The sequence below is a fragment of the Acinetobacter uliginosus genome (assembly GCF_044130295.1).
Lineage (GTDB): Bacteria > Pseudomonadota > Gammaproteobacteria > Pseudomonadales > Moraxellaceae > Acinetobacter.
Map to the genome: position 1 here is coordinate 1 of NZ_JBIQOC010000028.1, position 53,781 is coordinate 53,781.

A 53,781-nucleotide genomic window follows, 5' to 3' on the forward strand; every position below is an offset into this window, starting at 1 on the left:
AATCGCAGCAGTTAAAGTAGTTTTACCATGGTCGACGTGACCAATTGTGCCCACGTTTACGTGTGGCTTGTTACGTTCAAACTTAGCCTTAGCCATGTTCATCTTCCTCGTTTACGTCGAACACAATCCTGAGTAAAACCCAGCTCCGACATGTCGTTTAAAAAATCAAACACCCAATACTTGAAAAGCAGACTAATAAGCCTGCTTTTTAAAATCTTTGCAACAAAGTTGCCAAACTGTATCTGGAGCTCTTATCGAGATTTGAACTCGAGACCTCTCCCTTACCAAGGGAGTGCTCTACCACTGAGCTATAAGAGCAAATAAAAACTTCAATGGAGCGGGAGACGAGGGTCGAACTCGCGACATGTAGCTTGGAAGGCTACCGCTCTACCAACTGAGCTACTCCCGCACGATGTTGGTATAAACCACTTATCGAAGTCTTAAAATTGGTGGTGAGAGAAGGATTCGAACCTTCGAAGCTTACGCGACAGAGTTACAGTCTGTTCCCTTTGACCGCTCGGGAATCTCACCATTTTACACTTACTTCAGTGTTGTTCTTTTACCCCACTACCCAAACTTCTAAGATGGTGCCGGCACACGGATTCGAACTGTGGACCTACTGATTACAAGTCAGTTGCTCTACCAACTGAGCTATGCCGGCGTTTCTTAGTGTTTCGTACGTTTCGTATCGGAACGGTGTGCAGTTTAGCAAAACTTAGAATCCGTGCAAGTGTTTTTTTCAAAAAAACCGTCAAAAACTCATAAAATCAATCCGTTTGACGATAATTCAACCGCTTTGATCACTGCGCGAGCTTTTATTTGGGTTTCATTCCACTCAGATTCAGGATTTGAGTCATAAACCAGACCTGCGCCAGCCTGAACATAGACCTTATTTTCACGAATCACACAGGTTCGAATGGCAATCGACATGTCCATTTCACCATGCCAGCCTAAATAACCCACAGCCCCTCCAAAAATTCCGCGTTTGACCGGCTCGACTTCGTCAATAATTTCCATGGCACGGATTTTTGGTGCACCCGAAAGCGTACCTGCCGGGAAAGTGGCTTTAAACACATCCAGCGCATCGACATCATCGCGAACTTCACCCTGCACATTCGAGACAATATGCATGACATGCGAATAACGTTCGATCACCATCTTATCCGTGACCTGCACTTTACCGATTTTTGACACACGCCCAACATCGTTACGCCCCAGGTCAATCAGCATCAAATGTTCAGCAATCTCTTTTTCATCAGAAAGCAGATCTTGCTCAAGCGCCAAATCTTCTTCTTTGGTTTTACCACGTGGACGCGTCCCGGCCAAAGGACGCACAGTCGCAATGCCATTTTCCAGACGCGATAAAATCTCAGGTGAAGATCCTACGATATGAAATGGCTTTTGATTATCTAAAGTCCGCCCTTGAACCAGAAACAGATACGGTGATGGATTCAGATGACGCAAGGCACGATAGACCTGTAAAGGCTCGCCATCGAAGTCCGAGACCATACGATGCCCCGGCACTACCTGCATGACATCGCCCGCTTTAATATATTCCTTCACCTTGGCAATCGACTCGATAAACTTGTCATGCCCGGTTAAAGACTCAAAATGGGGAGCGGTATGTTTTTTGGCTTGCAGGCTGATCGGGGTTGCCAGCGTATTTTCCAGTTCATCCAATTGAGCCAGGGCTTTGGCATAGGCCTCGGGATCATTTGCATCTGCATGTACAATCAGGAACAAGGTGTCTTTTAAGTTATCAAACACAATGACGGTTTTAGACAGCATCATCCAGATATCCGGCAAACCGACCGGATCGGCTTCAGGCACATTTTTTAGGCGCGGTTCAATATAGCGTACCGAATCATAGCCAAAATAGCCCACCAGCCCCCCGGTGAAACTCGGTAAATCAGGCAAATCTTTTTGCATCGGCACATGGAACTGCGCCTGAAAATCACGGATATACTGAAATGGGTCGCTACATGACTGAGTATCAACAGAACCATCCACCTGCTGAACGGTTAATACACCGCGGTTGCATGAAAAAACAGTGGACTCACCCAAACCGATAATGGAATAACGTGCCCAGTTCTCTCCTCCCTCGACCGATTCAAACAGATAGGCCTGACTGTGGTCTTTCAGACGTGCAAATACGGATAATGGAGTTTCGGTATCGGCCAAACGCTGACGATAAACCGGAATCAGGTTATAACCCTCAGATTTTAACTGTTCGAATTGAGCTTGAGTTGTCATGAGTATTCTCTATGTTTTCGATATGGCTGGTTTAAGTTTGTTTTCCTGTAATCTGACTTAGTTTCGCCATCGAAAAACCATACAATTTCTCATTCCACTATCCTTAATTTTCACTTATTGCGCAAGTAATTCTGTTAAATCATCAACCACTTGTTGCGGCTGGCAATCATGAATATCTTCACCATGATTATAGCCATAGCTCACCACAATACAATCAACTCCCGCACGTCTTGCTGCTTCGACATCATTACTAGAGTCACCAATCATTAAGGTTTCTGCCGCAGTGACATTATATTCATCAACACAAAACAGCAGTTGCCGTGGATGAGGTTTACGCTCTTCAAAACGGTCCCCACCAATCACATCGACAAAATAATGATTCAACCCCAAGGCTTCAACAATCGCACGTGCCGGCTGTTCCGGTTTATTGGTGACACAAATCATTTGCTTATTGCAGCTTAAACCCCAGTCAAGAAATTCGACTACCCCTTTAAAAGGCTGGGTATCCACACAGGGATCTGCATTATAAATACTTAAAAAAGTCGCCAATAATTGCTGATGCTGTGCAGGATCGACCTTTCCGGTAAGATATTGCAAAGTGCTATGGCAAAAAACAGAGGTGCCCTTACCGATCCAGGTACGCACCTGTTGCTCAGTCACGGTCGGCAATTGCAAGACATTGAGACTCATGTTCATGGCCCGGTATAAATCTGATGCCGAGTCAACCAAGGTACCATCCAAGTCAAATAAAATCAGTTTACGGCTTGCAAGTTTTGCTACAGACATCATTTCCCTCTTATGATTGATTTCGACCGCACAGATACAATAAAGGCATGCGATTGCATGCCTTTATTGTATGTCGCGTGCAGGCTTATTTAAAGAACAACCAGGCAATGATTGCAAGGATAATCAATACAACAATGGAGATTAGGCCCACCGATGCATTTTTCTGCTCTTCCTTGACTTGCTCTACACGTGATACCGGTGTTTCAACCGCGATAGGTATTTGCTTCTCGGGAATTGTACTCAAGTCTACACCTTCAGGAATAGGTGCAGGTTTCGGGATGGCAACCCCTTGTGGCATACCATCACGACTCAGCTGAACGCTGGCATCGCGCTCGGTCAGTTCAGGCATGCCCTGATCATTCATTTGCTGTGCTGCGGTCTTTAGCACTTCAGTTTCTACAGGCTGTTTAACTGCTGGCCCTTCCTGATTTAATGCAGCGACAGTCTGTTCAATCTCAAGCGGCACGTCTATTGCTTGAGCAGGTTCTAGAACTGAAAATTTCAGGCTTGCGAACTGAATGATATCCCCTTCTTTTAACAAGGTTTCATGTTCAATACGTACATCATTGACAAAGGTGCCATTGGATGAGTTTAAATCTTGCAGCCATAAGGCTTGGTCTTTGAGCAAGAAAGCCGCATGTTTACGGGAAATTTCCCCGGCCTGCAATACGATATCTGCACTCTGATGGCGCCCGACCAACATATCACGGTCGATGCTGATTTCCTGTCCCGTTAATTCACCAGTAATTGCTTGTATTTTCCAAGTCATGAAATGCACTTCTCTTTGTGATTTTGAATCATCATATCACGGCAAATATTCAATTCTTTAGCCACGCTGTCAAGAACCAGAACGAATCGTGGTTGTGGTCACGGTATTTTTGGTTTTTTTAACCTCGGTCACCGGCATAGCAACACTTTGTTTCTGCACTACCGGTTCTATCGCAATCGGTGTGCTAAATGTGGCTGTATTGGGCTGATTTTGGGTTGCTGATGGCAATGTTTGATAAGGAGAGGCTTTCGGTGCCGATGAGGTAACCGGAATGCGCTGCTGATAAATATCTTCTACATTTTCAGGTAATTTGGCAAAAGTACCATCCTGATCCATGGCCAACTGCAAGCTGTACAATTGGCTATAACGCTGCTGCGACAAACGGCGCACATCATTCTTATCTCCAACAATCGTGGGATGGATAAAGACCAGCAAATTGCGCTTCTCATTGGATTTGGCATCGGCACGGAAGAGACGCCCCAAACCAGGTATTGCACCCAAACCCGGTACCGACTGACGGCTATGAATCGAGTTGTCGGAAATCAAGCCACCCAAAACAATAGTCTGTCCATGTTCTGCCAGAATCGAGGTTTTAATGGCACGCTTGCTGGTCACCAGATCCTGGGCCTGACCTTTGTCCTGTACCGCAGAAACTTCCTGCTCGACTTCAAGACGCACCGAACCACCCTCCCCAATATGCGGCACCACTTTTAACGTGACGCCAACATCCTTGCGTTCTACCGTGGTATAAGGATTCAACCCTGCTGAAGTCGTTGTTGCAGAACCGGTCACAAACGGCACGTTCTGTCCCACTACAATATAGGCCTCTTCATTATCCATGGTGACAATGGAAGGTGTCGAGAGCAGATTGGACTTGGTTTTGCTTTTTAGCGCCTGAATCAATGCGCCATAAAGTTTGCGTGAACCGTTATCGCTTTCCCTGTAATCACCAAGTAACAACGAGGTACCGGTTCCCAAATTGGCCGCAGCACCTGCCGCACCACCGGCTACATATCCGGCGGCAAGCTCGGCAATACTTGCACCGACATTGCTAAAATTAATTAAGCCGACGCCGTTGGTCAGATCACCCAAAGCCCACTGCACACCCAGCTGATCGGCATCATTGCCTTCCACTTCAATAATGGCGGCTTCAATCAGGACCTGTTGACGACGGATATCCAGCTGCTGAATGGCCGATTCAATTTCACGCATCAGTTGTGGATCAGCTTTCACCACCAATGAATTTTGGCTGTCATCAGCAATAATACTGACGCCATTAGCATTAAAACTGGTGATGCTATTCTGATTACTAGTATTTGATCCTGCACCCAGATTAATACTTGGGGTCGAAATACTGGAAGAACTGCTACCAGATGAACTACTGCCCGAATTGTTATTGTTTGAATTGTTCATCACATTATTGTTTGATGAACTATTTGAATTGGATGAACCGGATAACGACTGACCAGACACCAAGCCCTGTAAGATTTCCGCCAGATTTTTGGCACTGGCATATTTTAAGCGAAACACTTTTAAACCACCCAAACGATCTGCTGCTGGCACATCCAGCATTTCAATCATCTGGCGGATGCGTTTGCGTGTTGCGGTGTCACCTTTCAATACAATGCGGTTGGTCCGGGTATCTGCAATGATGCGGATACGGGAACCTTTTAAATCTCTGGCTGCGCCGGTAGAGCTCATAGATTCCAGCAAACCAATCATTTCTTCAGCCTGACTGGATTGCAGGCTCACCGCTTCAATGTCATTTTGTCCGGTACCATCCAGATTACGGATAATGGTTTCCAGCTGATAAATGTTACTGGCACGGTCTGACACAATCAGTGCATTGGTTCCAGCCACTGCCGATAAATGGGCAAATTGCGGCATCAATGGACGGATGGCAGGAATCAGGTCATTCGGGTTGGTATTTTCCAGCCAGATCACCCGTGTGACAATTTGATCACCAGTCGCACGGTGCTTGCTGTCAAAAGGCACACCGGAACTTTTGACATTGCTATCTGGAACCAGTTTGATGGTATTGCCTGAAGGAATGGCGACCACACCATTCACGTTCAATACGCCCAGAAACAGATCGTAGACTTCGGCTTTATTTAAAGGCTTATTGGAAATGACCGTGACATTGCCGCGCACACGCGGATCAACAGCAAAATTCTTCCCGGTAATATCGGCCACTTCATTAATAAATGCAGTTAAATCAGCATCTCGTAAGTTGATTTTCCATGTTTGCGCTTGAGTAGAGGTACTCACCATAGCAATCAGGGGTGCAGCCGCGAATAAAGCCCACACTGGACGATGATTAAATAAAGCCATAAAGTTCCGTGCTTCCTAATCCTGTAAGGTGACGATGCATCACTTAAAAATTTTGTTGTATGGTCATCACTTGATCACCACGCTTTATTTCTATTTTGACCTGACCTTCACGTCGAGCCTGTTCCAGCAGCTGGGCATCACTTTGCCCCTGCCCCACAGCCTGTCCATTTAAAGACATGATGCGGTCACCTGGTTGCAGTCCCAGCTTACTGCGCAATGCCGCTGGCGTTCTTGCCGTAACTTCATAGCCCCCACTCGCTGCATTGACCCCCATATCTTTTAAATACTGATCACGGTCTTCCTGTATCTTCTGCACCGCCTGCCCTAAAGCATTTTGTTCCTGACTGGGCATAGGCGGTGTGGTCTGATTATTCATCGGTAAGCTGTTTGTTGCTACAGGCGGAATAATGCTCTGATCCAGACCATTTTCCATACCTTTGAATTGTAGTTCTCGCGTAGTCCCATTACTTTGACGCAACACTACCCGATCCCAGTACACTTCAGCCAACTGATAAGAGGTCGGGGCAATATTTTCACCCACCTGATAGCGATCGGCCTGATCATTGACTTTAATGACTGCGGAGGAAAACTGATTGGGATGACCAACCACCACACCTTGCAAAATCAAATTAGCCGTGTCTTCTGCCGCAGCTGTTCTACCTGCTTCCTGAAACAGGGCAAATGAAGAAATATTGGGTACCTGTGGCTGGTGTGAACCCAGCTCAACACGGTCCAGCTGCATGACCTGAGGCGGCGCCACCAGCAGCCAAAAAATGTTTGCCAACTTCCAGCATAAATATAAAATCAGCAGGACCAAAAATAAGGGAGCAATCCGATCTGTCTGCTTCCAGTTGAGTTGTTGAATTTTTTCTAACCACTGATTCATTATTAGAGGCCACCTTTAAACAAAGGTTGGCGCGAACTCACCACATAGGTATCCAAACCAGCTTTACCATTATAGGAAGAGATATTCAGCAGCAGACGTTGAGTCAACCGCAGATCGAGCATCACGTTTTGATCCAGTTCCAATGCCATCAGCTTTTGATCACGCTGATCCCGGATATCAAAAACCAGCTTATTATTTTCATCCGACAATTTTCCTTTCAAGGAAGGAATATTCATTCGGTCCTGACGCTGGGCATAATTATAAACCAGCTCGCCGCCCGCCCATTGCAACTGACCTTCAGCCCCGGCAAAACCCTGTTCTTTTTTAAAAGAAAAATTGATATCCTGCAATTGGATGGCATTGGCCGGCCACTGCCATTCTACCAGATGTTTCAGCGTTTCCGGCGCAACCTGGCCATTCAAGTCATGGACCATTATTTTTTTGCCAAAACCATAGCCAACAACAGCATCCAGCTGGGTATTCCCACTATGTAACTCTATGTTTGCCCCCAAACGCAGCAAAAAAATATCCAGAGGACGTGTTTTCCAACTCAACGACCCGGTTAAATTACCCTTCTGCCAATCTGCTTGCCCCTGCCAAATATTACCGCTGACGTTTTGTAAAATCTGGTTGTTTTTATAAAATTTTGAAATCAGCCAAGCCGCTGGAATTTGGAGTAATATGAACATTAAAAAGATGCTGACGGAGAAAATCCACCAGGTGATATATTTGGGTTTTTTAATCATCCCACCACGACCCACATGTCAATTATTCTTCCCTTAACACGAATATTATATTTCTACCCCATTATGCACACTTTTTTCTCAACGCCAATTCCAAGTGATAAAAAATAGATATAAAAAAACCACGCTTAAAAGCCTGGTTTTTTTAATTTAATTCGATTAGATGACTATCTGATGAATATTTCCATCAAATGAGAAAATCTTCTAATTTTGCACCACTTTCAAGTTCTGCAACCAACCAGCGCGGTTGTTTACCACGACCAGTCCAAGTATCTGCTGAATTCTTTTTGCTGCGATAACGTGGTTCTACAGATTTGCGTGTACTTTTCTTACGTTTGGTGGCACCAAACTCTAAAATTTGTTCAATGCTTAAACCAACGTTATCAGCAATGTCCAAAATTTGCTGATAGGCATCTTCAACTGCCTGATCATTTTTAGAAGCAATTAATGCTTCAGCTTCAACTTGTAAACGCTTTAACTCTTCAACAGATAAATTACTAATGTCAGGCATCATATTAACTCCAAAAAAGGCTTTATATTTTTTTAATTAAAACTAGCTCATAATATTTTTATTATTTAAAACATTCAATAGAATTTTTTAAATAATAAAAATTAGCTAAATAGATTTTACAGCCCACTATATTGGAAAAACCTTAATTTAAAATTAAATGTTTTACGCTTAACTCAATTTCTGTAATTTTATGGCGAATAATTTCTGGTATTTCCGTTTTAAGCATGTTGTGCTTATTTACACAAACAATCACTGCTTCTGCCACGGCAACAGTTTTTTGTTGCGACTCGCTCCATAATAAATAGCTCATACGAAAGGCACTATTACGAATTTCCTCAACACGCACACCAATTTTAAGCTGGTCTGGATAAAATAGCGGACTAATATATTTGCATTGGTTAGAAGCAACCACTGTATAAACATCCTGTGCAAAAATATTCAAGACATCCATATAAAAAATGCGGGCACTTTCGATATAACGATAATACATCACGTTATTTACATGCCCAAATGCATCCATATCGCCCCAAGCAACAGACTGATCATAAATCACCGGATAATCGGACAGAGTGAGCATATTTCTTACCTTTATATTTTTATTTCAACAAAATTTGCATTATTTTCAAAAATTAAATTTAACTGCTTAATCAAATCATCCTGACCTTTTAAAGTAGATTTAATTCTTAAATAATTCATCATCACATTATCTGGGTATAACTCCAGCAATTGGTCAGCTTCAGCCGCTCTTGCAGTAGCGGTATATACATGCCACTTCACAAAGGCAAATACAGGTAAAGAAGGATATTTACTTTCCCAATAGTCAATTCGTTGCTCAACCATTAAATAATCCGGACTTTGCTTTAATAATTGCTGCTGGAACCATAAATAAAAAACGTCTTGATTAAACTGTTGATCCAGTAAATGTAAGACCAAGGCTTCATGCTGCTGGCTCATTTCCGGCATACGTGATAACAGCTTTAACCATAACACTTTAATCTCATAATCACGGCTATAAATCTGGTCCTGCAAGTCTAAATAGCGCTGTTGCAAATTTTGCAAACTTTCGATATTAGCCTGATCAAAATTAACCAATAATTGCTGTAACCATTCCCGTTTTTTTTCTGTGCCCAGATGTCCATATTTAGTCGAGCGTAAATACATCCAGGGAAACTGAATGGCAAACTTTTCCCATAAACTGGTTAATCTTAAATCATATGCACTTTTTACATCTTTTAACCAAGGTGAAAGCTCATGTTGATTTAAGAATTCAAGATGGGTTAATGCTTGCTCACCATCATTTTGCGACAGGTAAATTTCTATGCGCTGTATTTCGGCCAATTCAAATGCCATGGCATTACTTTGGTTTAAGATGGCAAGCGCTTGGGGATATTGCTGCTGCATCCAATACAAACGTGAACCAATAATCCCCTTTAATAAACCCGATTGAGAAAAGACGTTTTGAATAAATTGATGTTGATCTTGTGCCGCCTCTAATAACCAAATTACTGCCAACTGTTCATAAGGGTGCAAGTTTTTAAAATTAAAAACCGTTTCCAGCTTTCGTTGTTCCCGGGTTAAATAACGTTTAATGAGCAACCACAATAATTGGATCAACAGGCTTAAACTGGCCAGAATAATAAACATAATCCAGATATTGGTTTGAATTTGCCATTCACGCCAGTATAAATAAACATAACCTGCGCCATACCCATAACTTAAAACACTTAAACCTGCGATAATAAGTAGGCTGATAAAAGCATAGGCCAGTAAAATCTGCTTCATGAATTTATCATCCCAATAATGCACGTGTATTTAAACTAGGCGTAGGCAAAGCCGTAAATCCTTTGATCTTCTGGATATTCTGAATCAGCTGTCGCGACTTCTCATCGGGGATTTGATTTAATAATTGAATAATTTCAGTCAGGGATTTTTGATACTCTAAATATTGCCCCTGTTTTAAGGCTTGTTGCGCAACGAGCAGTCGGAGCTGCGCTTCTTTTAAAATTAACGGACGCTGCATAAGCGCCGTAGCAGGTTGTTTCGCAGGTTCAATCACCAGCCAGCGTTGCCAGAAAGATTTACCCGATGCCTGGCTCGCGTTTAATTGGGGTGCATGTAACTCTTGGGCCAGCGCAGCATCAAGTTGCTGAATAAGCGCATCCACTTTGATTTGCTGAGCCATCCGCTCACTGACAAAATGCTGAATAAGCTGATGATCTTTGGCAATAACCTGATGCAGACTTTGCTTCAATGGTGCCGCAAGGGCATATTGCTCAAGACTTTGATCCAAACGGGTTAATTTATCCAGAGCTGCGGTAAATTGTTGTTGCTGCAACATAAATTCAATTAATTCTAGTTGCTGTTTAATCACCACAACTGGATCAATACTTGCTGCCTGAATGGTTTTTAAATTCTCTGCAGCCTGCGAACTTGCCGGTGCAGACTCTCCTGTCAGCATGACTTTGCGCTGTAAAGCGACAAATTGATCATTTAAATTTGCATTATTCTGTTCGATTCGATGCAGACTGGTATTTAATTCTGTTTGTTGTGCAGTAAGATTGAATAAGTCATAACTTAATTTAGCAATCCACAGTAGACTTAAAATAAATAATAAAATGAGTATTTTCTTCATGTGTTCCCTTGCACAACAACAAGCTTCTGCAGAATTGAATCTGTTTTTAAATCAGGTAGTCGCGTGATATTAAAACATGTTGCATGATTTTTTTTATAATTCGAAACAACTTGATACAGGCGCTCCCCTAAAACCAAATAATGCCCTCTTGCAATAAGGTGCCTCTGATGTTGCATGAGCTGAATCCAGTTTAACCAACCCGCTTCGCTACTGACTACCATAGCATACTGTTTTTGTTTTTCTAATAAAGATAATACATTAGCTAAATCTTGCTGAGTAAATACAGGACAACGGCGCTCATATAAAACAAAATTTAGAATTCGCATGCCTTGCTGTTTTAACTGATCCATCATAAACATCCGCCCCCCTTCACCACGCCAAAAAGCCAGACACTGACCTGAATTGAGGGTTTGTAAAATAGGAAGCTGTAACATTCCTTCCGATGTTTCAACTTTGGGGACTTCGGCAGAAATACCATATTGTGCCAGAGCCTGAGCAGTGCGATCCCCGACCGCAATCCACTGAATATGTTTAAGCTGATCCAGCGTTATGCATGATTGTTTTAAATAATCCATGCCGATTTGCACGGCCGTGGGACTCACCACCACAATCACCTGAGCAGCAGGCAATTGCTGATAAAGTTCAGACAAGTCAGCTGACCAGGGTCGAGGCAGCAATTGCAATAAAGGTAAATCCAACACCTCAATTTGAGCCATACGTAAGGCATGACTCAAACTTTCTGCACGGTCCTGCGGACGTGTATTGATAAACAGCATATTAATATAGGGCTTTCAATAAATCGCCAGCGCCTTGTTCAACTAATTTTTGCGCTAGCATTTCACCCAGCTCTACAGCCTGTTCAGGTGTTCCGCTCAGTTTAGCTTTTAATAAAGTCGCACCATCTACACTACCAACACGACCTTCAATATGTAATTGACCTTCAATTAAAGTCGCATGCCCTGCAATCGGGACCTGACAGCCCCCTTCCAAATAGGCATTAAATGCGCGTTCTGCACGTACACACACATCAGTTTCGCGATGTAACAGTGGTAAAATAAGCTCCAGCACAGCCTGATCTGCCGCACGACATTCCAGACCAAGCGCCCCCTGTCCAACTGCCGGCAAGCTCACTTCCGCTGGCAGCGTATGACGAATACGTTCAGCCAGCCCCAAACGCTTTAAACCCGCACTTGCCAAGATAATAGCATCATAAAGACCTGCATCCAGTTTGGATAAACGCGTCCCCACGTTACCCCGTAAATCGATAATTTCCAAATCGGGACGGGCTTTTAAAATCTGGCTTTTACGACGCAGGCTCGATGTACCCACTTTGGCGCCTTGTGGCAAGTCATCAAAACTTGCATAAGTATTAGACACAAAGGCATCCAGCGGATCTTCACGCTCACAGATCACCGCAAGGCTCAGTCCTTCAGGCAAAGCCATCGGCACATCTTTCATTGAATGCACCGCCAAGTCTGCACGGCCATCCAGCAGGGCTGCTTCCAGCTCTTTAACAAAAAGTCCTTTTCCGCCAATCTTGGCTAAAGGCGTATCCAGAATTTTGTCACCTTGGGTGACGAAGGTCACTAACTCAACTTTAAGATCCGCATGTAATGCTTCCAAACGGGCACGAATATGTTCCGCCTGCCATAAAGCAAGCGGGCTTTGTCGAGTTGCAATCTTCAAAATCTTCATAAATCCAAGAAACAGTCAATAAGTGCGTTAGTGTAAACTTAACGTGCTGACTGGAAAATGCAAGTAAATTTGCATTCTCCTTGTCACCTAAATTTATGAAAACAGATTTAGATCTTTTGGATGCGTTCTCTTAAATTGGGCAGATGACGTCGGCTGACCGCCAGGCGTTCTTCCAGTTCACGGCAACGCACTTGATACTGTCCCGAACTGATCACTTCAAGACCATCCAGGAAATGTACTGAAACCAAAGCATTGCGATGAATTCGAATAAACTGGTCGCCAAATTCGTTTTCCAGATCTTTTAAGGTTTCATCGATCAGTACACTGCCATTTTTATGCCGTACCGTGACATATTTTTGATCTGCCAAAAAATAATAAATATTTTCTACAGGGATCAATTCCACACCACGATAGGTTTTCGCAACAATCTGATGGCGTTTTATATTGAGTTCGTCCATATCTTCTTTTTGTTTTAAGTTGCTCATTTGTGCTTGAGTCAGTTTTGTTAAATGATCTAATACCTGTTGCAATTCCTGCTGCATCACCGGTTTTAGCAAATAGCCTTCTGCATGCGACTTAAATGCCTCCAAAGCATGTTCATCATAAGCCGTACAAAAAACAATGGCGGGCATAGGATCAAGCTGGCGCAAATATTCAGCACAGCTCAAGCCGTCCATTTCAGGCATTTGAATATCTAACAGTACTACATCCGGCTCATAGAATTGAGTCATTTCAATTGCTTGCTGCCCATAACTTGCAGTGGCAACCACCTGATGTCCCAATTGCGTAACTAAACGTGACAAGCGCTCTACGGCGAGAGGTTCATCATCGCAAATCAGGATGTCCATTTCTCCTCCTTCACAGTCAACATCATTTTTTTTATAGGTTAACTATGATCTTTTATTTATATCGATATTGCACAACTGTGGTAAATATTCCCTTCCCCGCGTATGTCTGAAAAGTTGCAGAGTGCCCATAATAAGCTTCAAGCCGCTGCTTAACATTTTCAACTGCAATACCATGTCCCTGTCGTAAATTTATTTTATCCTGTGCATAAGGATTAGTAATGACTATATTGACTTGATTTTGCAATATTTCAATCAATATGCTTATCGTACTCTTTGTTAGAAATTTTTCAACTCCATGAAAAATACTATTTTCCACTAAAGGTTGTAAAGTTAATAAAGGAATTTGTATCTGAGAAAATAGAACTTCATCGTCATATTTCCACTCTACCTGTAAGCGATCCCCCAAGCGAATCTGTTCAATGGCCAGATAACGCTGGCACAGTTCAATTTCATCTTTTAAGCGCACCAGTTTAAGTTCTTTAAAACTGGCCCGAAATAACTGTGATAAATTCAGTAACATTTGTTCCGCTTTATCCGGATCAATGGTAATCAGACTGATCACCGTATTTAAGCTATTAAATAAAAAATGCGGATGGATCCGCGCCTGCATGGCCTGAATACGTGCGTTTAATTCACTGTTTTGCTGACGCGACCATTGCTCACGCATATAAAGATAGCGAAAACAAAAACTTCCAATCAGCACCCCATAACTGAGATGTAATCCAGCGCCATCGAATAAAACCTGTAACGTCAAATGCTGGAATTGAAAATTTTGTCCAAAGAAAATAACACCGTTCAACACCACCGTGGTCAATAACACAATAATCTGCAGTAAAACAAAGCCCGCAACCAGGGTCTGCCCAAAACTGAAGTGCTGGATTTTGCTCTGCAGGCGCTCAATCAAGGCAACAAAAGCCAGTAAAACCCAATCAATGAACAATATATATTGCAGCAGACGACCCACACTTAAAGCCGTCCAGGATTGTGCTTCTGCCAGAGCCAAGATGACCGCCAAAATATTGCTGGCAATAAATAATTCAATTAGATGTTGCCAATGCCCTATTTTCGTAAAAAAATAGGCGTCATTGTTTTTCCGATCATCTGTATAGGTCGAAGCTGGATCGCTTTGTTTTTCGGCAAGTGATTCTGAATTTGCTATACTCTTGTTCAAATTACTGCTTTTTATTTTATTGAGCCGATATGACCACATCTTCTAATTCCTCAAATCCGTCACAAGCCCAAACTTCGGGTATGTGGGGCGGTCGTTTCTCTGAAGCTACTGACGCATTTGTTGCTGAATTTACAGCATCTGTTCAATTTGACCAACGCTTTTATAAACAAGATATTGCAGGTTCTATTGCGCATGCAACCATGCTTGCCAAAGTAGGCGTTTTAACAGAACAAGAACGCGATGACATCATTAACGGCCTAAACACCATTAAAGCTGAAATTGAAGCAGGTGAATTCGAATGGCGCATTGACCTAGAAGATGTGCACATGAATATCGAGTCGCGCTTGACCAGTCGTATTGGCATCACCGGTAAAAAACTGCATACCGGTCGTAGCCGTAACGACCAGGTGGCGACAGACATCCGTTTATATGTACGTGATGAAATTGATGCGATTTTAGAGTTATTGCAAAAATTACAAAAAGGCATTTTGGGTCTGGCGGCGAAAAATACCAATACCATTATGCCGGGCTTTACCCATCTGCAAACCGCTCAGCCTGTGACTTTTGGTCACCACTTGATGGCGTGGTTTGAAATGCTGGTACGTGACTCTGAACGTTTAATTGACTGCCGTAAGCGTGTGAATCGCTTGCCGCTTGGTTCTGCTGCACTTGCAGGTACCACTTATCCGATCGAGCGTGAATACACCGCACAGCTTTTAGGTTTTGAAGCCGTGTGTGAAAACTCGCTGGATGCCGTGTCTGACCGTGACTTCGGTATTGAATTCAATGCTGCTGCATCTTTAATTATGATGCACTTGTCACGTATGTCTGAAGAAATGATTCTGTGGACTTCTGCGCAATTCAAATTTGTCAACATTCCAGACCGTTTCTGTACCGGCTCTTCAATCATGCCGCAAAAGAAAAATCCGGATGTTCCAGAGTTGATTCGTGGTAAGACTGGCCGCGTATACGGCGACTTGATGAGTCTATTAACGCTGATGAAAGGTCAACCTTTGGCCTATAACAAAGATAACCAGGAAGATAAAGAACCATTATTTGACGCAATCGATACTGTTCGTGGTTCATTGATGGCTTTTGCCGACATGATTCCTGCACTGGTTCCAAATATCGAAATCATGCGTGAAGCAGCGCTTCGCGGTTTCTCGACTGCAACTGACCTTGCAGATTATCTGGTGAAAAATGGCGTGGCATTCCGTGATGCACATGAAATTGTCGGTAAAGCAGTTGCGCTAGGTGTGCAAGAAGGTAAAGACCTGTCTGAATTGACACTTGAACAGCTGCAACAGTTCTCTGGTCTGATTCAAGCTGATGTGTTTGAAAAAGCCTTGACGCTTGAAGCCTCTGTCAATGCACGTAACCACATTGGTGGTACGGCACCTGCACAGGTTGAAGCAGCGATTGCTCGTGCTTACGCTCGTTTAGAAAAACTCTACGCTTAAGGAAAACGGATATGTCTCGACAAGTTTTTTGCCGTAAGTATCAAACAGAAATGGAAGGTTTAGACTTTGCTCCCTTCCCGGGGGTAAAGGGTCAGGAACTGTTTGACACCGTGTCCAAACAAGCCTGGCAGGAATGGCTCAAGCATCAAACTACGCTCATCAATGAAAAACGCCTAAACGTGTTTGAACCGGATGCGAAAAAATTTCTTGAAGAACAGCGTGAGAAATTCTTTAACAATGATGAGTCACTGGAAAAAGCTGAGGGCCTAAAGCCTGAGGCGTGATTAAGCGGAGCAGTGCTCCGCAAGGCAAGAGCTTTGCTCGCGCAGGCTTTAATCTAAAAAGAATCCCCAATAAAGGGGATTCTTTTTTAAGCTGATCTGAATTTTACGCAAGACAAGCGAAGCGCGTAGTTTTGATTGTCAAAAGGGAATCTCAAAAGATTCCCTTTTTAGCTGAGGAAGCTATTCACTTAAATCCATGCTAACAATATTCGTTTCCGGGTAATTTAATTGTCAAAAACATTTCTTATAAGGCTTTTTTATTTTTTCTGAAAATCCCAATTAGGCATTCATTTTCTATTTATTTGGTAATTTAAAAAATTCTACTTATTCCATAAACCTTTTAAACATTTAGAAATAACTGTAATTCAAAACTACATTTCTCAATAAAACGATACATTACAATACAATAACCTACATGATTTGGCAGTTGTCCTCCCCTATACTTGGTCTCAAGTAGATGGTTAAACATCTTATAACAACTATAAATATCCCCGATTTCAATCCTAGATTTCCCCCAAAATCTAGGATTTTTTTTATTTGCTATTTTTAATCCTTATCTTTGCCCGAAAGGCTTATAGAAATAAAAAAACGCCCCCTTTAGGACGTTTTTTATTTTTAAAGCTAAACTTAGGGCTGTTTTAAATAGGGCCATGCAGCCTTTAAATAAATAAACATCGACCATAACGTCAGCACTACAGCAGTGTAAAGCAATGCATAAGCCAGCATTTCAAATGGTTGCCAATTCAGTAAAAATACTGAAATCGCAATCATCTGGAAAGCGGTTTTATATTTACCTACAGTCGAGACAGCCACGCTGGTACGTGCCCCAAGCTCTGCCATCCACTCGCGTAAGGCAGAAACCGTAATTTCACGTGAAATAATGACAATGGCAGCAAAAGCCATAGAAATGGTGGGTTGCCATTGCACCAGAACAATCAATGCAGCCGCAACCATCAGCTTATCCGCTACAGGGTCCAAAAAACGGCCGAATGCAGAAGTTTGATTGAGTGAGCGGGCCAAATAGCCATCGAACCAGTCCGTGACAGCAGCAATGACAAAAATGGCTGTTAAAATAACGTGACGAGTCATATTTGTATCATGACCAGAAACACCCACTGCAGGGGGCCAATAAGCCACCAGCAAGAAAACAGGTATTAAAGCAATACGCGCCAAAGTCAAGATATTTGGAATATTCAGGATGCGACCTGTAGTCATAGACACCGCCAATTTTTCCCCTTTATGTACAATGAAAAACCACACATATTTTGAGGATTGATTCATCGTTAGTGAGAGTCACTTTATACGAATTGCTATAAAGTGTCACTAGGCAAACACGGTAACTGTCTGTCTGGAAATCGCAATCAATCTGTTTGCTGCATCCCAAAGATGCGCATACTCGGTCGAATAACCTTCAGCAGCATAATCGGTAAATACTTTATATTTAAACCAATCATGCAGATGACTGTTTAAAGGGTGCACATAGGTCACATGCCAGGTCAGCGAACTGGCCGGTGCAAATGTGTTAAACATCGGTAAGACACCAGGTGGCCACATATCGAAAGCCACCATCAAGTCGGCGATGCTCATTTCCCGATTGTCATGCCGATCCGGATTAAAACGCATCCAGCCACTAAAATCAGGTTTCACACTGCCAGTGCATGGATACTGTCCATCTACCCAGACCAGATCCATCTGTCCAAAACATTCCGGCGCTAAAGGATGATGCTCCGCAATGTTTAATTGCTCAGGCATAAGAAATTCAGGTGCAAGTCGTTCCTGTTGCACGGAAATAGTCGACTGGCGATGCGTGCCAAAACTGGCAATCAAAATACTTTGCACAGCATCGTCCTGCCAGAGCCGCACTTCAACCGTGGTCACGGACTTGCCTTGACGTAAAATTTCAGCACTCAATCGAACTGGTGCCAGCTGGACTGGACCAACAAAGGTCACACTGGTACTTAACAGCTGTTTTTCTGCATCTGCAACCGCGAGTAAGGCTTTGTGCATCATCATCCCGGCCACCAGTCCACCATAAATGGTGCGCCCCTGTAACCAGCCTTGCGGAATATCGACCCATTCGTCCTGTCCGATCGCAGTGAATAATTGGCGCAGTGACATCCTTCGTCCTTTGGATTTTTTAATTGGCTCTATCTTTCACTTATTTTGGACTGTTGTGAATGATCAATGACTGCTGCGTCAGTGAGCATTTTGGCCAATCTGCCTGAATTTATTCATGTAACACCTTATAGATGGTTCTGGCCATGACATCACCCAGCCCGGGCACCAGCTTCAAGTCATTTTCCGATGCTTTCAGTACCCCCTGTATACCGCCAAAATGGGTGAGCAAATCACGGCGGCGTTTCGGACCCAGTCCAGGAATCACTTCCAGTACCGACGAGCCACGTTTCTTGTCGCGTTTGGCACGGTGTTTGGTAATGGCAAAACGGTGTGCTTCATCGCGTACCTGCTGAATCAGATGCAGGGCTTTATGGTCTTCTGGTAACTGGATTTTTGTGCCATCGGTAAAATGCAAGGTTTCCAGACCGGGTTTACGCCCCTCGCCTTTGGATACCCCCACCATAAAGGCATCCAGTCCAAGATCCTGCATCACTTGCATTGCCATATGTAATTGGCCTTTACCGCCGTCAATCAGCAGTAAATCCGGCAACATGGCTTTTTTATAACGGCGGGTCAGTGCCTGACGCATGGCCGCATAGTCATCACCGCCGGTAATATCATCAATGGCAAACTGACGGTAATCGCGTTTTCGTGCACCGCCCGAATCAAACACCACACAGGAAGCAATGGTGGCTTCACCCATGGTATGCGAGATATCAAAACATTCAATCCGGTCAATCGGACGCCCCACCACCTGTTCCAGCTGATGGAAACGTTCATTCAGTTCAAAATGATTGGCCAGCTGGCCTTTAATGGCGTGCTGCACATTCATATTGGCCAGTTCCAGCCATTCGGCACGGGTTTCCCGCACATTGTGCTTGATCTGTACTTTCTTGCCGAATTCCTGTTGCAAGGCCTGTTCCAGCTCTTTGCGGTCCGGAATCTCGACATTGACAATCAGCTCGGCAGGAACTTCATCGGCCACCTGAAAATAGAAGTTCGCCATGAAATCCGAGAGCATTTGCCCCAGATCATCACCCAGCATATCCGGGAAATAGCTTTTACCCCCCAGCATTTTACCATTGCGCACATGCATGATCTGCACGCAAGTCACGCCGGCATGATAGGCAATCGCCAAGATATCGGCTTCACCTTTGAGTTTATAAATCGCCTGTTGCGATTGCACATCGCGCAGCAAGGCCATGCGGTCGCGGTAAAATACAGCTTTTTCAAATTCGAGCTTTTCAGCGGCTTCTTCCATTTTCTGAATCAATTCTTGATTCAATTCTTTGGTATCACCCTGTAAAAAGCGCATCGAGTTGTCTACATCATTTTTATATTCTTCAGGGCTAATTAAACCGACACAGGGCGCGCTACAGCGTTTAATCTGGTACTGCAAACACGGACGTTTACGCTGAGCAAAATAGCTGTTTTCACACTGCCTCACGTTAAACAGTTTTTGCAGCACTACCAGCGTATCCCGGGCATTATAGGCACTTGGATAAGGCCCGAAAAACTTGCCGAGCTGATGTTTACCCTTGCCTCGACCGGCTGCAATACGCGGATAAGGCTTGTCACTGGAAACAAAAATATAGACATAGGATTTGTCATCGCGCAGCATGATGTTATACGGCGGACGATGCAGCTTGATCAGGTTTTGTTCCAGCAATAAAGCTTCGGTTTCCGAGCGAACTACCAGCGTTTCGATATCATAAATACGCGCCACCAAAGCCTGCGTTTTCGGATGTTCGATGGTTTTGACAAAGTAACTGGACACACGGTTTTTCAGATTTTTGGCCTTGCCGACATACAACAATTCGCCGTCCTGACCCAACATACGGTACACGCCCGGTAAAGTGGTCATATGGGCTAAAATCTTTTCAATATGTTCTCGTGCGTTTTCGTTCACATTCAGCCTGATTTAAATTGCATAAACTTTGCTACATGATGTGATGGTTTTCATGCCATTTTCAAGCGAATCGCCTGTTTTTATCGCGATCATACAAAGTTCCAGCAATCACCTGATTGCTAAAAGCTATAAGTAAATTGCGCTTATTTTGCTATGCTCAGGCCATCTGAACAATTTGGATCAAACTGAATGACGACTCCCAATCACGCCATGCATATCGTCAAACCTGTCACTGCAACGCATAGCACATCTGAAAAAGATAAACTGATTGGCAAGCCGCGTTTTCATTTTGAACCACTTGAAGTCATGCAGCTGTTGAAACAGCGCATTATTGGTCAGGATGCTGCCCTGCAAGAAATCGAAAAAATGCTGCACGTGGTCAAAGCCGATTTTTCCAGTCCTGAACGCCCTCTTTCCGTCACCTTAATGCTCGGCCCGACTGGTGTGGGTAAAACTGAAACCGTGCGTTTAATTGCCGAGGCGATTTATGGTCGCCCGGATGCCTTCTGTCGCATCGATATGAACACTCTAGCACAGGAACACTATGCGGCAGCCATTACCGGTGCACCTCCGGGCTATGTCGGCTCCAAAGAAGGTCATAGCCTGTTTGATGAAACCGCCATTGCAGGCAGTCATACCCGCCCGGGGATTGTGCTGTTTGATGAGCTGGAGAAAGCCTCCACAGAAGTCATTCGCAGTTTAATGAATGTACTGGATACCGGAAAGCTGACCCTCACTTCAGGCACCAAAACCATCGACTTTCGTAACTGCATGATCTTTATGACCAGTAATGTCGGTGCACAGGCAGCACAGCAATATCTGGATAAACTGAATTTCTTGCCCAAGAAAATGCAGGATCTGTGTCTGAAAAAAATACCAACCAGAACCATTATTGAAAAAGTGATGTTTAAGAAATTCGATCCAGAATTTCTCAACCGCATTGATCGGACTTTACATTATCAGGCGGTACAGGATGATGCTCTGCCAAAACTGGTGGACATTGAACTGCAAAAACTGAATCAGCGCCTGCAGCATCAAAAACGTCAGGTGGTTTTGACCGAAGCCGCCAAAGCACACTTTTATAAAGATCATGATATCCGTTTTGGTGCACGCCATTTGGCCCGCAAAATGCGCACTGAACTGGAACCGATTCTGGCGGTGTATTTTTTAAATTATCCGGAAAAAACACAGCTCACTTTAAGCTATGCAGATGGGCAATTGATCATTCAGCCCGAATAATCCTTGTTATCCTCATGCTTGTAGTCAAATACTCAAACAGGTATTTGACTACAAATATGTCACTTTTACTTCAGTTTCAAGCTCCCTCCGCTGCACTGAAAATTGGGATCGATTGACTATTTTGACCAAAACAAGGCCATAAAAAACTTGAAATAGCACACTTGTACCCGCTATAAATAAGCACGACATTATTAGAAAACCTTAATCTAAACAAAAAGTTCATTACATTTTTAATAGCTACAGTAAAAATAGGGTTGCCAAGCCTCAGGATTTGTTGAAAAAAATTGATGACCCTAGCGTCACGGCTTGATACAACTTGTTATGTTCTTTTTGGATATAGTTATCGTAAGATTGGCGAAGCATAAATGTACGCAGGAAAAAAGGCGTACATGCTTCACAACATCAACTTAGAAGTCCTCCAAAATAAAGGAGATCAGGCATGATCCACGCTGGCAATGCCATTACCGTCCAAATGCTTTCGGACGGAATTGCAGAATTCCGCTTTGACTTACAAGGTGAGTCGGTCAACAAATTTAACCGTGCAACAATTGAAGATTTTAAAGCTGCCATTGAAGCTGTAAAAGCAGATAGCACGATTAAAGGTTTAGTTGTTACTTCGGGTAAATCTACATTTATCGTTGGCGCAGACATCACTGAATTTGGTGAAAACTTCGCTCAAGGCGAACAAGCGATTGTGGATTGGGCTTTGCCTGTTCACGACATCTTCAATGCATTTGAAGATCTAGAGATTCCTAAAGTTGCTGCAATCAATGGTATGGCATTGGGTGGCGGCTTTGAAATGTGCCTGGTATGTGACTACCGTGTCATGTCAGAAGCAGCGCAAGTCGGCCTTCCAGAAATCAAACTGGGCATCTACCCTGGTTTCGGTGGTACTGTTCGTTTAAGCCGTGTTATTGGTATCGACAATGCGGTTGAATGGATGGCAATGGCTGCGCCTAAAAAACCTGCTGCTGCACTTAAAGACGGTGCTGTAGATGCGGTTGTGGCTGCGGACAAACTTACTGACGCTGCGATTGACTTGGTTAAACAAGCACTTGCTGGCCGTGTAGACTGGAAAGCAAAACGCCAAGAAAAATTAGACCCTATTAAATTAAACCCGCTTGAACAAATGATGGCGTTCAATACGGCGAAAGGTGCGGTACTTGCGAAAGCAAACCCTGCGCAATACCCTGCGCCTAAACTTCTTCTTGATTCTTTACAGGCAGGTGCAAGCCTTCCACGTAACGAAGCATTAAAAGTAGAAGCTGAAGGTTTTGCTAAAGCTGCGGTAACTCCACAAGCTGGCGCGTTGATCGGTTTATTCATCAACGACCAAGTGGTGAAGAAAACTTCTAAGAAATATGAAAAAGGTGCTCATCCTGTAAACCAAGCCGCTGTACTTGGCGCGGGTATTATGGGTGGTGGTATTGCTTACCAGGCGGCAAGCAAAGGCACACCAATCATCATGAAAGACATTGGTAATCCACAGCTTGCACTGGGTATGAAAGAAGCGAATGGCTTGTTAACAAAACAAGTTGAACGCAAGAAAATGAAACCTGCGCAAATGGGTGAAACCCTTGCTCGCATCCGCCCGACTTTAAGCTACGAAGAATTTAAAGAAGTGGATATCGTGATTGAAGCGGTAACAGAAAACCCTAAAGTGAAGGGTATTGTACTGGCTGAAACCGAGAAGAACGTTCGTGAAAACACGATCATTGCATCAAATACCTCTACGATTTCAATCACCCGTCTGGCTGAAAACCTGCAACGTCCTGAAAACTTCGTCGGTATGCACTTCTTTAACCCGGTGCATATGATGCCACTGGTAGAAGTCATCCGTGGTGAGAAAACATCTGCTGAAGCAATCGCAACTACTGTGGTTCTTGCTCAGAAAATGGGTAAAACACCTATCGTGGTAAATGACTGCCCGGGCTTCCTTGTGAACCGTGTATTGTTCCCTTACTTCGGTGCGTTCGACCTTCTTCTTAAAGATGGTGCAGACTTCCAGCAAATCGATAAAGTGATGGAAAAATTCGGCTGGCCAATGGGCCCTGCTTACCTGATGGACGTTGTCGGTATCGACACAGGCGTTCACGGTGCAGAAGTAATGGCTGAAGGCTTCCCTGACCGTATGAAACCGGACTTCAAAGGTTCGATTCAAACCATGTATGAAGCAAAACGTTTGGGTCAAAAGAACGACGTTGGTTTCTACAAATATGAATTAGACCGTAAAGGCAAAAAAGCCAAAGTGGTTGATCCAACTGCATATGAGCTGGTTGCTTCTGTTGCGACAAGCGACAAACGTGAATTTGATGCTCAAGAAATCATTGACCGTATGATGCTGACTTTCTGTAACGAAACTGTTCGTTGCCTGGAAGACAACATCGTTGCAACTGCTTCTGAAGCAGATATGGCGATGATCATGGGTGTAGGTTTCCCTCCATTCCGCGGTGGTCCATGCCGTTACATCGACCAAACAGGTGTTGCTGAATACGTTGCACTTTGCGACAAATACGCTCACTTAGGTAAGGCTTATGAGGCGCCACAAATGTTGCGCGACATGGCTGCTAACAACAAAAAATTCTACGGTTAAGGAGCAACGTGAATGGCTACTTTAAATCCGCGTGACGTTGTCATCGTTGATGGTGTACGTTCAGCAATGGGTAAATCCAAAAACGGTATGTTCCGCAATGTCCGTGCTGACAGCTTATCTGCTGAATTGGTTCGTGCTTTGGTTGCCCGTAACCAGTTTGATGTCAACGAAGTTGAAGACCTGATCTGGGGCTGTGTCAACCAGACGCTTGAACAAGGTATGAACATTGCCCGTAACATTGGTTTATTGGCTGACTTGCCTAAAACTGTTGCAGGTCAAACGATTAACCGTCTTTGTGGTTCTTCAATGCAGGCAATCCATGCTGCTGCGGCGCAAATTGCAACCAACCAGGGTGATATCTTCATCATTGGTGGTGTAGAGCACATGGGTCACGTTGGCATGATGCACGGTATCGACATCAACCCGGAAGCGTCTAAGCACTATGCAAAAGCATCTAACATGATGGGCTTAACCGCTGAAATGTTGGGTCGCATGAACGGCATTACTCGTGAAGAACAGGATGCGTTTGGTGTTGAATCTCACCGCCGCGCTTGGGCTGCAACGCAAGAAGGTCGTTTCAAAAACGAAATTATTGGTGTTGAAGGTCACGACCAGAACGGTTTCAAAATCCTGTGCGACATCGACGAAGTGATTCGTCCAGATGCTAACCTTGAAGCATTCCAGGCTTTACGTCCAGCATTTGATCCGAAAGGCGGTACAGTGACTGCGGCGACCTCTTCAGCGTTGTCTGATGGTGCTTCTGCAATGTTATTGATGTCTGCTGAACGTGCTCAAGCATTAGGTCTTAAGCCACGTGCTGTGATTCGCTCTATGGCAGTTGCAGGCTGTGATGCAGCAATCATGGGTTACGGTCCTGTTCCTGCTACGCAAAAAGCGCTTAAACGTGCGGGCTTGTCGATTGCTGACATTCAAACTATTGAATTAAACGAAGCGTTTGCTGCACAAGGTTTGTCAGTTCTTAAAGGCTTAGGCATTTATGACCAGCAAGATCGTGTGAACTTGAACGGTGGTGCAATCGCTCTTGGTCACCCATTGGGTTGTTCTGGTGCGCGTATCACAACAACATTGTTGAACGTGATGGAACAACAAGATACGCAAATCGGTCTTGCGACCATGTGTATTGGTCTTGGTCAAGGTATCGCGACCATTATCGAACGTGTTTAACTCTTAAATACTTTGATAAAAAGAAACCCCGCTTAATGCGGGGTTTCTTTTTATCAAACAAATACTTGTGGTTTAAATTTGAACTCAGTATATTACTTAAGCCCATATTGTAGAACATGGGGAAGGTAATCTGTTGTCAAGTATTGCACCACACAGTATCAGAATCATTTCTAGTACATCTGGTGAAACACTGCAAACTGCTTGGAACCAAGTACAAACAATGTATATGGAACTCCACAGAATGTAATCAATGCTTCTCATAGTATATTCCTTTCGTGATCTAAAGACGGTGTAGGAGTTTTTCTTCTAGAGGGTACGTAATTGTGGGTACTTGGGTATGCTCAAGGGACTCTGTTCTTAGAATGGGGCGTGTAATACGAGGATTATCGTCAGCCTTTCCTTGAGTTTTCTAATAATGAAGATTGATCAAACATTTTTTAAAGACCGTCAAAAATTTTATTTACATTTCGATTACCCTCTTTCTTCTGAAAAAATTTTCTCGTATGTTACAAATCCATTAAACATTGAAAGACATGCTTTCTATCCATTTATCCACTTTGAACTTATCACTCAAAAAATTAAAAAAAATGGCTTTAAAATAGTAAAAGGTAAAAAACAAATTATTGTCGAAAAGCAAACTCCCAAAATTAGACCAATCAAATACTCTGCGCATATCGATGGACATATTTATGCTTATTATGCTTACTTAATGACTGAAAACTATGAAAAATTACTACTAGAGAAAGGAATTGCAGAATCAGTATTAGCTTTCAGAAAACTTCCAAACTCTCCAAATAATATCCATTTTGCTAAAAATGTTTTTGATGAAATTAAGAATCGTCAAAATTGTTCTGTTCTTTGTATCGATATTAAAAGTTTCTTTGATGAATTAGATCATCAATTAATAAAATTAGCTTGGTTAAAAGTATTAGGTTTAGAAACCCTACCTAATGATCACTATAATGTATTTAAATCAATTACCAATTTCTCATATGTACACAAAAGAGATGTATACCAGCATCTTGGATTATCAATTAATCGAAATCACAAAAATTTGAAACGATTATGTTCAAGTCAAGAATTTAGAGAAAAAATCAGGAAAAATAAAATAATACGAAGAGGAAGCAAAGGTAAAGGAATACCACAAGGTTCAGCCATTAGTGCTTTTATTTCAAATATTTACATGCTAGATTTTGATGAAAAAATAAATAGTAAAGTGCAAAAAGTAGGTGGTAAATATTATCGTTATTGTGATGATATTTTAATTATTAGCGATCCAAAAAATTCAAGACCACTACTAAAAGATATCCAGAGCTTAATCAAAAACTTGAAATTAGAGATTCAAGAGAAGAAAACAAAAATTGCCGAGTTTAAAGAAGGCATTAGGGTCTCAACAGATGAATTACAATATTTAGGTTTTACTTACGACGGTAAAAAAATTCTTCTGCGTGATGCTGGTTTAGCTAAATATTCTCATAAAGTTATGAAAGCAATAAAAATGACAAATAAGCACTTAGTCAAAATTAATACTGCAAGAATTCAACGTAACGAACCACTTCTAGAAAGGCATAAAAAACATATTTATAGACGCTTTTCATTTATTGGATCTAGAAATTATATAAGTTATGCATTAAGAGCTGCACGTATTATGAATGAACCAGCAATTAGAAATCAGATCAAACCTCATTGGAACAAAATTCATCACCATATAAATAAATATGATGAATTGAATGAAGACTTTTACCTTATAGCAAAAGATACATCTTGCTTAAAGTAAGTTATTTCTACAACCAGCTAACTATTCAACCCTCTGCGCCAACAACGTAGCAAAATGCTGTTTAATACGGTTCCCCTGTGCATCTACTCGATGCAACTCACCGACATTTTCATTATATTTCACAATGTTCCAGCCCTCATAAAGCGCACTTAACTCCCCTGCTTTAAAGGCAAAAGGAAAGTCAGGCTGTGCCGGAAGGTCATCCGTATCCATCGCACAGACAATCAGGTTAAAACCATTAATATTCGTCGCTTGTTGCATCTGCGCAATCAGAGGTTTCACCGTTTGGGCTTGCAAGAACATCATCACCACGGTACAGCAAATAAAATCATAACGGCCAGTAATGCTTGGGTCTGCATTCAAGTCACGCTGTTGCACATGAATATTATCAATCTGCTCAGCCTGAATAATCTGCCTTAACTTTTGCAGGCTGTTTTCATTGACATCCCAGCCATCCACCTCAAGACCATGCTGACTTAAATACAGCGTATTACGCCCCTGCCCGCAGCCAACATCGAGGGCACGGCCACCTTGCAAATATGGCGTAGCAGCCAAAATTTCAGAGTGCGTGGGTGAAAGCTGATATTTTTTAGTGAAGTAATCCTGTGGCAGACAGTAAAACTGGAGCTGACATTCAATGTCATCACTGGCAGAAACAATTTTATGCCACGCCTGCGGTTCAATAAACGGAGGCTGCTGCTCTGGGCTAAAGACATGCTCGGACTTTACAGTACCCGATTCATCCAGCATGGCAAAATGCAGTTCACCCTTAAATACGGTTAGTTTTGCCCAAGTACCGGCTTTGGTATTGTGCTGGTTTTTAAACCCTTGCGGGATACTCTGCTGTGTCCAGACAGGGAGTTCTTTATAACAAATAAGCTGTTGCATAAAAAGCTGCGCTCCAAATCGTTAATCATCTGTCTGAAATCAATAAGCTGACTCTTCATCATACTTTTAGCATAACCCGTTCCACAGCAGATTAAAATAAGCCAAATATATTCCGTTTATGCAAACTCCCTATCCTATAAAAAGCAAAAACTGCCCGGTATGGACAGTTTTTTTGGGTAAACTTTAATAAATCCAGATAAACATATTTTTTAATGCAACAGTTGTTCGCGCAACCATTCCATATATTTTTCTTTGTCCATAAAGTCGGGGGCACTACCAGTGTCCAAACTGTAATACTGCTGATTGAACTGAATCACAATCTGCTCGGTATGATGCCAGTCTTCAATCATTTTAAAGTATTGATTAAAGAAAAAACGGTTTTTACCCCAATTGTTCAGGCTTTCCAGTTTCGGATATTTTTTATTTTCAACAAATTCACTGTATACATGCTGAATATCATCAAAAACGTGTAGGGTTTTCATGACTCACCTGCCTAGATTTTATAGTGTGACCTTTGCAACAGTTTTAATCTAGCAACCGAATTTGAATAACAAATGACAATCTTATTGCAAAACTGTCATGTTTAAAAAGATGAAACTCAGATATTCAACGGCATGATCGCTTTGCCGGGCAAAACTCAAGAAAAACAAATCATGTGCTCATCAAAAATATCCATTTCTCTTTAATTTAACCCGAACCAAACTAAAAACTTAAAAGCAATGTAACTCACCTGCAACATCATGTTATCCATCTGTAATTTTGGTTGAATATTCACACAATTAGGCCCAACTACCGTGTTCCATTTTAAAAAATGAATCTCCCTAGCGTTAATATAACCAGTACAAAAAACCTCTTAATTCTCACGATTGAGTAATTCCCATGAATATGATTAAAACTACCATCGCCATTGCTTTAGTTGCAGGTACAACCTCTGCTATGGCTGCTACCGCTGTAGAAACTACGCCAGCTGCCAAGGTTGCCGCATTAAAAGCACAAGTAAAAGCAGACACCATTCAGACCGCAAGCACTGTTAAAGCAGCAGCTGCCACAACAAAAGAAAAAGCGGAAGTTAAAACCAAAACTGCTGCACACAAAACTGTAGCAGCTAAAAATGCAGCCGTAGCTAAAACTGTTGCTGCAAATGAAAAAGCTGTTGCTGCAACAAAAACTGCTGCTCATAAAACCGTAAAAGCTAAAGATGCTGTAGTAGAAAAAGCGGTAGCAGCGAAAGATGCAACTGTAGCTAAAACTGCACAAGTAAAAGAAGCTGCTGTTGCTACCACTGTAGCGACTAAAGACGCTGTAGCAGAAAAAACAGCTGAAGTGAAAGATGCCACTGCTGCTAAAACTGTCGCTGCAAAAGATGCAACTGTAGCAAAAACAGCTGAAGTAAAAGAAAGCGTTGCTGAAAAAGCAGATGCTGCTAAAACTGAAGTCAAAGCTGAGAAAAAAGGCTTCTTCTCTTGGTTTAAAAAATCTGCGGCTTAATCTGCATCGCGCATTTTAACCGTAAAAAGGATGCCATTCATGAGCATCCTTTTTTAGTTAGCGTGAAAAAGATGGTGATCCACATACTGCCCAACTAGCGAATAGCATTATTCGGTGTATTGGTTCGCTGTTGTTGCAACTGTCTGATGATGTCATTTTGTGAGGTATTTTCCAGAATACCCAAGGAAAGTTGCTCTCTAGCGATTTGTACATTGACTGCTCTACGGTCTATCCCAAAAGGTGCAAGAATAATATACAGACCTTCTCGTGGATCAGGTGACTGCAAACCGCGGGCAATCGCCAGAACATATTGCTGCAATACCCATGGCAAGCTGTTGATGTCTGGCATAGGTGCTTCAGGAACTAGATCGATGGTCATCAACATAGTGGGGTCAACCACAAAATTTTGTGTATCTAGCTGGATCTGCATAATTCTATGTTGCAAAACTCGCTCTCTTTGAGGATCTTCACGATATTCAATAACTCGCGTGGTTTCAGCGCTTAACTTGGAGTCTGTTAAGGGGATTAATCCGGTAGTATCCGTTATATCGGCAAAAGCAGAGGAAATAGAAAAGCTTGCGGTAATCATGACAATTGCGCAGGATAAATTTTTTAGCAGCTTCATGGCAGTTCTACTCAACAATGAATTGAAGTAAATAAACAACCGTCGACAGCTATAATTGTATAGTTTATGCGCCTTTCAGCCACTTGCCCCGGACCAGTGGTCTTGCAAGACATTCTAACTTTCGTTAAAAAACCGGTTCATTTCACCTACTGAAAAAACATCAAATCTGCGTCTATAAAAAAGTGCTGTGCTGAACGATGTTTCTATAAATCAGATTTTTATCTTCTCCTGCTTAGGCTGCCCTGCTGACATAAAAATTCCGTCATAATCTTTATTTTTCTCGCATTCCGACGCGCAAAAGTACAGGAAATGTTACATCTAAGTATTCTGGTCCTGCTTGCAAAACCTCTGAAATCGGCTGCAGCGGGTCATCCGTGTTGTGGTCGTGATAATGCTTGAGCGCCGACCAGGTGTTTAAATAACTGATCAGCTGCTGCGGAGTCCATCGATATTCCAGGCGCAGCTCTGGAACTGCCTGCTCATAAAAAGGAAACGGAATGGTTTGATACAGCTCATCAATATAACGGCGTTCACGATCCCAATACTCTTTTAAGGTTTCAGCATACAGCTGCTGAACCAAGGCATTGATTGCCGCATCCTGAACCTGAATGAGACCATAGCCAATAACCGCCAGCACCCCTTGAGGTTTAAGCACCCGTTTGACTTCTTTATAGAATGCATCGAAATCAAACCAGTGAATCGCTTGTGCCACCGTCACCAAATCGACGGAGTGCTCCGGAATCGTGGTCTGCTCTGCCACCTGTAGCTGATAGCTGACATTTTCAAAATAAGGGGCCTGCTGTAATTGCGCTGCGCTAATATCAGTCGCCACCACATGCTCGAAATACGGTGCCAGAAGCTGGGTAAACTGCCCCGAACCGGCACCACAATCCCAGGCAAAAGTTCGTTCAGGTACATGCTTTAAAATTTCCTGGACAATTTCTGCAGAATAAGCCGGACGGGCCTGTTTATAGCGCAAGCTGTCATCAGAAAACAGATCTTTCATTTAACGATGCTCATAATATTTATAAATTTAATCAATGACCTGATCAATCCTAAAACTGGTCTGGGCAATGAGCACCCGCTGATTATTCAATTGATAATATTTAACATCGTATGGAACCAATTTCCAGCTCTGGGCAGGATTAAAACTGACACGGCGATTCCCGACTGGCTGAGCATGTAACGGAGTAATGATCTCTGAAGAACATGACTAGCTCACAGGCTGAAAACAGCCCCAATTTTCAACTGCGCAGGCATTTGCCACTTTCTCGCGGCGGCAAATATAGGCTTCGCTGGCAAAGCTAAGGATTTTTTCAAAAGAAAAATGATTACTTTTTCGGTGTCGGTAGCTCAGGTACAGAAAAATTATTTATAGAATGTTCAATCGTACCAATGCTGACATTTTTCAGGTCGAGCTGTATATGCATATCACGATCGATGGGCTGCATACTGTTGCTACGGTTTATACCAAAGGGTTGCAACATAATATACAAGCCTTGTGTAGGATCACTCGACTGTAAACCCTGAGCAATACTCAATACATACTGTTGTAGAAAGGGCGATAACGAATTTAGGTCGGGTTGTGCTTGTAAGGGCTGAATTTCCAGATTGGCAACCACATGGCTGTCAATCATAAAGTTTTGTGCTTCACGTGAATTACGAATAACTTGATGCTGTAAAGCACGGAGATTTTTTTCATCATTCTGATACGGCACAATCCCGGTTTCTGTACGTAACTCTGGCTCGGCCAGTACGTGCAGGGTGGGTAAGGTCACCGCGTCATCCGCGTGGACCATCATGCTCCATAAACAGCCCAATATCAGCAGCAAAGGATATATTTTTATAAATTTCATAAACTTGCCTCGCAACGTAATTTCAGGACAATGCAGTTTTACACCATGCAAGAAAAAAATTTTTCACTGCAACCGTATACGTTTTATAGCCTACCTGAAAATCAATTTTGGCTCACCTTGACTCGGATAAACGGTCTTTTTCACTTTCTTAAATCTATTATGGGTATGCAATTTTTCTTGGAATTTTAATGCGCTTTGCATGTAATTATAATTCTCTATGACCAACCTAGAGGCGAAAAAAAACCTCAAACAGTGTTTGAGGTTTTTTTGAATATGGTGGCGAGACCCAGGATCGAACTGGGGACACACGGATTTTCAATCCGTTGCTCTACCTACTGAGCTATCACGCCGATGCGGTGTATTAAGCCGTATCTGTTCTCAATAGTCAATATAATTCATGACATTTTTATTTAATCGAATATTTTTTACCCAAAAAAAATCCCTGATGGGATCAGGGATTGAAATCTTGAAATAGATTTTAAATATGGTGGCGAGACCCAGGATCGAACTGGGGACACACGGATTTTCAATCCGTTGCTCTACCTACTGAGCTATCACGCCGATGTCGCGTATTAAACAGTTTAAGTGTTTTTCAGTCAAGCAGGTTTTTAGCTTTTTCAAGCAAGTGCTTACTTTTAAGGCAAATTGATGTTTATTTGCTTATTTTTTATTTAAAATTCAATGGATCATCTAAGCCAGCATTATTTTCAGGCATAAAAAAACAGCACCATGGCTGCTTTTTTATTTTTATCAGGCTTAAATTTTTTCCAGATGTGCCAGACAGCGATGAATGGCTCCACAGCCCGGTTCAAACCTCTTCACGCCTTTTTCTTCTTCCATTCGGCACACTTCACTGACCAGTCGTTCTGCGACTCCACGTCCACGGTTAGCTGGATGGACCACAATATTTTCCAGCGTCCGGCTTTCCCCCTGCCCGGTACACCAAATTGCCCCAATCAGTTTAGTATTAAATTCTGCTGTGTAAACTAAGGTATACTGAGCCAAGTTTTGCTCTAGTTGTTCAATGGCATCCTGCCCATCCCCAAATTCCGGGCTGGTGTCATACAGTCGCTCAAGCTGGCTGCGCACTTCGTCATTTTCTAGTGAAGTATAAGCATGTACGGTAATAGGCATTGATTAACCCTCCTGAGCAATCTAATATGCGATAATTTCGTCATCGCGAAAAAAACATTTTACATCATCGTTTTTGAGGAACGTGTCTATGACGCAACGTATCAGTGAAGTGGTAAGAAACACTAACGAAACCAAAATCCGAGTTCGTGTGAATCTTGATGGTACAGGTCAAGGCACTCTCAATACAGGTGTTCCATTTTTAGATCATATGATTGATCAAATCAAGCGACACGGCTTATTTGACATTGATATTCATTGTGATGGTGACCTGGAAATTGATGACCATCACACCGTAGAAGACTGTGGTATCACTCTAGGTCAGGCATTTGCCCAAGCCCTGGGTGATAAAAAAGGCCTACGTCGTTATGGTCACTTCTATGCCCCACTGGATGAATCTTTAAGCCGTGTTGTGGTTGATTTATCTGGTCGTCCGGGCTTGTGGATGGATATTCCATTCACTCGCGCACGTATTGGCAGCTTTGATGTTGATCTATTCTCTGAATTTTTTCAAGGTTTTGTGAATCACGCCTTAATGACCCTGCACATTGATAACCTGAAAGGCAAAAACAGCCATCACCAGATCGAAAGCGTATTTAAAGCATTTGCCCGCGCACTCCGTATGGCCTGTGAAGTCGATCCACGTGCAGAAAATACTGTTGCTTCAACCAAAGGTACTTTGTAATGACCCGTATTGCCCTTCTTGACTATGGTATGGGAAATTTACACTCCGCAGCCAAAGCCCTGGAACATGTCGGCGCAACTGTAGATGTTACCAATGATCCCAAACTGATTGCCCAAGCCGATAAAATCGTCTTTCCGGGTGTCGGTGCCATGCGTGACTGTATGCAAGGCATGCATGAAGCAGGTATTGATGAAGTGGTACGCCATGCCGTGTTCAATAAGCCTGTGCTGGCGATCTGTGTCGGCATGCAAGCCTTAATGCAACACTCGGAAGAAAATGGCGGTTCAGATGCGCTAGGTATTTTTGCCGGTGAAGTAAAGCGTTTCCCGGATATGGCCGGTTTAAAAGTGCCACACATGGGCTGGAACCAGGTGCATCAGGCAGACCCAAGCCATCCAATGTGGAAAGACATTGAACAGGATGCGCGTTTCTATTTCGTGCATAGTTTCTATGTTGAACCTGAAGACAAGAGCATTGTGGCAGCCACCTGTGACTATGGTTTAGAGTTCTGTACGGCGCTGCATAAAGAAAACCTGTTCGCTACCCAGTTCCATCCGGAAAAGAGTCATACTGCCGGTTTGCAGTTACTGAAAAACTTTGTGGAATGGGATATCTAAGGCTCTTCCAACTTATTTTAAAAAGCTCACTTCGGTGGGCTTTTATTTTGCCTAAACTCGGAAAAACCATTAAGCTGATTTCAGACCAGTTAGCTATTGATGATTATGGAAGAGCCGCTACTTCAAACCCTGCCCAGCAAAGAACAGATTCAGGCCTTCCCTCCATTTAAAAACCTTCCGATGCAACAGATTCAGGTGATTAACAACCTGGAACAATGTCATGCTTTGGAAGCAGAATTAACACACTGCGCAGTACTTGGTTTCGATTCTGAATCCAAGCCCACATTTAGAGTCGGTGAAGTTTCCACGGGGCCACATCTGATTCAATTGGCGACCTTAGACAAAGCCTATCTGTTCCAAATGAATGATGAGATTTGGGAATTTTTAAAGCCGATTTTTGCCAGCCGTGACCAGATTAAAGTTGGCTTTGGCTTAAAAAATGATGCCCATCTATTCCGTAAAAAAGGTATTGAACTAAACAGTCTGATTGAACTGTCGAAATGCTTTTCTGCTTTTGGCTTTACCAATCCAATGGGACTGAAAAATGCCATGGCACTTCTATTTCAGGTGAACTTTCCCAAAAGTAAAAAAACCAGCACCTCGAACTGGGCACGTAAAACGCTGACTCCTCAGCAGATTGACTATGCGGCTGCCGATGCCTATGCCCCGGTTTTAGTGTTTGAAGAATTACTGCGCTTAGGCTTGCTGCCCAAACATATTCCCAATACCACATTAAAGTTACGCATTCGCCCCAACAAAATAAAAGCTGCAACTCATGCTTAGAGATTTGCCAATACTTTGCTAAGATGGAACACAATGAATTCAATAAGATTGGGCAAGGAGCGAAAGCATGCTGATCATCCCTGCAATTGACCTGAAAGATGGCAAATGTGTCCGTTTAAAACAAGGCCGTATGGAAGACGATACCGTATTCTCTGACGATCCGGTTGCAACTGCACAGCATTGGGTCAATGAAGGCGCACGTCGCTTGCATTTGGTGGATTTAAACGGCGCTTTCGCAGGTACACCGATTCATAAACCTGTGGTTGAAGCCATTGCCAAAGCACAACCAGAGCTGCCAATTCAAATTGGTGGTGGTATCCGTTCACTGGAAACCATTGAACATTATCTGGATGCCGGTGTGTCTTTTGTGATTATCGGGACCAAAGCAGTTCAAAATCCTGAGTTTGTGGAAGAAGCATGCAAGAAATTTGCCGGCCACATCATTGTCGGTATCGATGCCATGAATGGCATGGTGGCAACCGATGGCTGGGCCAATGTCACAGATGTAAAAGCGACTGACCTTGCAAAACGTTTTGCTGATGCTGGCGTATCAAGCATTGTCTATACCGACATTGCACGTGACGGTATGATGCAGGGTGTAAACATCGAGCAAACTGTTAACTTGGCGACTTATTCAGGTCTTCCTGTGATTGCCTCTGGTGGTGTGACCAATCTGGATGATGTCCGTAACTTGAAAGGCCAGCCGGGCATTTTAGGTGCCATTACCGGTCGCGCCATTTACGAAGGCACACTGAACCTTCGTGAAGCGCAATTACTGTTAGATGAACAATCACTTTAATTCCGTGATGTATCTCCAAGAGGTCTTCGGACCTCTTTTTTATTTCTGATATTTTTAAAAATCACTTCCTGTGTAAGCATGTCCTATTTTCCCTCTTGCCTGAAAGCCAAAGCACCGCAACTTGCCTTAATTTTAATTACCCTGGTTTGGGGTGGCTCGTTTATCACCGTGCAATATGGCTTAAACTTTGCCAGCCCGATGTTTTTCGTCGGTTGCCGTTTTGCTGCTGCCATGTTGTTTGTCAGCCTGTTTTCCTGGAAGGATTTAACCGCAATCCAACTGAAAGAAATTGCCGCAGGAGCTGTCATTGGTCTGGTGATTGCGCTGGGTTATGGCACGCAAACCATTGGACTACAAAGCATCAGCAGCAGTGAATCGGCTTTTTTAACCGCGCTGTATGTACCTCTGGTGCCGATTCTTTTATGGCTATTGTTCCGTAAAACCCCGCAATTCATGACCTGGTGTGGCACAGTGCTGGCCTTTTTAGGTCTGGTCTTTTTAACCGGAAATGGGTTTGGTGCAATCCAGCTGAGCTTTGGTCAGATCATTACCCTCTTGGGTTCAGTCGCTATTGCGATGGAAATTATTCTGATCGGATTTTTTGCCGGTAAAGTCAATGTCCGCCGTGTCACCGTGATTCAACTCGGCTTTGCCTCGATTTTTGCTTTTTGCATGATGCCTTTGGCTGGTGAAAGCTGGAATCCAGTTTTTTCCTGGCCTCTGGTGATCATTTTAACTGGCTTAGGTTTTGCTAGTGCCGCCATTCAACTGGTGATGAACTGGGCACAACGTGCAGTCGACCCTGCGCAAGCTGCCATCATCTATTCCGGTGAGCCAGTTTGGGCAGCTTTAATTGGTCGTATTACGGGGGAGCGTTTGCCCTTACTGGCCATCCTTGGTGGGGTGTTGGTGGTTTTAGGGGTCATTGTCAGTGAATGGAAACCGAAGTTTTTGAAGAAAAATAAAGAAGTGAATCCTTAAAAGATCTCTTTCTGCTGAATATTTCTCTAAAGAAAATTCCTCATCTTCCAGGAGCGGTTAGGAAAGGTTAATTTCAAGAGCACGAGAAATTCGAATTTTTCACTGAAAATATTGCCCTCTCCCCAATCCTCTCCCACAGGGAGAGGAAGAATCATTATCGGTTTTTGTGGAAGGAAAGAGATATTTAAAACGACACCATCTTCCCCGGATTAATCAACGCACCCAATCCATAGGCGCTTTTTGCTACCGGAATGACCACGGGTGCCAGTGCACGACCAAACAGAATATCCTGATGATGAATACGGGTCAGCATATTAAAGTCATCCGCTTTGCCACAGAAATCATCAGCAATCGCCTTACCGATACGTACCGTTTGCGCCACGCCATGACCGCTCCAGCCCTGTACGGCATAGATGGGGAATTTGTTACCAAACTTACGGCTATCTGCCGCGCCATTCATGGTCAGGTCAGTGGTTCCACTCCAGACAAAATCCAGCTCGACACTTTTTAACTGCGGAAATACATGTTGAATCCGGCCCAATAAATACTGATGGGTTTTTTCAGGATTCCAGCATGAACCTGTCCCCTCCCCACCAAACAGCAAGCGGTTTTGCGATACACCACGATAATAGTCGATCTGGAATTGCGTATCATAGACAGGTGCATCTGTTGGTAATAATTCTTTTAAATCAAATTCTAATGGAGCTGTGGTACAGACATAGGTATAGAACGGAATCGTGGTCTGATTATTCTTTTGCAGCAACTTAAAGGAGGCATGATGCACCCCCATCACCACACTTTTACGGGCTTTGATCACGCCACTGGTGGTGGTCACATAAATACCATCTTCCCGTTCTTCTACTACAGTGACTTCAGTTTGCTCATAGACTTTGCCGCCATTTTTACAGAAACCATAAATGAGACCGCGGTTTAAAGCCAGGGGATGAATATGTCCACCCAGAGCATCCAGCAAACCACCACAATAATTGTCAGAGGCAATGTGTTCTTTCAGCTCATGCTTGCCCACTACTTGAGTATGGGCCTCACCCAAAAACTTGCGTGCATCGGCACCTTGAGTTAAACCAACCAGATGCCCTTCATGTACGGCAGCGGTGATATGGCCACGTTTACGCTGCAAGTCCAGATTGTATTGGTCTGCAATCGAATCAATTAAGGACATCGCTTCGGTTGAGGTAAAGTGCCAGAGTTTTTTGGCATCTGCATAACTGAAATGTTCAATCATTTCTGCCGCTTCCCAACGTGCCAAGCCTGGGGTCAATTGCCCGCCATTTCTTCCAGAAGCCGCACTGCCAATCCGGTTTTTCTCGACCAGAACCGTCTCCACCCCCTGCTCAGACAGATGTAAGGCCGTCGAAGCACCCAGCAAGCCGCCACCAATCACCACCACATCACATTCAATATCGGCACTCAAGGCATCAAACTGGTGCCATTGTTCCAGTGAACTTTCATAGTAATTCGCAGGATGCCCAAATGCACCATGCTTTGGATTAATCCAGTTCCATTCCTTGCCACTTTGCTGGTTTATGCTGGCTTTAAATTCTACGTCATTTAAAAATACTGGCTTTTGTATATTCATGTTCACTCTTCCCATCTTCAATTCATTTCAAAATTTGCGGCAATCTTTTAGTAGGCATTGCCAATCACAATGTTTTGCTTTTTCAGTTTTTTGTACAGGAAGATCACAATCCCGACAGACAGCCAACCACAACCAAACAACAGTGCGGAACGCTCCAGGTTGAACCATAAACACATGATCACGCCGACCGAAATAAACGGTAAAATCAGGTTTAAAAAGATATTTTTCATCCCGTGGCGTTGCTGCTCACGGACATAGAATTTGACGAAAACTGAAAAATTGACTGCGGTAAAGGCAATCAAGGCCCCGAAACTAATCATGCTCACCACAGTTGCCAGGTCAAGGGCGATGGCCGTCAGAGAAATCAAACCAACCAACAGTACTGCATAAAGCGGTGTACCTAATTTGCTGTGAACTTGCCCAAAAGTTTCTTTATGAAAAATACCATCTTTACCCATAATATGAATCAGACGGGATGCACTGGCATGGGTTGCCAGACCTGAAGCAAAGGTATTCATAATTTGTGCACACAAAAATACCGACTGGAACAATGCTCCACCGACATACAGCACAATTTCAGGCAAGGCTTCATCCGGGTTGTTAAAACGGACATTGCTTGGAAAATAGAGTTGAATAAACCAGGATGCAGTCAGGAAAATGATACCGCCTGACAGTGTAGTGAGCATCACCGCACGTGGAATGGTTCGTTTCGGATCTTGAGTTTCATGCGACATGGTGGTCACCGCATCAAAGCCCAGGAATGAAAAGCACAGGATGGATGCCCCTGCAATCAAGGGTAGGATGGAGCTGTCACCATTAAATAACGGCGCAAGAGTCAACACATGCTCATAACCTTGTCCCTCACCTACACCGCGAATCACCAGATAGATGAATAGCACCATCAGTAATAAAGGTGCGATCACAAAGACCAGACTGAGATTGGCAAGGAAATTAATGCGGAAACAGTTAATGAGTGTGACCAGGCCTGCAAACAGCGTGACCCACATCCAGTAAGGTACGCTGGGAATAACCGCTTCCAGATAAATCCCGGCCAACAAGGCATTCACTAAAGGCAGCAAGATGTAGTCGAGCAAGGAACACCAGCCCACAAAGAAGCCAGCTTTGGTTCCACAAGATTCTGCGGTGTAGGTATAGGCAGAACCGGGTTTTTCAGTTTGCCGGCTAAAGCGTGCATAGCTAAATGCAGTCAGCAGCATCGCCACCAAAGCAAAAATATAAGCCAAGGGTACCCGGCCATCGGTGATTCCGGACACAATACCAAAAGTATCAAACACCACCATTGGGGTCATATAGGCCACACCAAGGATGACGACTTGCCATAACGACATTTTTTTGAAAGAGACTTGTGTTTTCTCCATAGCTGTCACCTTAACATTATTTATTTGAGTTATTTGTTCATTTGCAACGACTATGCCATATAATAAAAAATAAATATTTAATCCTGGTACGAGTAAATGCCAAAGTACAGTTTAGAAACTCGAAAAGCAGCCATTCAAATGTATAAAAAAACTGATTACAAAGTTGCAGTATGCAAAGAATTCAACATTTCTCGTGTGACACTGGATGCATGGATCAAGCTGGAAGAAGAAACCGGAGACTTAGTGCCAAAACCGGCAAAAAACCGCGGTGCACCGAGTCATATTAAAGACTGGGATGAATTTCAAGTATTTGTAAAAAATACAAAATTTAAGAATATTAGCGACCTTGTAATATTATTTGAGCAACGTTTTGGCTACGCAGTTTCGTATGCGGTTTTGGTGCGCGCAATTCATGTTTTAGGACTACGCCGCCGTCGCGGTCGATTTTATTCTTAAGCCTAAAACCCGTCTAAATTAAAATAAAAAAAGAAATTAAATTTATATAAATAAATGTACATTAATGTAAAGTTATTTTATTAAAAATGTAAACTATAAATATTAAAAAAGTAAAACTATTAAAATAAAAAAGTAAATTTTAAATATTAAAAAAGTAAAGTAGATTAACTAAAAAAGTATGCTATAAAAGTTAAAAAGGTAAACTGATTTTTTACAAAAGAATTAAATTAATGCATCTGTTTAAACAGATGATTCATTATAGCGCATAAAAAAGGTGGCTATTGCCACCTTCATTTTTTAGATCTGTTGTTATTGATACATAGGCTGATTGTCATTCAAACAAATAATACCGCGAATAGCACGATAGACAATCCAGATCCAGGAAATGCCAATCACCAGCAAACAAAATACACTTGCGCCTAAGGCAACCCCAGTAAATACATCCATGTTTTCACCGGTAAAAAACAGGAAAATAAAAGGAATAAAGGCAATCAGGTTCCAAAACAGATACCACCAGAAGGTCCGGATTTGCCAGCTAAAATGGCTTTCAAAAATGGAACCCCGTACATCATTGCGCTTTATATAGTTAATGATCAGGGCAACAACGGCCAATAAGCCTCCCGTAAAAATGGCAATAATGTACAGGATATAAAGAATTAAAGTCAGGGTACGGTTGGGATCTTGATCGATAGAATAATTCATTATTATACCTTTTAAGTAATCGTTCCCCCTTTTAAAATTTCAGCACATTAAAAGGAGAAATCAGCCATAAAATCAAAAGTATGTTTAAGGCTATAGTACAAAAATAAATCTTTCTAAAGGGTTGTTTTTGTGTTTTATGACGCAGCTTTTCCTGAGCCAGCCATGCCGTAGGCCAGCCGCCCAGAAAAGATAGCAGATGCAGGGTTTGCTCGGGTACGCGGCGATTACCTTGCAAGGCAGCTTCTTTATCTTGAGCGTACATCCAGTAAGTGATGGCATTAATGATGCTAATAAATAACAGCACCATGCCACTTAATAAACCCGCTATGGTAAACACGGCCAGAGCCAAAATATAACCGATACAGGCAATTTGCATCGGTTTTAATTTTTGTGCCGGTTGCTTGGAGAGCTTTGGCTTGCTCACATTTTTTTTGGTTTGTGACGCTTTAAGATAAGTCACCTGCTGGGCACGATAACGTCCATCTCCATCCAGCAAGACCGTATATTCAAGCGCACAACCCACAATCGGACGGGGCCCTTGACGGGCAAAATCCTTAATGTGTAGAAACACGCGATCTTTCGAGGCATCATTGGGCTGAATAAAACCATAGCCTTTTTCATCAAACCATTCGACCAATCGCCCCTGATCACGCATTTTTATATCCTATATCAAGCCGTCACAAATTTTAGTCGTTCTACCAGCATATTACGCATTTCCAAAGGATTTTTCTGAAGAATATCATCTCCTGTACGTCCTTGTTGTGCATTTTTTTGTGCGACTTGTAAACGCATCAGCCAAAACCGTGCTGCCGCCATGGCCAGATAAATTTCCAGACAGGATTTTTCATCCTGAGTCAGAGGACGCACCGTTTCATAAGCTTCTAAAAAAGCGTGGGCTTTCGCTTCATTTAAATGCACCTCGGGATATTCGGTGCAGAAGTCATTTAAGGTAATGGCAATATCAAACAGAAATTCATCTTTATTTAACTCGTAAAAATCCAGGATTCCTTTCAATTCATTGCCTTCAAACAAGGTATTGTCACGGAACAAATCGGAATGAATAAAGCCTTTGGGACGGTTTGGATAGACGGCAGTGAGTGCGTCATAAAGCCCCAGCACTTCACTGAGCAGAATAGAATCGGCAGGATTTAGAGTCTGTTTTAATTCTTTCGCCACTTGAAGCCAGTAATTGTGGTTACGATATTCGGCCCGTTCCAGTGGAAAACCCTGTAAGGCAATATGGATTTTCGCCTGAGCCACAGCAATGGCCTGTGCCTGTTCCAAAGTTGCTGGCATGGGGTGCTTACCCATCATGCGTGGTGCTATCTGCGCAGGCTTACTTTTTAAAGGATGAATAGCCTGCCCTGCATAATTTAACGGTACAGGCACGGCTAAACCTTGCTGACCTAAATGCTCCAGTACCGGAACCAGTTCTGCGGCGCCCTGCTCATCCATCTCTTCAAATACGGTCAGTACATACTGCTTTGCATTTTCACAGACTAAAAAATAGTTGGTATTCTGAATCCCGCCTTGAATCGGAATCAGCTCCAGCACCTCTAATCCATAAGGTGCTGCAAACGCCTGAACTTCCTGTAAAGTCAAAGGGGTATAAACCGACATAGAAAACCTGCAAAAAAACTTACATAATTTTGATAGAATACCTGCTACAACTACCAAGGTGTAGCACCTTCGTGGCGAAGTTTCATAATCGGCTGTTATTTTTGGAAAAAATTATGCTTGCTAAACGTATTATTCCTTGCCTTGACGTAGATAATGGTCGAGTGGTGAAAGGCGTACAGTTCCTTGATATTCGTGATGCAGGCGATCCGGTCGAAGTAGCACGCCGTTATAATGAACAAGGTGCCGATGAAATTACCTTCTTGGACATTACTGCAACCTCAAGTGGTCGCGATACCACTTACCGTACAGTTGAACGCATGGCCGAAAGCGTGTTTGTTCCCTTAACTGTAGGTGGCGGTGTGCGTAAGGTGGAAGATATCCGCCTGTTGCTGAATGCCGGTGCCGATAAAGTCAGCATTAACTCGGCTGCAGTATTTAACCCGGAATTTGTTCAAGAGGCTTCGCAACGCTTTGGTGCCCAATGTATTGTAGTGGCGATTGATGCCAAAAAAACCGGCGACAATAAATGGGAAATTTTCACCCATGGTGGCCGTAAACCGACCGGCATTGATGCCATTGAATGGGCAGTCAAAATGGCCGATTACGGTGCGGGCGAACTGTTAATTACCTCTATGGATGCCGATGGCACCAAAGCCGGTTATGATCTGGCCTTAATGCGTAACATCAATGACCGTGTCACCATTCCAACCATTGCTTCTGGTGGCGTGGGTAACTTGCAGCATTTGGCTGACGGTATTCTCAAGGGTGGTGCAGATGCAGTACTTGCAGCTTCTATTTTCCACTTTGGTCAATACACCATTCAGGAAGCCAAACAGTATCTGGCTGCACAAGGGATTGAAATGCGTCTCTAAGAAGTGACACGAGTTAATCTAAAAAGAGTGGTCCTTTCCACTCTTTTTTATTTATAGACCTGCTCTGAAATCAGACCCGCATAAAAAGTGCAGATAAAAAAAGGGAGTCTTGAAGACTCCCTATAAACCAAGAAAACTACAGCGCGGTTTCTTGAAAAGAAAAACAGTAAAATGACATATACAGTGACTCGTCAACTTAACTGGGCCAGCCTGATTGCGAAAACAAATATATAACAAATAATAATAAAAACATTGACTATTAATACCGAAAATATTGACAAATTACGACAAGATCTCGGCAGTCGTGACTTCTAGCTATTTTATCGCGCAATATCTTCCTGATCGATAAAACTTACACTTCATTCTAAAAAAATAACTAATTACCCTGTTTTTCCACCCATTTCGCCGGAAAATAACGCTCGGTTATACCGTTCAACAGATTTGAAACTATGTCGGGCAGCAAAATTCCTAAGGGATTTTCCTCCTGCAATTCTGGGGCTGAAATCACCCGAGTTCCCAAAATGTAATCAAACCAGGGTTTGGTCACGCACCAGTTGGCATCCTGATTGGAATTCATATGATGATCATAATGCCAAGGAATTTTTTTCATGGCCCACTCTGGCTCTAAATGGGCGCGGCGGTGAATATAATAATAATTACAGGCACTATATACCGTAGACAGTGCCATGCCTTTGGAGACCGGATAAAATAGCGTGCCAAAAACGCCCGCAACCACAGTCAGTGAAATAATTTCATTTTTAGTGCGCCAATTGGCAAGACCTTCGACATAGCCATGGTCATGAAATGCCGTTTTTCTGACTTCACGATGATGCTCCCAATGTGATTTCATGCTGTCTGGCACCGGACTATAACGCGGCTTTCCACTGCGATGTGTGCCATGCAAAATATATTTGTGTGCGATCCATTCAAAGCCATTGGCCACCACCAAACCCAACAAGAAACCTTTCCACATTATCGCTTTCTCCCTATTCTGTATTGAATATAGGCAATGAAATGTGCTAAATATTGACCTTAAAATAAAACTTCATTGACAAATTACGACAATAAAAAGATCAATATGCATCAGTTTAAAGATTACACAGGCTCTGTATATGGCGGACTTGGGCATTTACTTTATGCCTATAGTCAGGCCAAAGGCTTAGCCATTTCTGAAAAACTTGAACAAGTTCAGAACTTGGAACGCTTTGACTTTTGTCTTTGGCGCGAATTACTGACCGATGTAGATCAGCATTTAAAAATTCCTGCACTCGGCTTAGAGATTGCCGAATATGTACAACCCAAACATCTCGGCATCATTGCCTATATTGCCCTGTCCTGTAATACCTTAGGTGAAGCTTTGTATCGTTATCATGACCTGCATCGTTTGATCTATGATGGCAGCCCCTTACAAGCCGACATGCTGGGGGATTATTTGGCCATTGGCTGGGGAAGTGTTCCTTTTCATCTGACCACTCAAGTCAGCAATGAAATCGCAATTGCCGTGATGTTTCAGTTCCTGAAACATTCTATGGAATTTGAAGATATTCATATTCATGAGGTTCACTTTACCCATCCGGCACCCAAGAATGTCGCGTTATACGAACAGTATTTCCATTGCAAAGTCCGTTTTTCTCAGCCTGTGGCGCAAATTATTTTACCAGTTGCCGAGCTCGCCAAGCCTTTTCGTCAAGGAGACCAAACCCTGCAACATTTGCTGATGCAGCAAGCTCAGGCACTCCTGGATAAACTTCCGAATTCCACCCAATTAGATGAACGTCTGCAACAAGCTATTCTCACCGGACTGCAAAAAAACCTGTATCAAATCGAACCGATTGCCAAGCAGCTCAGTATGTCGGTACGGCAATTGCAACGCCATTTACAACAACAAGGCACCACCTATCAGCAGCGTATGCAGGAAGTACGACATTTATTGGCGGAGCAATATTTAAAAGATCGGCATCTCAGCCTGCAAGAAATTGCCTTATTGCTCGGCTATTCCGAACAAAGTGCCTTCCAGCGTGCTTTTAAAAAGTGGACAGGCATGACACCGCAGCAATGGCGACAACAACAATACGTATAAAATCGCCTTCAAATCGTCAGATGCATGTCATATCTATTCAGTATGTTATGATTAATCAACCAGCAATTTCCCGATTAATATCAAATATCCTGAAGAATAAAAAAGCTCACGTCGGTGAGCTTTTTTTATGTTTCACATGGAACATAAGCGCTGCTTATAAAAATGGATTTTCAATTTCCTGTTCATTCTGACGGTCAATTTTTTCCGGAAGATGAGCTTCATTTTCCAAAGCACTGACCACAGCATTGACAAAAGCCTGCAAGGCTTTCGCTGCCTGAAGCCCGGCCTGATCTTTGGTCAGCTGTAAATTGCCATAAATACTGACACAGTCTTCTTGATTTTCTAAGGTGAGGTCGTGAATGGCATGCGATTCGGTACCATTTTCAAAAGGCTTGAACATTGTATTCTCACTGATCTTTGTTGTTATTAAAAAGGTAGGATGACGACTTTCATCCTACCTAAAAAAGACTTATTTCAACAACTGTAAAATGTACTGCAAAAGCCCTTCAATCAACTGTTTAATAATCGCATCTTGGGTATTTGAACCGTTCGTTGCTGCACTGCCGTTATTCTCTTGTGCAGGGGTTAAATTTGCTGAACTTGCGGAGGAAGATTTAAACTTTTTCTGCAAAGCGTTAAGCTCATCTGCACTGACTTCTTCGGCACATTGGCTTTCTGCATCCCAATGTGAATAGGCAATTTTCTGAGTTGCTTTCACTGCACTTGCCTTTAGTGGCAAATTGTAAGTATTGCGCTTCTGGTCTTCGGTTAACTGGGGGAAAATATTAATTCCTGTCAGATCTTCCAGAGCACAGATACTGATCACCTGCACTTTGGGTGCAGTATTTTTCAGGGTATTGTCGGCATAGTACACCCCTGCTGCCCCTGTTTTTGGGATATAGATGGCTTTATAGGTCGCTGTTGGAACAATCACCCCATTACCAATTGTCTTCAATTTTTTAGCTGAATACACCGGTCCCGTTACAATATAGACATCCTGCTTCTGCTTGGTCACGATCGCGCGAGTCGCTTCTTCCAGCTCTCGCCAAACCTGCTGATTATTTTTCGGAGCTTGCGGCACCATATTGGCCAATGAGAAGCTGTCAAACTGTGCATCTTTATTCGGCATATCGGCATTGGGTGCCATGTGTCCGCGGTCATAGCCCGAAGCTTTATAGTCTGCCAAGGTCGCACGATATTCTGTCTTTAGACGTGTTTCTTCATGGAAGTTGTCTTCACGTGGAATTTTATGGCTCAAGCGTTGTGGTGTCAGGGCTTCTGCCACCCATAAAGGTGTTTTTGATACCCCCGAATACATCACGTTAAAGCCATTAAAGCACAGCGGAAAAGTATTTTTAGTCAGGCTTTTTTTGGCCAGATACGGCGGAATATCGCGGTAAAATTGATCCAGACAGGCCGAGTTGGAGACTGATGGCAATGAAATCAGCTGTTGAATTCTTTCTTGTCCAAAGGCAATTGCAAAACTACTGGTTGCAACTACACCCAAGATAATTTTTAAACTATTCCGCTTTAAAATTTGCATTACAGATTGACCCGTTTTACCTTTCTTGACTGCCATTTTGAGACCAACCCTCATTTTTCACGAGCTTAACAAGCAGTGAAAATGAAGTATATGTAGCAAATTTTATTTGCTTAACAATTAGCCTAAAACTGTTCAACAAAAGCACAGTTGTTGTAACAGTCTGTCTCATTTTCTAAAGCTTTTCTAACCAGTCTTAAGAGCTTTACGTATGTTTGATTGAAAAACCGATGCTGCTTATGACAAGGTAAAAATACGCAAAAAATCTGAATAATGATTGCTACGGAGTATTTTATGCATTTTAAGCTTTTAGGTTTAAGTCTGGTTACAGGAATGATGAGTGCAACGGCATTCGCAGAACCAGCCATTCAACCGGGCGATACCTTAGAAAGTCTATCTAAAGTCAAAGTAAGCACTGCAGTAAATGGTCAGGCAGGTTCGATTGAAGAATTAGTGGCTAGTGGTCAAATCCGCATTGTGGATGCAGGTCAAGTTGCCACCAAGTCGAATGCAGCGGGTTCTGAAACCGCAGTACAAACCAGCTCAGCTTCAGATGCAACTGCGGCACAAAGCTCAGAGCTAAATACAGCAGCACAAGTTGATTCATCTAGCACACAAGCAAATGAATCTGCTATTGAGCAAACAGCTCAGGCTGTATCTGACCATGTAGATCAGATACAACCGAATAGCGAATTAGCTGCGCAACAGGCGAAACAAGGTTCAGATCAACAGATTGCAACTGCGCCGGTCAATCAATCTGCTGCTGATGCACAAGTCAATCCAGCAAATATGCCTCAAGCAGAACTAAGCAATGAATCTGCGGCTGCCGCACCAGCAAATCATGTTGCGACCACTGCAACCCAGGAAGCCTTTGCAGCCACCCCTGAAGCAACACAGCCAGATGATGCAGTACAAGCAGCACCAGAAGCTGCTGTAAGCGATGCTCCGGTAAAGGTCTCTCCTGAAGTACCAATGACAGAGGCAACAGAGAACTAATCACGCTCTTTTTCAGGCTTTCATCCTCCAAATAAAAAACCAAGGATTTTCCACCTTGGTTTTTTATTGTCTGCACGATCTGAAACTTAGATTTCGATTTGACTACCTAATTCAACCACACGATTGGGAGGAATCCGATAAAAGTCACTCACCGGACTGGTATTGCGCTGCATCGAAATAAACAGCTTTTCACGCCAAGAGGCCATACCGTCCCCCACTGTACTAATAATTCGTTCACGCGAAACAAAGAAGCTGATTTGCATCAAATTATATTCGAGTTCAATCGATTGGTAGACCGCTTCGAGTGCCTGCGGAATATTCATCTCATCTTTAAAACCGTAAAACAGTTCAACCCGATAAAAATGCCGATTCATCATTTCTACTTGGAAGCGATCCTGATCAGCGACGTAAGGAACATCTTGAATTTTAACCGTCAAAATAATATTTTTCTGATGCAAGACCTTATTGTGCTTCATATTATGCAACATGGCATGCGGCACCACGGTGGGAGTACCCGTAAGAAATATAGCTTCCCCTTCTACCCAATTGGCTTGCTCATCGATACTTTGCACGAATATATCTAAAGGTAAGGTATCTTGCTGGAGCTTGGCGAAGGTCAGTTCACGCCCTTCTTTCCATGTCATTAATAGAAGGAAAGCAATTCCACCAATCAACAGTGGAACCCATCCCCCAGAGAATACTTTGAGTGAGGTTGCGCTTACCAATACCAAGTCCAATACCAAGAATGGAGTAATCAGCAGCATCAGTTTCGGTAGGTTCCATTTCCATGTGTAACGAATAAACACAGCAATCAGTAAGGTGTCACATAACATGGTCATGGTCACAGCCAGACCATAAGCATGAGATAAGCGTGAACTGGTTTGGAAAATCAAGATCAGTACAATAATAGAGGCCAGTAAAACCCAGTTCAGTAAAGGCACATAGATTTGTCCCTGTTCTGAGTCTGAGGTGTGTTTAATGGTTAGTCGTGGTAAATAACCCAATTGAATGGCTTGACGTGCTAAAGAGAACACCCCTGAAATAACAGCTTGAGAGGCAATGACCGCGGCCATCGTTGCCAAGAAAATCATGGGGTATAGAGCCCATTCAGGTACCAACAAATAGAATGGATTTTGAATTGCACTTGGATCGCGAAGTAATAATGCCCCCTGACCTGCATAGTTAATTAACAAACAAGGTAACACCACAAAAAACCATGCCAAGCGAATAGGAACAGGACCAAAATGGCCCATATCGGCATACAGGGCTTCCCCGCCTGTCACGGTCAGTACGACCGCACCCATAATAAAGAAGGTCATTAAGGGATTAGTAACAATAAAATGGAAAGCCCAATGTGGACTAAACATCCCCAAAACCACAGGAGTCTGAATAATGCTGGAGATTCCCAAGAATCCGAGTGCTAAAAACCATAATAAAGTTAATGGACCAAAAAACTTGCCCACAAAGGCTGTTCCATACTTTTGCATGATGAACAATATGGTCACAATCGTCATGGCGATTGGTACAATATAAGGGTCTAAAACATTTGTAGCGATAGAAAGCCCTTCAACTGCAGATAACACTGAAATTGCAGGGGTAATGATGCCATCCCCAAAAAACAGGGAAGCACCAATAAAGCCTATCGCGATTAACAGCAACTTTTTTTGATCACTAAAATTTGTATTACGCAAATTTAGGGCCAACAACGCCATAATTCCGCCTTCGCCATTGTTATCTGCACGCATAACAATCGCGACATATTTAATGGTAATGACCAGTGTCATGGTCCAAAAAATAATCGACAAAATACCCAATACATTTTCAGGGTTAATCCCCAAGCCATGTACTGTATGGAATGATTCTTTCAGCGCATAGAGTGGACTGGTTCCAATATCTCCAAACACAACCCCTAATGCTGCCAGAGTAATCGCGGGCAATGCGGCTTTTTGTGCAGTACTTTGCATATTTCGTCTTCGTTTTGAACACTATTTTTTCGCAATGATATCATTGAGCAAAAACTTTTGCTCTAAATCAATTGTTTCAACTTGGCAGAAGGGCTTTTTTTCGCTATCATCGCGGCGCAATGGTGAAGTGTCCGAGTGGCTGAAGGAGCACGCCTGGAAAGTGTGTATACGTTAATAGCGTATCGAGGGTTCGAATCCCTCTTTCACCGCCATATTACAAAGAACTGCAATCCCAAGCAGTGACGAAAGGCTTAATTTTAAAGGAGTTAAGCCTTTTTTGTTGTCTGTAGCAATGAAGTGCAATGCTGTGCAATCGTTGGTATAGTGTTGGTATTATTGTTGGTATCGTGTACAAACCAACAGAAAAATACCAACAAATTAGGGGAAACCCATGCTAACCGACTCAAAGATAAAGCGTTTAAAACCACCCAAAGATAAGAAAGCACCCGATAAATACAGCGATGGAAACGGATTGCAACTGCATGTTTTTTCAAGTGGTCGCATGACATGGGTGTATGCTTATCGCTTCAATGGCAAACAAAAGAATCTTACTCTAGGCTCTTATGAATTGATGTCATTGGCACAAGCACGCATAAACCACTTGAGAGCTAGACAGCTATTAGCCAACGACATTGACCCAGCAGAAAAAAAGAAAGAACAAAAAATAGAAATAGATGAAAGCACCTTATTTAAAACACTTGCCCTTGAGTGGTTAGATGCCAGAAAAGCTGTAATCAAAGAGCCAACCTATTTAAGGGATTTATCTGTATTTGAAAAAGACCTATTTCCCTATATTGGTGATATGCCAATCAATCAAATTAAAGGGAAAGACGTTTTAGAATGTGCCCAACGCATTGAAGATCGAGGCGCACAGGAAATGGCAAAACGTTCTATTCCTTTGGCCGGTCGTGTATTCAGGTACTCAATTCGAAAAGGATTAATAGAAAATGACCCTACCCCACATTTACAAGAAGCACTGAAACCTAGAAAAGTTAAAAACATGGCTCGTTTGGATATATCGGAGTTTCCAGCTTTTCTTCACCGTATGGACAGGTATCACGGCAATATCCTGGTTAAAACCGCATTACAGCTTATGACCCTAACCTTTGTACGCACGGCGGAACTTAGAATGATGGAATGGAACGAGATTAATTTTGAATCTAAAGAGTGGCGTATACCACCGCATAAAATGAAAATGGATTTAATGCACATCGTTCCACTCTCTAGCCAAGCTATTGAGCTACTGGAGAGCCTCAAACCATTAACAGGTAATAAGCAATATGTTTTCTATAATCACAGCACAGCCAAACCATTAAGTAGTAATGCCCTTTTATGTGCCATTAGAACACTGGGCTATGCTGGGAAAATGACTGGCCATGGGTTTAGAGGATTGGCATCCACTACCCTGCATGAGCAAGGCTATGAACATGATGCTATTGAGGTTCAATTAGCACATAAAACAGGTAACGCCGTGTCACAGGCTTATAATCATGCCCAGCATTTACAGTACAGAACCAAGATGATGCAAGAATGGTCAGATTTCATAAATGGACTGCGGAATAATGTCATTCCGTTCAACAAAGCTAAAAGGATAGGCTAGTATACTTAAAAAAACTCCATTGCTTCTCTTTTTAGTCGTTTTCTGATAGGCAAGCTTTTTTGCTTCTATAAAAGAGAATCTAATTCCATTGCTTCTCTTTTTAGTCGTTTTCTGATAGGCAAGCTTTTTTGCTTCTATAAAAGAGAATCTAATTCTATTGCTTCTCTTTTTAGTCGTTTTCTGATAGGCAAGCTATTTAGCTTCTATAAAAGAGAATCTAAGTCTATTGCTTCTCTTTTTAGTCGATTTCTGATAGGCAAGCTTTTTTGCTCCTATAAAAGAGAATCTAATTCTATAGCTTCTCTTTTTAGTCGTTTTATGATAGGCAAGCTTTTTTGCTTCTATAAAAGAGAATCTAATTCTATTGCTTCTCTTTTTAGCTGTTTTCTGATAGGCAAGCTTTTTTGCTTCTATAAAAGAGAATCTAATTCTATTGCTTCTCTTTTTTATATATTTTAGAGAGACAAATTGATAAGATGTTTTTAAAGAAGTTAAAATTTTCTAAACCTTTTGTTAGCGAAACAAAATTATAAACGTAATACCTTGGAGTTAGCCTGTGGAAATAAATTTAGATAGCGCAGTCCACTATCATTACGGAAAATTCCCACCTAAAAGCTTTCAATATAATGAAAAGCTAGTTAACGCTTTGATGAATGCAAATAATGCTGTTGCCCGTTATGATCAAATGCTTAAAAATATGCACAACAGCGAAATTTTATTAGCGCCATTGCGAAACCAAGAAGCTGTTATCTCTTCACGTATGGAGGGAACGATTAGTACCATGGATGAAATTCTAAAGTATGAAGCAGATCATGAAGATGATAATGACCCTTCTGTTAGAAGTGACGTCATAGAAACTCTTTTATATCAAAGAACTCTAAAAAAGACCCAAGAAGCTCTAGAAAACGGATATCCTTTTTCGAGCGCCCTTATTAGGCAAGCTCATCAAGGATTATTGTCTTGGGGACGAGGTGCACTGAAATCACCAGGTGAATATAAAACCGAACAAAACTATCTCGCTGATAGAGCAAAAAAAAATATTCTTTTTGTTCCCATTAGTCCTGAACAACTACAATCAGGATTAGATAATTTATTTAATTACATTGAAAATAATGAACATAATGCCCTAATTAAGACAGCTATCACACATGTTGAATTCGAAGCATTACATCCCTTTAAAGATGGAAATGGCCGTATAGGAAGAATGTTAATTACCCTTATGCTGTGGCAATCAAAATTAATTTCATCTCCACATTTTTATATAAGTGGTTATATGGAAGAACATAAGGATATATATATAGATAAATTGAGAGAAGTTTCTCTTCATGATAATTGGGAAGAATGGTGTATCTTTTTTCTTGAGGCCGTAGAACAGCAAGCAATTCGAAACCTTGAGGTAGCTGAGAGTATCAGAGAGCTTTATGAAAGCATGAAGCAAACTTGTTCTGAATTACTGAATTCAAAATGGTGTGTACAAACTTTAGATTTTATTTTCACTAATCCCTTTTTCCGAAATAATAAATTTACTCAGAAAAGCGGCATTCCTACTGCAACTGCGCATAAAATTACAAAAACCTTATTAGAAAATAATATCTTAGTAGAAGTTGAAGCAGCGTCAGGACGTCGATCTGCAATGTATTCATTTGAACCATTGCTTGAAAAAGTACGTGTATAGATGATTTAAGGCATATTTAGAAATTATTCCTATTTTTAAATATGCCTTTTATTCTTATCGGCTATAAGATAAGTGATTCACTTAAAAAATAAACGTGCATAAATAAAGCGACAAGTTAAGTCCAGCAGAAACAATCCATTACATGCAATTACCGTAAGCGTCCGCTGAACACACCTTCTGAATTCATCCTATAAGCCTTAATTTAGTCCCCACTTAGAAACAAGTGGGGACTTAAATTTATGACTACAAATAATCAG

At 42.5% G+C, this 53,781-nt stretch carries 51 protein-coding genes and 7 tRNA genes; 19 read left to right on the forward strand and 39 right to left on the reverse strand.

All coding sequences use genetic code 11. The features are described from left to right. The 19 genes from ACE01T_RS07190 to ACE01T_RS07280 form a co-directional block, all read right to left on the reverse strand. A partial coding sequence (locus tag ACE01T_RS07190; RefSeq protein ID WP_079393000.1) for a GTP-binding protein occupies positions 1-96 on the reverse strand: 96 nt, incomplete at its 3' end. Positions 97-243: 147 nt separating this feature from the next. Next, positions 244-318 (reverse strand) — tRNA-Thr (locus tag ACE01T_RS07195). A gap of 15 nt (positions 319-333) precedes the next feature. Further along, a tRNA-Gly gene (locus ACE01T_RS07200) sits at positions 334-409 on the reverse strand. A gap of 38 nt (positions 410-447) precedes the next feature. After that, positions 448-531, reverse strand: a tRNA-Tyr gene (locus tag ACE01T_RS07205). Between the two features lie 54 nt (positions 532-585). Continuing rightward, positions 586-661: transfer RNA gene (locus ACE01T_RS07210), tRNA-Thr, on the reverse strand. 98 nt (positions 662-759) lie between these two features. Further along, on the reverse strand, positions 760-2,253 hold the full coding sequence (trpE, locus tag ACE01T_RS07215; RefSeq protein WP_395519016.1) for an anthranilate synthase component I: 1,494 nt from the start codon (positions 2,251-2,253) through the stop codon (positions 760-762). A gap of 114 nt (positions 2,254-2,367) precedes the next feature. Further along, positions 2,368-3,039, reverse strand: a complete 672-nt coding sequence (locus tag ACE01T_RS07220; protein ID WP_180174537.1) for a phosphoglycolate phosphatase — start codon at positions 3,037-3,039, stop codon at positions 2,368-2,370. Between the two features lie 85 nt (positions 3,040-3,124). After that, positions 3,125-3,808 (reverse strand): FHA domain-containing protein, encoded by a 684-nt coding sequence (locus ACE01T_RS07225; RefSeq protein ID WP_180174538.1) that lies wholly within the window; start codon positions 3,806-3,808, stop codon positions 3,125-3,127. 69 nt (positions 3,809-3,877) lie between these two features. Continuing rightward, complete coding sequence (gene gspD / locus ACE01T_RS07230; protein WP_180174539.1) at positions 3,878-6,139, reverse strand: type II secretion system secretin GspD; 2,262 nt, start codon at positions 6,137-6,139, stop codon at positions 3,878-3,880. A gap of 43 nt (positions 6,140-6,182) precedes the next feature. Further along, complete coding sequence (locus tag ACE01T_RS07235; protein WP_180042016.1) at positions 6,183-7,025, reverse strand: type II secretion system protein N; 843 nt, start codon at positions 7,023-7,025, stop codon at positions 6,183-6,185. A gap of 2 nt (positions 7,026-7,027) precedes the next feature. Then, the gene (gene gspN, locus ACE01T_RS07240) at positions 7,028-7,771 is read right to left on the reverse strand and encodes a type II secretion system protein N (protein ID WP_180042014.1); all 744 of its coding nucleotides are present in this window, start codon (positions 7,769-7,771) and stop codon (positions 7,028-7,030) included. 184 nt (positions 7,772-7,955) lie between these two features. Beyond that, positions 7,956-8,282 carry an H-NS histone family protein gene (locus ACE01T_RS07245; RefSeq protein ID WP_086196446.1) on the reverse strand — a complete coding sequence of 109 codons (327 nt, stop codon included), beginning with the start codon at positions 8,280-8,282 and terminating at the stop codon, positions 7,956-7,958. Between the two features lie 139 nt (positions 8,283-8,421). Continuing rightward, the gene (locus ACE01T_RS07250) at positions 8,422-8,856 is read right to left on the reverse strand and encodes an acyl-CoA thioesterase (protein ID WP_086196447.1); all 435 of its coding nucleotides are present in this window, start codon (positions 8,854-8,856) and stop codon (positions 8,422-8,424) included. Between the two features lie 11 nt (positions 8,857-8,867). After that, on the reverse strand, positions 8,868-10,061 hold the full coding sequence (locus tag ACE01T_RS07255) for a heme biosynthesis protein HemY (protein WP_166170672.1): 1,194 nt from the start codon (positions 10,059-10,061) through the stop codon (positions 8,868-8,870). 7 nt (positions 10,062-10,068) lie between these two features. After that, positions 10,069-10,911: a hypothetical protein gene (locus ACE01T_RS07260; RefSeq protein ID WP_180174540.1), complete on the reverse strand. Its 843-nt coding sequence runs from the start codon at positions 10,909-10,911 to the stop codon at positions 10,069-10,071. After that, positions 10,908-11,687 carry a uroporphyrinogen-III synthase gene (locus ACE01T_RS07265; RefSeq protein ID WP_395519017.1) on the reverse strand — a complete coding sequence of 260 codons (780 nt, stop codon included), beginning with the start codon at positions 11,685-11,687 and terminating at the stop codon, positions 10,908-10,910. The genes ACE01T_RS07260 and ACE01T_RS07265 overlap by 4 nt, the downstream gene beginning before the upstream one ends. A 1-nt stretch (position 11,688) precedes the next feature. After that, the gene (hemC, locus tag ACE01T_RS07270; RefSeq protein ID WP_086196451.1) at positions 11,689-12,606 is read right to left on the reverse strand and encodes a hydroxymethylbilane synthase; all 918 of its coding nucleotides are present in this window, start codon (positions 12,604-12,606) and stop codon (positions 11,689-11,691) included. A gap of 107 nt (positions 12,607-12,713) precedes the next feature. Next, entirely contained in the window at positions 12,714-13,454 is a 741-nt protein-coding gene (locus tag ACE01T_RS07275) for a LytR/AlgR family response regulator transcription factor (RefSeq protein ID WP_166170677.1), read from the reverse strand. A gap of 52 nt (positions 13,455-13,506) precedes the next feature. Next, positions 13,507-14,664: a sensor histidine kinase gene (locus ACE01T_RS07280; RefSeq protein ID WP_180042008.1), complete on the reverse strand. Its 1,158-nt coding sequence runs from the start codon at positions 14,662-14,664 to the stop codon at positions 13,507-13,509. Between ACE01T_RS07280 and argH the strand changes: the two genes are divergently transcribed. Then, complete coding sequence (argH, locus tag ACE01T_RS07285) at positions 14,655-16,085, forward strand: argininosuccinate lyase (protein WP_180042006.1); 1,431 nt, start codon at positions 14,655-14,657, stop codon at positions 16,083-16,085. The genes ACE01T_RS07280 and argH overlap by 10 nt on opposite strands. Positions 16,086-16,096: 11 nt before the next feature. Continuing rightward, positions 16,097-16,369, forward strand: coding sequence for an oxidative damage protection protein (locus ACE01T_RS07290; RefSeq protein WP_180042004.1), 273 nt, complete (start codon positions 16,097-16,099; stop codon positions 16,367-16,369). Between the two features lie 627 nt (positions 16,370-16,996). Here the strand turns inward: ACE01T_RS07290 and pgsA are convergent. From pgsA to uvrC, 3 genes are all read right to left on the reverse strand, one after another. After that, complete coding sequence (pgsA, locus tag ACE01T_RS07295) at positions 16,997-17,584, reverse strand: CDP-diacylglycerol--glycerol-3-phosphate 3-phosphatidyltransferase (protein WP_086196466.1); 588 nt, start codon at positions 17,582-17,584, stop codon at positions 16,997-16,999. A 108-nt stretch (positions 17,585-17,692) separates the two neighbouring features. Beyond that, the gene (locus ACE01T_RS07300) at positions 17,693-18,487 is read right to left on the reverse strand and encodes an acyl-CoA thioesterase (RefSeq protein ID WP_180081453.1); all 795 of its coding nucleotides are present in this window, start codon (positions 18,485-18,487) and stop codon (positions 17,693-17,695) included. Positions 18,488-18,596: 109 nt separating this feature from the next. Next, positions 18,597-20,396: an excinuclease ABC subunit UvrC gene (gene uvrC / locus ACE01T_RS07305; RefSeq protein WP_395519018.1), complete on the reverse strand. Its 1,800-nt coding sequence runs from the start codon at positions 20,394-20,396 to the stop codon at positions 18,597-18,599. Between the two features lie 189 nt (positions 20,397-20,585). On the opposite strand from uvrC, the gene ACE01T_RS07310 reads away from it, so the two are divergent. The 4 genes from ACE01T_RS07310 (at position 20,586) to drt2 (ending at position 27,190) form a co-directional block, all read left to right on the forward strand. Continuing rightward, positions 20,586-21,635, forward strand: coding sequence for an AAA family ATPase (locus ACE01T_RS07310; protein WP_395519019.1), 1,050 nt, complete (start codon positions 20,586-20,588; stop codon positions 21,633-21,635). 439 nt (positions 21,636-22,074) lie between these two features. Then, positions 22,075-24,228, forward strand: coding sequence for a fatty acid oxidation complex subunit alpha FadB (fadB, locus tag ACE01T_RS07315; RefSeq protein WP_180175046.1), 2,154 nt, complete (start codon positions 22,075-22,077; stop codon positions 24,226-24,228). A gap of 12 nt (positions 24,229-24,240) precedes the next feature. Then, entirely contained in the window at positions 24,241-25,413 is a 1,173-nt protein-coding gene (gene fadA / locus ACE01T_RS07320; protein ID WP_166170684.1) for an acetyl-CoA C-acyltransferase FadA, read from the forward strand. Positions 25,414-25,828: 415 nt separating this feature from the next. Continuing rightward, a complete protein-coding gene (gene drt2, locus ACE01T_RS07325) occupies positions 25,829-27,190 on the forward strand; it encodes an antiviral reverse transcriptase Drt2 (RefSeq protein ID WP_395519020.1) in 1,362 nt (453 codons plus the stop codon). 21 nt (positions 27,191-27,211) lie between these two features. Here drt2 and tehB read toward each other — a convergent pair whose 3' ends face one another. Both tehB and ACE01T_RS07335 read right to left on the reverse strand, forming a co-directional pair. Beyond that, complete coding sequence (gene tehB / locus ACE01T_RS07330) at positions 27,212-28,078, reverse strand: SAM-dependent methyltransferase TehB (RefSeq protein ID WP_395519021.1); 867 nt, start codon at positions 28,076-28,078, stop codon at positions 27,212-27,214. Positions 28,079-28,287: 209 nt separating this feature from the next. Next, on the reverse strand, positions 28,288-28,560 hold the full coding sequence (locus ACE01T_RS07335; RefSeq protein ID WP_300043423.1) for a hypothetical protein: 273 nt from the start codon (positions 28,558-28,560) through the stop codon (positions 28,288-28,290). A gap of 397 nt (positions 28,561-28,957) precedes the next feature. On the opposite strand from ACE01T_RS07335, the gene ACE01T_RS07340 reads away from it, so the two are divergent. Then, positions 28,958-29,566, forward strand: coding sequence for a hypothetical protein (locus ACE01T_RS07340; RefSeq protein ID WP_395519022.1), 609 nt, complete (start codon positions 28,958-28,960; stop codon positions 29,564-29,566). 94 nt (positions 29,567-29,660) lie between these two features. Here the strand turns inward: ACE01T_RS07340 and ACE01T_RS07345 are convergent, their stop codons facing one another. The 6 genes from ACE01T_RS07345 to ACE01T_RS07370 all read right to left on the reverse strand — a co-directional run bounded on the left by ACE01T_RS07345 (position 29,661) and on the right by ACE01T_RS07370 (position 33,181). Continuing rightward, the gene (locus ACE01T_RS07345; RefSeq protein WP_180041987.1) at positions 29,661-30,191 is read right to left on the reverse strand and encodes a hypothetical protein; all 531 of its coding nucleotides are present in this window, start codon (positions 30,189-30,191) and stop codon (positions 29,661-29,663) included. A gap of 271 nt (positions 30,192-30,462) precedes the next feature. Further along, positions 30,463-31,197: a class I SAM-dependent methyltransferase gene (locus tag ACE01T_RS07350; protein WP_166170688.1), complete on the reverse strand. Its 735-nt coding sequence runs from the start codon at positions 31,195-31,197 to the stop codon at positions 30,463-30,465. A gap of 325 nt (positions 31,198-31,522) precedes the next feature. Next, on the reverse strand, positions 31,523-31,990 hold the full coding sequence (locus ACE01T_RS07355) for a hypothetical protein (protein ID WP_395519023.1): 468 nt from the start codon (positions 31,988-31,990) through the stop codon (positions 31,523-31,525). 331 nt (positions 31,991-32,321) lie between these two features. Then, positions 32,322-32,397 (reverse strand) — tRNA-Phe (locus tag ACE01T_RS07360). Positions 32,398-32,532: 135 nt separating this feature from the next. Beyond that, positions 32,533-32,608: transfer RNA gene (locus ACE01T_RS07365), tRNA-Phe, on the reverse strand. 195 nt (positions 32,609-32,803) lie between these two features. Continuing rightward, a complete protein-coding gene (locus tag ACE01T_RS07370) occupies positions 32,804-33,181 on the reverse strand; it encodes a GNAT family N-acetyltransferase (RefSeq protein WP_166170689.1) in 378 nt (125 codons plus the stop codon). Positions 33,182-33,269: 88 nt separating this feature from the next. On the opposite strand from ACE01T_RS07370, the gene hisB reads away from it, so the two are divergent. The 5 genes from hisB (at position 33,270) to ACE01T_RS07395 (ending at position 37,043) form a co-directional block, all read left to right on the forward strand. Next, positions 33,270-33,863 carry an imidazoleglycerol-phosphate dehydratase HisB gene (gene hisB / locus ACE01T_RS07375; protein ID WP_086197720.1) on the forward strand — a complete coding sequence of 198 codons (594 nt, stop codon included), beginning with the start codon at positions 33,270-33,272 and terminating at the stop codon, positions 33,861-33,863. Continuing rightward, positions 33,863-34,480 (forward strand): imidazole glycerol phosphate synthase subunit HisH, encoded by a 618-nt coding sequence (gene hisH / locus ACE01T_RS07380; protein WP_166170690.1) that lies wholly within the window; start codon positions 33,863-33,865, stop codon positions 34,478-34,480. Before hisB ends, hisH begins: the two co-directional genes overlap by 1 nt. A 105-nt stretch (positions 34,481-34,585) precedes the next feature. Next, positions 34,586-35,263, forward strand: a complete 678-nt coding sequence (locus tag ACE01T_RS07385; RefSeq protein ID WP_395519024.1) for a 3'-5' exonuclease — start codon at positions 34,586-34,588, stop codon at positions 35,261-35,263. A 67-nt stretch (positions 35,264-35,330) separates the two neighbouring features. Next, positions 35,331-36,062, forward strand: coding sequence for a 1-(5-phosphoribosyl)-5-[(5-phosphoribosylamino)methylideneamino]imidazole-4-carboxamide isomerase (hisA, locus tag ACE01T_RS07390; protein WP_086197722.1), 732 nt, complete (start codon positions 35,331-35,333; stop codon positions 36,060-36,062). 78 nt (positions 36,063-36,140) lie between these two features. Beyond that, complete coding sequence (locus ACE01T_RS07395; protein WP_395519025.1) at positions 36,141-37,043, forward strand: DMT family transporter; 903 nt, start codon at positions 36,141-36,143, stop codon at positions 37,041-37,043. Positions 37,044-37,227: 184 nt separating this feature from the next. Here ACE01T_RS07395 and ACE01T_RS07400 read toward each other — a convergent pair whose 3' ends face one another. Continuing rightward, positions 37,228-38,640 (reverse strand): NAD(P)/FAD-dependent oxidoreductase, encoded by a 1,413-nt coding sequence (locus ACE01T_RS07400; RefSeq protein ID WP_166170694.1) that lies wholly within the window; start codon positions 38,638-38,640, stop codon positions 37,228-37,230. 47 nt (positions 38,641-38,687) lie between these two features. Beyond that, positions 38,688-40,019: an APC family permease gene (locus ACE01T_RS07405; RefSeq protein ID WP_395519026.1), complete on the reverse strand. Its 1,332-nt coding sequence runs from the start codon at positions 40,017-40,019 to the stop codon at positions 38,688-38,690. A 96-nt stretch (positions 40,020-40,115) separates the two neighbouring features. On the opposite strand from ACE01T_RS07405, the gene ACE01T_RS07410 reads away from it, so the two are divergent. Beyond that, positions 40,116-40,475 (forward strand): COG3415 family protein, encoded by a 360-nt coding sequence (locus tag ACE01T_RS07410; protein ID WP_166170698.1) that lies wholly within the window; start codon positions 40,116-40,118, stop codon positions 40,473-40,475. A gap of 309 nt (positions 40,476-40,784) precedes the next feature. Here the strand turns inward: ACE01T_RS07410 and ACE01T_RS07415 are convergent, their stop codons facing one another. Genes ACE01T_RS07415 through ACE01T_RS07425 form a run of 3 tightly spaced genes read right to left on the reverse strand, consistent with a single transcriptional unit; the run spans position 40,785 to position 42,797 of the window. After that, positions 40,785-41,177: a DUF4870 family protein gene (locus ACE01T_RS07415; protein ID WP_166170700.1), complete on the reverse strand. Its 393-nt coding sequence runs from the start codon at positions 41,175-41,177 to the stop codon at positions 40,785-40,787. A gap of 31 nt (positions 41,178-41,208) precedes the next feature. Continuing rightward, positions 41,209-41,832 carry a DUF1294 domain-containing protein gene (locus ACE01T_RS07420; RefSeq protein WP_086197727.1) on the reverse strand — a complete coding sequence of 208 codons (624 nt, stop codon included), beginning with the start codon at positions 41,830-41,832 and terminating at the stop codon, positions 41,209-41,211. Positions 41,833-41,846: 14 nt separating this feature from the next. Then, on the reverse strand, positions 41,847-42,797 hold the full coding sequence (locus tag ACE01T_RS07425; RefSeq protein WP_395519027.1) for a homoserine kinase: 951 nt from the start codon (positions 42,795-42,797) through the stop codon (positions 41,847-41,849). 113 nt (positions 42,798-42,910) lie between these two features. Between ACE01T_RS07425 and hisF the strand changes: the two genes are divergently transcribed. Then, complete coding sequence (gene hisF / locus ACE01T_RS07430) at positions 42,911-43,669, forward strand: imidazole glycerol phosphate synthase subunit HisF (RefSeq protein ID WP_180041981.1); 759 nt, start codon at positions 42,911-42,913, stop codon at positions 43,667-43,669. Between the two features lie 376 nt (positions 43,670-44,045). Here hisF and ACE01T_RS07435 read toward each other — a convergent pair whose 3' ends face one another. Next, positions 44,046-44,642, reverse strand: a complete 597-nt coding sequence (locus tag ACE01T_RS07435) for a sterol desaturase family protein (RefSeq protein ID WP_166170706.1) — start codon at positions 44,640-44,642, stop codon at positions 44,046-44,048. 105 nt (positions 44,643-44,747) lie between these two features. Between ACE01T_RS07435 and ACE01T_RS07440 the strand changes: the two genes are divergently transcribed. Further along, the gene (locus tag ACE01T_RS07440) at positions 44,748-45,749 is read left to right on the forward strand and encodes an AraC family transcriptional regulator (RefSeq protein ID WP_180041978.1); all 1,002 of its coding nucleotides are present in this window, start codon (positions 44,748-44,750) and stop codon (positions 45,747-45,749) included. Between the two features lie 154 nt (positions 45,750-45,903). Here ACE01T_RS07440 and ACE01T_RS07445 read toward each other — a convergent pair whose 3' ends face one another. Further along, on the reverse strand, positions 45,904-46,149 hold the full coding sequence (locus ACE01T_RS07445; protein WP_166170710.1) for a hypothetical protein: 246 nt from the start codon (positions 46,147-46,149) through the stop codon (positions 45,904-45,906). Positions 46,150-46,218: 69 nt separating this feature from the next. Continuing rightward, a complete protein-coding gene (locus ACE01T_RS07450) occupies positions 46,219-47,328 on the reverse strand; it encodes a DNA/RNA non-specific endonuclease (RefSeq protein ID WP_180041976.1) in 1,110 nt (369 codons plus the stop codon). A 255-nt stretch (positions 47,329-47,583) separates the two neighbouring features. On the opposite strand from ACE01T_RS07450, the gene ACE01T_RS07455 reads away from it, so the two are divergent. Continuing rightward, positions 47,584-48,285, forward strand: a complete 702-nt coding sequence (locus ACE01T_RS07455) for a prolipoprotein diacylglyceryl transferase (RefSeq protein WP_166170714.1) — start codon at positions 47,584-47,586, stop codon at positions 48,283-48,285. Positions 48,286-48,371: 86 nt separating this feature from the next. Here the strand turns inward: ACE01T_RS07455 and ACE01T_RS07460 are convergent, their stop codons facing one another. Next, the gene (locus ACE01T_RS07460) at positions 48,372-50,249 is read right to left on the reverse strand and encodes a potassium transporter Kup (RefSeq protein WP_180174879.1); all 1,878 of its coding nucleotides are present in this window, start codon (positions 50,247-50,249) and stop codon (positions 48,372-48,374) included. A 121-nt stretch (positions 50,250-50,370) separates the two neighbouring features. Here ACE01T_RS07460 and ACE01T_RS07465 point away from each other — a divergent pair. The 3 genes from ACE01T_RS07465 (at position 50,371) to ACE01T_RS07475 (ending at position 53,524) form a co-directional block, all read left to right on the forward strand. After that, a tRNA-Ser gene (locus ACE01T_RS07465) sits at positions 50,371-50,461 on the forward strand. A gap of 179 nt (positions 50,462-50,640) precedes the next feature. Further along, positions 50,641-51,849 carry a tyrosine-type recombinase/integrase gene (locus ACE01T_RS07470; protein WP_395519029.1) on the forward strand — a complete coding sequence of 403 codons (1,209 nt, stop codon included), beginning with the start codon at positions 50,641-50,643 and terminating at the stop codon, positions 51,847-51,849. 556 nt (positions 51,850-52,405) lie between these two features. Continuing rightward, positions 52,406-53,524 (forward strand): Fic family protein, encoded by a 1,119-nt coding sequence (locus ACE01T_RS07475; RefSeq protein ID WP_395519030.1) that lies wholly within the window; start codon positions 52,406-52,408, stop codon positions 53,522-53,524. The last annotated feature ends 257 nt before the right edge of the window (positions 53,525-53,781 follow it).

Coding starts and splice junctions, on each gene's coding strand:
- gspD (WP_180174539.1), bottom strand. CDS start 6,139: ATGGCTTTATTTAATCATCGTCCAGTGTGGGCTTTATTCGCGGCTGCA.
- argH (WP_180042006.1), top strand. CDS start 14,655: ATGACCACATCTTCTAATTCCTCAAATCCGTCACAAGCCCAAACTTCG.
- ACE01T_RS07400 (WP_166170694.1), bottom strand. CDS start 38,640: ATGAATATACAAAAGCCAGTATTTTTAAATGACGTAGAATTTAAAGCC.
- ACE01T_RS07335 (WP_300043423.1), bottom strand. CDS start 28,560: ATGAAAACCCTACACGTTTTTGATGATATTCAGCATGTATACAGTGAA.
- tehB (WP_395519021.1), bottom strand. CDS start 28,078: ATGCAACAGCTTATTTGTTATAAAGAACTCCCTGTCTGGACACAGCAG.
- ACE01T_RS07250 (WP_086196447.1), bottom strand. CDS start 8,856: ATGCTCACTCTGTCCGATTATCCGGTGATTTATGATCAGTCTGTTGCT.
- ACE01T_RS07225 (WP_180174538.1), bottom strand. CDS start 3,808: ATGACTTGGAAAATACAAGCAATTACTGGTGAATTAACGGGACAGGAA.
- ACE01T_RS07415 (WP_166170700.1), bottom strand. CDS start 41,177: ATGAATTATTCTATCGATCAAGATCCCAACCGTACCCTGACTTTAATT.
- ACE01T_RS07385 (WP_395519024.1), top strand. CDS start 34,586: ATGGAAGAGCCGCTACTTCAAACCCTGCCCAGCAAAGAACAGATTCAG.
- drt2 (WP_395519020.1), top strand. CDS start 25,829: ATGAAGATTGATCAAACATTTTTTAAAGACCGTCAAAAATTTTATTTA.
- hisF (WP_180041981.1), top strand. CDS start 42,911: ATGCTTGCTAAACGTATTATTCCTTGCCTTGACGTAGATAATGGTCGA.
- ACE01T_RS07340 (WP_395519022.1), top strand. CDS start 28,958: ATGAATATGATTAAAACTACCATCGCCATTGCTTTAGTTGCAGGTACA.
- ACE01T_RS07455 (WP_166170714.1), top strand. CDS start 47,584: ATGCATTTTAAGCTTTTAGGTTTAAGTCTGGTTACAGGAATGATGAGT.
- ACE01T_RS07260 (WP_180174540.1), bottom strand. CDS start 10,911: ATGAAGAAAATACTCATTTTATTATTTATTTTAAGTCTACTGTGGATT.
- ACE01T_RS07345 (WP_180041987.1), bottom strand. CDS start 30,191: ATGAAGCTGCTAAAAAATTTATCCTGCGCAATTGTCATGATTACCGCA.
- ACE01T_RS07425 (WP_395519027.1), bottom strand. CDS start 42,797: ATGTCGGTTTATACCCCTTTGACTTTACAGGAAGTTCAGGCGTTTGCA.
- ACE01T_RS07300 (WP_180081453.1), bottom strand. CDS start 18,487: ATGTCACTGCGCCAATTATTCACTGCGATCGGACAGGACGAATGGGTC.
- ACE01T_RS07370 (WP_166170689.1), bottom strand. CDS start 33,181: ATGCCTATTACCGTACATGCTTATACTTCACTAGAAAATGACGAAGTG.
- ACE01T_RS07435 (WP_166170706.1), bottom strand. CDS start 44,642: ATGTGGAAAGGTTTCTTGTTGGGTTTGGTGGTGGCCAATGGCTTTGAA.
- ACE01T_RS07280 (WP_180042008.1), bottom strand. CDS start 14,664: ATGTGGTCATATCGGCTCAATAAAATAAAAAGCAGTAATTTGAACAAG.
- hisH (WP_166170690.1), top strand. CDS start 33,863: ATGACCCGTATTGCCCTTCTTGACTATGGTATGGGAAATTTACACTCC.
- ACE01T_RS07445 (WP_166170710.1), bottom strand. CDS start 46,149: ATGTTCAAGCCTTTTGAAAATGGTACCGAATCGCATGCCATTCACGAC.
- ACE01T_RS07405 (WP_395519026.1), bottom strand. CDS start 40,019: ATGGAGAAAACACAAGTCTCTTTCAAAAAAATGTCGTTATGGCAAGTC.
- hisA (WP_086197722.1), top strand. CDS start 35,331: ATGCTGATCATCCCTGCAATTGACCTGAAAGATGGCAAATGTGTCCGT.
- ACE01T_RS07395 (WP_395519025.1), top strand. CDS start 36,141: ATGTCCTATTTTCCCTCTTGCCTGAAAGCCAAAGCACCGCAACTTGCC.
- ACE01T_RS07410 (WP_166170698.1), top strand. CDS start 40,116: ATGCCAAAGTACAGTTTAGAAACTCGAAAAGCAGCCATTCAAATGTAT.
- ACE01T_RS07440 (WP_180041978.1), top strand. CDS start 44,748: ATGCATCAGTTTAAAGATTACACAGGCTCTGTATATGGCGGACTTGGG.
- pgsA (WP_086196466.1), bottom strand. CDS start 17,584: ATGACTACAGGTCGCATCCTGAATATTCCAAATATCTTGACTTTGGCG.
- ACE01T_RS07235 (WP_180042016.1), bottom strand. CDS start 7,025: ATGAATCAGTGGTTAGAAAAAATTCAACAACTCAACTGGAAGCAGACA.
- fadA (WP_166170684.1), top strand. CDS start 24,241: ATGGCTACTTTAAATCCGCGTGACGTTGTCATCGTTGATGGTGTACGT.
- trpE (WP_395519016.1), bottom strand. CDS start 2,253: ATGACAACTCAAGCTCAATTCGAACAGTTAAAATCTGAGGGTTATAAC.
- fadB (WP_180175046.1), top strand. CDS start 22,075: ATGATCCACGCTGGCAATGCCATTACCGTCCAAATGCTTTCGGACGGA.
- ACE01T_RS07275 (WP_166170677.1), bottom strand. CDS start 13,454: ATGGACATCCTGATTTGCGATGATGAACCTCTCGCCGTAGAGCGCTTG.
- ACE01T_RS07265 (WP_395519017.1), bottom strand. CDS start 11,687: ATGCTGTTTATCAATACACGTCCGCAGGACCGTGCAGAAAGTTTGAGT.
- ACE01T_RS07290 (WP_180042004.1), top strand. CDS start 16,097: ATGTCTCGACAAGTTTTTTGCCGTAAGTATCAAACAGAAATGGAAGGT.
- ACE01T_RS07350 (WP_166170688.1), bottom strand. CDS start 31,197: ATGAAAGATCTGTTTTCTGATGACAGCTTGCGCTATAAACAGGCCCGT.
- ACE01T_RS07220 (WP_180174537.1), bottom strand. CDS start 3,039: ATGTCTGTAGCAAAACTTGCAAGCCGTAAACTGATTTTATTTGACTTG.
- ACE01T_RS07450 (WP_180041976.1), bottom strand. CDS start 47,328: ATGGCAGTCAAGAAAGGTAAAACGGGTCAATCTGTAATGCAAATTTTA.
- ACE01T_RS07355 (WP_395519023.1), bottom strand. CDS start 31,990: ATGGTCCACGCGGATGACGCGGTGACCTTACCCACCCTGCACGTACTG.
- ACE01T_RS07470 (WP_395519029.1), top strand. CDS start 50,641: ATGCTAACCGACTCAAAGATAAAGCGTTTAAAACCACCCAAAGATAAG.
- ACE01T_RS07255 (WP_166170672.1), bottom strand. CDS start 10,061: ATGAAGCAGATTTTACTGGCCTATGCTTTTATCAGCCTACTTATTATC.
- ACE01T_RS07420 (WP_086197727.1), bottom strand. CDS start 41,832: ATGCGTGATCAGGGGCGATTGGTCGAATGGTTTGATGAAAAAGGCTAT.
- ACE01T_RS07245 (WP_086196446.1), bottom strand. CDS start 8,282: ATGATGCCTGACATTAGTAATTTATCTGTTGAAGAGTTAAAGCGTTTA.
- gspN (WP_180042014.1), bottom strand. CDS start 7,771: ATGATTAAAAAACCCAAATATATCACCTGGTGGATTTTCTCCGTCAGC.
- hisB (WP_086197720.1), top strand. CDS start 33,270: ATGACGCAACGTATCAGTGAAGTGGTAAGAAACACTAACGAAACCAAA.
- ACE01T_RS07460 (WP_180174879.1), bottom strand. CDS start 50,249: ATGCAAAGTACTGCACAAAAAGCCGCATTGCCCGCGATTACTCTGGCA.
- hemC (WP_086196451.1), bottom strand. CDS start 12,606: ATGAAGATTTTGAAGATTGCAACTCGACAAAGCCCGCTTGCTTTATGG.
- ACE01T_RS07310 (WP_395519019.1), top strand. CDS start 20,586: ATGACGACTCCCAATCACGCCATGCATATCGTCAAACCTGTCACTGCA.